Origin of the sequence: Paenibacillus sp. CAA11 (genome assembly GCF_003060825.1) — a bacterium.
In the GTDB taxonomy this organism is placed as follows: Bacteria; Bacillota; Bacilli; order Paenibacillales; family Paenibacillaceae; genus Fontibacillus.
On record NZ_CP028922.1, the window covers coordinates 1,963,186 to 2,020,856 of the forward strand.

General features: G+C 48.9%; 52 protein-coding genes and 1 CRISPR repeat array (2 of these 53 only partly in view). Of the genes, 43 read left to right on the forward strand and 9 right to left on the reverse strand.

Annotated features, from left to right (window positions below; all coding sequences use genetic code 11):
- Positions 1 to 1,010: the 5' portion of an ABC transporter ATP-binding protein gene (locus DCC85_RS09285; protein ID WP_108465336.1), read on the reverse strand. The gene continues 748 nt to the left of window position 1, outside the view; only the first 1,010 of its 1,758 coding nucleotides appear in the window; the start codon lies at positions 1,008 to 1,010; its stop codon lies off the left edge, out of view.
- A gap of 520 nt (positions 1,011 to 1,530) precedes the next feature.
- On the opposite strand from DCC85_RS09285, the gene DCC85_RS09290 reads away from it, so the two are divergent.
- Positions 1,531 to 1,842, forward strand: a complete 312-nt coding sequence (locus DCC85_RS09290) for a HesB/YadR/YfhF family protein (protein WP_108467785.1) — start codon at positions 1,531 to 1,533, stop codon at positions 1,840 to 1,842.
- 92 nt (positions 1,843 to 1,934) lie between these two features.
- On the opposite strand, the gene DCC85_RS09295 is transcribed toward DCC85_RS09290, so the two are convergent.
- Positions 1,935 to 2,444, reverse strand: coding sequence for an ADP-heptose synthase (locus DCC85_RS09295; RefSeq protein ID WP_108465337.1), 510 nt, complete (start codon positions 2,442 to 2,444; stop codon positions 1,935 to 1,937).
- 214 nt (positions 2,445 to 2,658) lie between these two features.
- Between DCC85_RS09295 and DCC85_RS09300 the strand changes: the two genes are divergently transcribed.
- Positions 2,659 to 4,422 carry an ABC transporter ATP-binding protein gene (locus DCC85_RS09300; RefSeq protein WP_108465338.1) on the forward strand — a complete coding sequence of 588 codons (1,764 nt, stop codon included), beginning with the start codon at positions 2,659 to 2,661 and terminating at the stop codon, positions 4,420 to 4,422.
- A 118-nt stretch (positions 4,423 to 4,540) separates the two neighbouring features.
- Here the strand turns inward: DCC85_RS09300 and DCC85_RS09305 are convergent, their stop codons facing one another.
- Together DCC85_RS09305 and DCC85_RS09310 are read right to left on the reverse strand one after the other, a co-directional pair.
- On the reverse strand, positions 4,541 to 4,993 hold the full coding sequence (locus DCC85_RS09305) for a DUF441 domain-containing protein (protein ID WP_108465339.1): 453 nt from the start codon (positions 4,991 to 4,993) through the stop codon (positions 4,541 to 4,543).
- Positions 4,990 to 6,000, reverse strand: coding sequence for a YpdA family putative bacillithiol disulfide reductase (locus DCC85_RS09310; RefSeq protein ID WP_108465340.1), 1,011 nt, complete (start codon positions 5,998 to 6,000; stop codon positions 4,990 to 4,992). Before DCC85_RS09310 ends, DCC85_RS09305 begins: the two co-directional genes overlap by 4 nt.
- Before the next feature lie 149 nt (positions 6,001 to 6,149).
- Here DCC85_RS09310 and DCC85_RS09315 point away from each other — a divergent pair, with 149 nt between their 5' ends.
- The 5 genes from DCC85_RS09315 (at position 6,150) to DCC85_RS23155 (ending at position 10,006) form a co-directional block, all read left to right on the forward strand.
- Positions 6,150 to 6,746 carry a DUF2087 domain-containing protein gene (locus tag DCC85_RS09315; protein ID WP_108465341.1) on the forward strand — a complete coding sequence of 199 codons (597 nt, stop codon included), beginning with the start codon at positions 6,150 to 6,152 and terminating at the stop codon, positions 6,744 to 6,746.
- A 120-nt stretch (positions 6,747 to 6,866) separates the two neighbouring features.
- Positions 6,867 to 7,370: a DUF3939 domain-containing protein gene (locus DCC85_RS09320; protein ID WP_108465342.1), complete on the forward strand. Its 504-nt coding sequence runs from the start codon at positions 6,867 to 6,869 to the stop codon at positions 7,368 to 7,370.
- A 139-nt stretch (positions 7,371 to 7,509) separates the two neighbouring features.
- Positions 7,510 to 8,193, forward strand: a complete 684-nt coding sequence (locus DCC85_RS09325) for an HAD family hydrolase (protein WP_108467786.1) — start codon at positions 7,510 to 7,512, stop codon at positions 8,191 to 8,193.
- 132 nt (positions 8,194 to 8,325) lie between these two features.
- Entirely contained in the window at positions 8,326 to 9,567 is a 1,242-nt protein-coding gene (locus DCC85_RS09330; protein ID WP_108465343.1) for an MFS transporter, read from the forward strand.
- Positions 9,568 to 9,868: 301 nt separating this feature from the next.
- Entirely contained in the window at positions 9,869 to 10,006 is a 138-nt protein-coding gene (locus DCC85_RS23155) for a hypothetical protein (protein WP_199909991.1), read from the forward strand.
- 50 nt (positions 10,007 to 10,056) lie between these two features.
- Here DCC85_RS23155 and DCC85_RS09335 read toward each other — a convergent pair whose 3' ends face one another.
- Positions 10,057 to 10,296 carry a hypothetical protein gene (locus DCC85_RS09335; protein ID WP_108465344.1) on the reverse strand — a complete coding sequence of 80 codons (240 nt, stop codon included), beginning with the start codon at positions 10,294 to 10,296 and terminating at the stop codon, positions 10,057 to 10,059.
- 339 nt (positions 10,297 to 10,635) lie between these two features.
- Between DCC85_RS09335 and DCC85_RS09340 the strand changes: the two genes are divergently transcribed.
- From DCC85_RS09340 to DCC85_RS09400, 13 genes are all read left to right on the forward strand, one after another.
- Positions 10,636 to 10,947, forward strand: coding sequence for a hypothetical protein (locus tag DCC85_RS09340; protein WP_108465345.1), 312 nt, complete (start codon positions 10,636 to 10,638; stop codon positions 10,945 to 10,947).
- A gap of 58 nt (positions 10,948 to 11,005) precedes the next feature.
- On the forward strand, positions 11,006 to 14,968 hold the full coding sequence (essC, locus tag DCC85_RS09345; protein WP_108465346.1) for a type VII secretion protein EssC: 3,963 nt from the start codon (positions 11,006 to 11,008) through the stop codon (positions 14,966 to 14,968).
- Positions 14,962 to 15,789 (forward strand): hypothetical protein, encoded by an 828-nt coding sequence (locus DCC85_RS09350; RefSeq protein ID WP_108465347.1) that lies wholly within the window; start codon positions 14,962 to 14,964, stop codon positions 15,787 to 15,789. The genes essC and DCC85_RS09350 overlap by 7 nt, the downstream gene beginning before the upstream one ends.
- 4 nt (positions 15,790 to 15,793) lie before the next feature.
- Positions 15,794 to 16,408 carry a WXG100 family type VII secretion target gene (locus DCC85_RS09355; RefSeq protein ID WP_108465348.1) on the forward strand — a complete coding sequence of 205 codons (615 nt, stop codon included), beginning with the start codon at positions 15,794 to 15,796 and terminating at the stop codon, positions 16,406 to 16,408.
- 101 nt (positions 16,409 to 16,509) lie between these two features.
- Complete coding sequence (locus tag DCC85_RS09360) at positions 16,510 to 16,785, forward strand: WXG100 family type VII secretion target (protein ID WP_108465349.1); 276 nt, start codon at positions 16,510 to 16,512, stop codon at positions 16,783 to 16,785.
- Positions 16,786 to 16,944: 159 nt separating this feature from the next.
- Positions 16,945 to 19,038 carry a serine/threonine-protein kinase gene (locus tag DCC85_RS09365; protein WP_108465350.1) on the forward strand — a complete coding sequence of 698 codons (2,094 nt, stop codon included), beginning with the start codon at positions 16,945 to 16,947 and terminating at the stop codon, positions 19,036 to 19,038.
- A gap of 50 nt (positions 19,039 to 19,088) precedes the next feature.
- Positions 19,089 to 19,841, forward strand: coding sequence for a vWA domain-containing protein (locus tag DCC85_RS09370; protein ID WP_108465351.1), 753 nt, complete (start codon positions 19,089 to 19,091; stop codon positions 19,839 to 19,841).
- Positions 19,842 to 19,851: 10 nt separating this feature from the next.
- Entirely contained in the window at positions 19,852 to 20,721 is an 870-nt protein-coding gene (locus DCC85_RS09375; protein ID WP_108465352.1) for a protein phosphatase 2C domain-containing protein, read from the forward strand.
- 149 nt (positions 20,722 to 20,870) lie between these two features.
- On the forward strand, positions 20,871 to 21,254 hold the full coding sequence (locus DCC85_RS09380; RefSeq protein WP_108467787.1) for a GntR family transcriptional regulator: 384 nt from the start codon (positions 20,871 to 20,873) through the stop codon (positions 21,252 to 21,254).
- Positions 21,251 to 22,120, forward strand: coding sequence for an ABC transporter ATP-binding protein (locus tag DCC85_RS09385; protein ID WP_108465353.1), 870 nt, complete (start codon positions 21,251 to 21,253; stop codon positions 22,118 to 22,120). The genes DCC85_RS09380 and DCC85_RS09385 overlap by 4 nt, the downstream gene beginning before the upstream one ends.
- Positions 22,113 to 22,733, forward strand: a complete 621-nt coding sequence (locus DCC85_RS09390; RefSeq protein ID WP_108465354.1) for an ABC-2 transporter permease — start codon at positions 22,113 to 22,115, stop codon at positions 22,731 to 22,733. Before DCC85_RS09385 ends, DCC85_RS09390 begins: the two co-directional genes overlap by 8 nt.
- A 121-nt stretch (positions 22,734 to 22,854) precedes the next feature.
- Complete coding sequence (locus DCC85_RS09395) at positions 22,855 to 23,661, forward strand: SDR family oxidoreductase (protein ID WP_108465355.1); 807 nt, start codon at positions 22,855 to 22,857, stop codon at positions 23,659 to 23,661.
- Positions 23,662 to 23,739: 78 nt separating this feature from the next.
- The gene (locus DCC85_RS09400) at positions 23,740 to 24,120 is read left to right on the forward strand and encodes a DnaJ family domain-containing protein (RefSeq protein WP_108465356.1); all 381 of its coding nucleotides are present in this window, start codon (positions 23,740 to 23,742) and stop codon (positions 24,118 to 24,120) included.
- Between the two features lie 54 nt (positions 24,121 to 24,174).
- Here the strand turns inward: DCC85_RS09400 and gluQRS are convergent, their stop codons facing one another.
- Positions 24,175 to 25,137 carry a tRNA glutamyl-Q(34) synthetase GluQRS gene (gluQRS, locus tag DCC85_RS09405; RefSeq protein ID WP_108465357.1) on the reverse strand — a complete coding sequence of 321 codons (963 nt, stop codon included), beginning with the start codon at positions 25,135 to 25,137 and terminating at the stop codon, positions 24,175 to 24,177.
- A gap of 182 nt (positions 25,138 to 25,319) precedes the next feature.
- On the opposite strand from gluQRS, the gene hrpB reads away from it, so the two are divergent.
- The 16 genes from hrpB to DCC85_RS09485 all read left to right on the forward strand — a co-directional run bounded on the left by hrpB (position 25,320) and on the right by DCC85_RS09485 (position 43,570).
- Positions 25,320 to 27,797, forward strand: a complete 2,478-nt coding sequence (gene hrpB / locus DCC85_RS09410) for an ATP-dependent helicase HrpB (protein ID WP_234414397.1) — start codon at positions 25,320 to 25,322, stop codon at positions 27,795 to 27,797.
- A gap of 81 nt (positions 27,798 to 27,878) precedes the next feature.
- Complete coding sequence (locus tag DCC85_RS09415) at positions 27,879 to 28,442, forward strand: general stress protein (RefSeq protein WP_108465359.1); 564 nt, start codon at positions 27,879 to 27,881, stop codon at positions 28,440 to 28,442.
- 142 nt (positions 28,443 to 28,584) lie between these two features.
- Entirely contained in the window at positions 28,585 to 29,919 is a 1,335-nt protein-coding gene (locus tag DCC85_RS09420; RefSeq protein WP_108465360.1) for an outer membrane protein assembly factor BamB family protein, read from the forward strand.
- A 169-nt stretch (positions 29,920 to 30,088) separates the two neighbouring features.
- On the forward strand, positions 30,089 to 30,949 hold the full coding sequence (locus DCC85_RS09425) for a sensor histidine kinase (RefSeq protein ID WP_108465361.1): 861 nt from the start codon (positions 30,089 to 30,091) through the stop codon (positions 30,947 to 30,949).
- A complete protein-coding gene (locus tag DCC85_RS09430; RefSeq protein WP_108465362.1) occupies positions 30,924 to 31,565 on the forward strand; it encodes a response regulator in 642 nt (213 codons plus the stop codon). Before DCC85_RS09425 ends, DCC85_RS09430 begins: the two co-directional genes overlap by 26 nt.
- Positions 31,566 to 31,803: 238 nt before the next feature.
- A complete protein-coding gene (thyX, locus tag DCC85_RS09435; protein WP_108465363.1) occupies positions 31,804 to 32,523 on the forward strand; it encodes an FAD-dependent thymidylate synthase in 720 nt (239 codons plus the stop codon).
- Positions 32,524 to 32,873: 350 nt separating this feature from the next.
- Positions 32,874 to 33,236, forward strand: coding sequence for a replication termination protein (locus tag DCC85_RS09440; protein WP_108465364.1), 363 nt, complete (start codon positions 32,874 to 32,876; stop codon positions 33,234 to 33,236).
- A gap of 23 nt (positions 33,237 to 33,259) precedes the next feature.
- Positions 33,260 to 34,582, forward strand: a complete 1,323-nt coding sequence (locus tag DCC85_RS09445; protein WP_234414398.1) for a voltage-gated chloride channel family protein — start codon at positions 33,260 to 33,262, stop codon at positions 34,580 to 34,582.
- Positions 34,583 to 34,682: 100 nt separating this feature from the next.
- Positions 34,683 to 35,309 (forward strand): FMN-dependent NADH-azoreductase, encoded by a 627-nt coding sequence (locus DCC85_RS09450; RefSeq protein WP_108465366.1) that lies wholly within the window; start codon positions 34,683 to 34,685, stop codon positions 35,307 to 35,309.
- 118 nt (positions 35,310 to 35,427) lie between these two features.
- Positions 35,428 to 36,141, forward strand: coding sequence for an MgtC/SapB family protein (locus DCC85_RS09455; protein ID WP_108465367.1), 714 nt, complete (start codon positions 35,428 to 35,430; stop codon positions 36,139 to 36,141).
- Positions 36,142 to 36,444: 303 nt separating this feature from the next.
- On the forward strand, positions 36,445 to 37,077 hold the full coding sequence (locus tag DCC85_RS09460) for a hypothetical protein (RefSeq protein ID WP_108465368.1): 633 nt from the start codon (positions 36,445 to 36,447) through the stop codon (positions 37,075 to 37,077).
- Between the two features lie 237 nt (positions 37,078 to 37,314).
- Positions 37,315 to 39,283: direct repeats of the CRISPR family, unit length 32 nt; unit sequence ATTTCAATCCACGCACTCATGTAGAGTGCGAC.
- Positions 39,284 to 39,817: 534 nt separating this feature from the next.
- A complete protein-coding gene (locus DCC85_RS09465) occupies positions 39,818 to 40,012 on the forward strand; it encodes a type III-B CRISPR module-associated protein Cmr5 (RefSeq protein WP_108465369.1) in 195 nt (64 codons plus the stop codon).
- Positions 40,009 to 40,812 carry a type III-B CRISPR module RAMP protein Cmr6 gene (gene cmr6, locus DCC85_RS09470; protein ID WP_108465370.1) on the forward strand — a complete coding sequence of 268 codons (804 nt, stop codon included), beginning with the start codon at positions 40,009 to 40,011 and terminating at the stop codon, positions 40,810 to 40,812. Before DCC85_RS09465 ends, cmr6 begins: the two co-directional genes overlap by 4 nt.
- A 72-nt stretch (positions 40,813 to 40,884) precedes the next feature.
- Positions 40,885 to 41,088, forward strand: a complete 204-nt coding sequence (locus tag DCC85_RS09475; protein ID WP_108465371.1) for a zinc ribbon domain-containing protein — start codon at positions 40,885 to 40,887, stop codon at positions 41,086 to 41,088.
- A 191-nt stretch (positions 41,089 to 41,279) separates the two neighbouring features.
- The gene (locus DCC85_RS09480) at positions 41,280 to 42,497 is read left to right on the forward strand and encodes a multidrug effflux MFS transporter (RefSeq protein ID WP_108465372.1); all 1,218 of its coding nucleotides are present in this window, start codon (positions 41,280 to 41,282) and stop codon (positions 42,495 to 42,497) included.
- Between the two features lie 308 nt (positions 42,498 to 42,805).
- The gene (locus tag DCC85_RS09485; RefSeq protein ID WP_108465373.1) at positions 42,806 to 43,570 is read left to right on the forward strand and encodes a DODA-type extradiol aromatic ring-opening family dioxygenase; all 765 of its coding nucleotides are present in this window, start codon (positions 42,806 to 42,808) and stop codon (positions 43,568 to 43,570) included.
- Between the two features lie 155 nt (positions 43,571 to 43,725).
- On the opposite strand, the gene DCC85_RS09490 is transcribed toward DCC85_RS09485, so the two are convergent.
- Complete coding sequence (locus DCC85_RS09490; protein WP_199909992.1) at positions 43,726 to 45,129, reverse strand: glycoside hydrolase family 26 protein; 1,404 nt, start codon at positions 45,127 to 45,129, stop codon at positions 43,726 to 43,728.
- A 24-nt stretch (positions 45,130 to 45,153) separates the two neighbouring features.
- On the reverse strand, positions 45,154 to 47,070 hold the full coding sequence (locus tag DCC85_RS09495) for a DUF5693 family protein (protein WP_108465374.1): 1,917 nt from the start codon (positions 47,068 to 47,070) through the stop codon (positions 45,154 to 45,156).
- Between the two features lie 204 nt (positions 47,071 to 47,274).
- Between DCC85_RS09495 and DCC85_RS09500 the strand changes: the two genes are divergently transcribed.
- The 4 genes from DCC85_RS09500 to DCC85_RS09515 all read left to right on the forward strand — a co-directional run bounded on the left by DCC85_RS09500 (position 47,275) and on the right by DCC85_RS09515 (position 50,565).
- Positions 47,275 to 47,970, forward strand: a complete 696-nt coding sequence (locus DCC85_RS09500) for a response regulator transcription factor (RefSeq protein ID WP_108467789.1) — start codon at positions 47,275 to 47,277, stop codon at positions 47,968 to 47,970.
- Positions 47,960 to 49,057 (forward strand): sensor histidine kinase, encoded by a 1,098-nt coding sequence (locus DCC85_RS09505; RefSeq protein WP_108465375.1) that lies wholly within the window; start codon positions 47,960 to 47,962, stop codon positions 49,055 to 49,057. Before DCC85_RS09500 ends, DCC85_RS09505 begins: the two co-directional genes overlap by 11 nt.
- Before the next feature lie 258 nt (positions 49,058 to 49,315).
- Positions 49,316 to 49,837 (forward strand): sigma-70 family RNA polymerase sigma factor, encoded by a 522-nt coding sequence (locus DCC85_RS09510; RefSeq protein ID WP_108465376.1) that lies wholly within the window; start codon positions 49,316 to 49,318, stop codon positions 49,835 to 49,837.
- A gap of 80 nt (positions 49,838 to 49,917) precedes the next feature.
- A complete protein-coding gene (locus DCC85_RS09515; protein ID WP_234414399.1) occupies positions 49,918 to 50,565 on the forward strand; it encodes an MOSC domain-containing protein in 648 nt (215 codons plus the stop codon).
- Between the two features lie 88 nt (positions 50,566 to 50,653).
- On the opposite strand, the gene DCC85_RS09520 is transcribed toward DCC85_RS09515, so the two are convergent.
- Positions 50,654 to 54,112, reverse strand: a complete 3,459-nt coding sequence (locus DCC85_RS09520) for a S8 family serine peptidase (protein ID WP_159081830.1) — start codon at positions 54,110 to 54,112, stop codon at positions 50,654 to 50,656.
- 537 nt (positions 54,113 to 54,649) lie between these two features.
- On the opposite strand from DCC85_RS09520, the gene DCC85_RS09525 reads away from it, so the two are divergent.
- The 3 genes in view from DCC85_RS09525 to DCC85_RS09535 are tightly spaced (each overlapping or abutting the next) and all read left to right on the forward strand, a layout consistent with a single transcriptional unit that may run on beyond the window.
- Positions 54,650 to 55,657 (forward strand): substrate-binding domain-containing protein, encoded by a 1,008-nt coding sequence (locus DCC85_RS09525; protein ID WP_108465379.1) that lies wholly within the window; start codon positions 54,650 to 54,652, stop codon positions 55,655 to 55,657.
- The gene (locus DCC85_RS09530; RefSeq protein WP_108467790.1) at positions 55,647 to 57,581 is read left to right on the forward strand and encodes a cache domain-containing sensor histidine kinase; all 1,935 of its coding nucleotides are present in this window, start codon (positions 55,647 to 55,649) and stop codon (positions 57,579 to 57,581) included. The genes DCC85_RS09525 and DCC85_RS09530 overlap by 11 nt, the downstream gene beginning before the upstream one ends.
- Positions 57,578 to 57,671, forward strand: partial view of a response regulator transcription factor gene (locus DCC85_RS09535; protein WP_108465380.1) — the start only. Its footprint extends 1,130 nt past the window's final position; only the first 94 of its 1,224 coding nucleotides appear in the window; it begins with the start codon at positions 57,578 to 57,580; the stop codon falls past the right edge of the window. The genes DCC85_RS09530 and DCC85_RS09535 overlap by 4 nt, the downstream gene beginning before the upstream one ends.

Genomic DNA, 57,671 nt, shown 5'->3' on the forward strand with positions numbered 1-57,671 from the left:
ATAACGTCCGGCTTCTTAACCTCTGCAGGATCCGGCACATCCTGAACATCGGGGACTACGTTCAGCGTCTCGTTCACACGATCCAGCGAGGCGCCGCCGCGCTGCATGACATTGATCAGCTCACCGATGGCGAACATAGGCCAGATCATCATGCCTAGATACATGTTGAAGGACACAAGGTCGCCCAAGGTCAGCTCGTTATGAAACACGAGGTAGATTCCGTAGGTTAATCCAATGGCATAGCTTAAGCCAACAAACAGGCGAATGGTAGGCTCAAAATAAGCATCTACCCGTGCTACAGCCATATTTTTCTGGTAAACATCTTCTGTAATTTGTTCAAAGTGCTTCTCATCATTACGCTCTTGTACATAAGCGCGAATAACGCGAAGGCCGGCTATGGACTCCAGCACTTGATCGTTCATATCTCCGAAGGCATCCTGGGCTAAGGTATAGCGTTCATGAATGACCTTGCCGTAAATCTTCATAGCTAGGGCAATGAACGGTAGGGGAATAATGGCTGCCAAGGTCAGCTTCCAGCTGATCAGGGTTCCCATAGCCACGAATACAACTGTTAAATAAGCTGTTGAGTCGGTCAGGGTCAACATCCCAAACCCCGCCGTTTGAGCTACTGAGCGAAGATCGTTTGTTGCGCGGGCCATAAGGTCGCCTGTCCGGCTGCGTTCAAAGAAGGGAGGCGTCATGCGCAGCAAATGGCTCATGAACCTTGAACGGAGCAAACGCTCTACAAGGTTGGAGCCGCCGAACAGCTGGCGCATCCATATGTACGTAATCAAGTAAATCAGGATCAGCATCCCAATAATTGCAAGAATGTAGCCGGTAAGGGATTGCCAGCTGACAGAGCCGTTAGCAATCGTATCAATGGCGTCGCCAAGCAGCTTGGGTGGAGCCAGTTCCAAGATGCCTACGAGAATGAGGAAAACAAGGCCAATGGTGTATCGCCTCTTCTCTCTCTTAAAGAACCAGCCTAAATTTTTGAGAACCGAAAACATGGTGGGGGTTCCCCTCCTTTTTTATATGATATTAAGTGTGAAGCTACCGTTTGCAGCGCCTGCAGAGTTCTGAAACCGCAAAAAAGGGCATACCGTCCGTAAACGATATGCCCTTATAGGATATATACATATAGCGCGTACGATGGTTGTAGCTAGTAGAGAAACCATGCCGCGGATATCACTCGATTTCAGCAGGGAAGGACGGTCATTTAATCCGTCTTACACTGTTCCACAGGGGCTACTCCGGTATTCAGTTGTACGAATGAACCCATTGCTGTGTTCTTATGGTATACGTAAAACACCGTGATCACCCTTTCCTTGGAAATTTATTGAAAATACATCTTGTATGTTGACGATTTTATCATCGCCTTTTCAGGATTGTCAATTTATATTTTACTTGTTCGCAAAAAAAGGCGGTTTGGCAATCTGCAGCTGTTCGGATAGAATAGGAGGAGAGAATGGATTGCTGCTAAGATGGCAAAGGTTCATGCAGTGCGATAGAGAGAAGGAGATGAAGTCCATGATACAAGTTACAGAACAAGCAGCGAATTGGTACAAGCAGGAGCTGGATTTGCAATCCGGCCAAGCTATACGCTTTTTTGCAAGATATAGCGCAGGGGGGCATATTCATCCTGGATTCTCTTTGGGTATTCAAGTAGAGGAGCCTCAGCATCCCGGATATTCTACCGTTGTTTCAGGGATTACCTTTTATATGGAGCAGCAGGATTTATGGTACCTGGACGGATACTGCCTTGATGTATCTTATGATCCTGATGCAGATGATATACTTTATACCTATGAGCCTATGGAGAGCCAAGCGAATCCAAGCTGATGCTGGGGCACGCGGGGATTTACATTGAATTAGGGCCCGCCGTGCGGCGGGCCCTATAGCTTGTGTTATTGAATGAATATCCGGTTGGCTAATCAAGTGCGAAAGATGCTGTCTTCCATAGCAAATTCAAAGTCTTGAATATCAAAGACCTGGACAGGCACCTCGGCTTCAATAATTCGCCCGATGAACTCTAGCTGGTCGGTAAGCACGGGTGCGCTCTCCCGCTGGGCGGTTAAGACGATCTCGGTCTCAATGGGATCCAAATATTCGCCGTACAGCTCGTTGTCAACCGCGTTGACAATCGTGAGCTTTACCTTCTCCCCAAGCAGAACGGAGGTGCTGCGACCCCAAGGAACAACAAGGGACTTCTCAAGTCTTTTTCGGTTGAGCGGCTCCTCCAAATATAAGATCAGCTCGTTGATCTTATTCTTAACATGTTCGTCATCGGACGGGTCATGCATTAGAGGCTCCGGACTATTCCGAAATTCGTAAAGCTCCATGATGGTATTATAGGGGACTATATATTCTACAGTACCGTTAGGTACAAGCAATTCTCCATATATTGCCAGCATAACGGCTTCTATGACAAATTGACGCGGCATGTTCCTTCCTCCTAATGCTGCTCCTAAAGACCTGTGAATCGTGAGTGACCGTAATCTGGAAGCGGGGCATTAATAAGGAGTATACCATACCGAAAGAGGCAAAAACAGCTTTTGCAGGAAGATTGGGCCAAGTCAAATGGGGCTACGGGACAGGAGCCAAACTTAGGATATCGATAGTATAACCAGAACATACAGCAAGGGATGTGCTCGCCTTTTGAAGCAAATGAAAGCCTATTTTACATTCGTTAAGCCTTATAAGAAATGGATTATTCTAACTTTATTAATCGGGATGTTGAAGTTCGGGATTCCATCACTGCTGCCGCTGGTCCTCAAGTATGTTGTGGATGACCTGCTGATGAATGGCGCGTTGACGGCAGCTCGGAAGATCAATCACCTTCTGCTCGTGCTGGGGGGATCCCTGTTCTTATTTATCGTTATTAGAGGGCCTGTAGAATACTACCGGCAGTATTTCGCCCAGTATATAACGGCAAAGATTCTGTTCGATCTTAGAAATAAGCTGTACGAGCATCTTCAACGTTTATCTCTCCGGTATTATCAAAATACTAAAATAGGCGAGATTATCTCAAGGTTCATTAATGATGCCGAGCAGACGAAGAATATTGTGGAAGTCGGTTTAATGAACGTCTGGCTTGACCTGTTTACACTCGTATTTGTTCTCGGGTTCATGCTCTATTTGAATCCCGTTCTCACCTTGGTAGCGATCGCGGTTCTACCGCTATATGCGCTGTCGGTAAATTTGCTGTATAAGCGGCTGAAGAAGCTGACCAAAGACCGCTCTGCTGCACTTGCAGGGATTCAGGCCTACCTTCATGAACGAATGCAGGGAATTTCGGTCATCCGCAGTTTTGCATTGGAACGGCATGAGCAGAAGCAGTTTGCGGGGATTAACGGAAACTTCTTAAAACGGGCGATGGCGCATAGCCGGTGGAACGCATGGACTTTTGCCATCATCAATACTTTAACGGATATAGCTCCGCTCCTGGTCATTGGTTATGGCGGCTATGAAGTCATACAAGGGAATTTGACTCTGGGGACATTTGTGGCCTTCTTCGGGTATTTGGACCGTCTGTATGCGCCATTAAGGCGTCTAATTAACTCCTCCACCGTGTTAACACAGGCCTCAGCTTCGTGGGAGCGTGTTATTGAGCTCCTCCGTGAGCCTTACGATATGACAGATCTCCCTGAAGCGAAATTGCTGAAGCCCGGACCTGCGGGTGTGGTGTTTGATAAGGTCTGGTTCAAGTATAACGACTCTGGAGATTGGGTGCTGAAAAATATTTCCCTAGACGTTACACCTGGACAAACTGTGGCCTTTGTAGGAATGAGCGGTGGGGGCAAGTCCTCGCTCGTTGGATTGATCCCGAGATTTTATGACATTCAGAAGGGGACAGTGAGCGTGGGAGGGGAAGATGTTCGTAAGCTGACCATGCACAGCCTTCGCAGCGGAATTGGCATGGTGCTGCAGGAGAACTTCCTGTTCAGCGGCAGTGTGAGGGATAATATTCTACTCGGGCGGCCAGATGCTTCTGAAGAGGAGATTATTGCTGCGGCACAGGCGGCCAATGCACATGATTTCATCATGCAGCTGCCTGATGGTTACAGAACAGAAGTGGGAGAACGCGGGGTTAAGCTGTCAGGGGGGCAGAAGCAGCGGATTGCGATTGCCCGCGTGTTCCTGAAGAATCCGCCCATTCTTGTGCTGGATGAGGCAACCTCTGCACTGGATCTGGAGTCCGAGCATCTGATTCAGCAGTCTCTGCAGAGGCTGTCCCACAGCAGAACAACGTTAATTGTTGCTCACCGCCTGTCTACCATCACCCATGCCGATAAGATTTATGTGATGAAGAATGGGGAGGTAGCAGAGTCGGGAACCCATGAGGAATTAATGCTGCAAGCTGGTGTGTATGCCCGTCTTTATAACATTCAAAATTTGAGCCCTGAGGATGCACTGCTCTAAATAGTGAAGGTGCTATAGGGATAAGGTCCAGCGATAAAAAAGCCAGCCTTCTATGTTCGTAAATCACGAGCAAAGAAGGCTGGCTTTGTATTTAATCTAAGGGTCTTTGTCCGTTGACTTAAGCTTTCCCGATGAGTAGGGATAGCAGGCCTGCAGCAATGAGGGGACCTACCGGAACCCCTTTGAAGAAGGCGACCCCGATCACGGTCCCGATCAGCAATCCGGCGACAACAGTCGGCTGGCTGCCCATTAAGGTCGCTCCTCGTCCGCCTAAATAAGCAACGAAGATGCCAATGCCGATAGCAAGCAGAGATTTCCAATGCAAGAAAGAGCCCATCAGCTCAGACGGGGATATTTTGCCGCTCGCTACCGGAGTAAGGACTCCGATGGTAAGGATTAGAATACCGAGCGTCAGCCCGTACTTCTCCAACCAGGGAAAAGCTGCTGACAGGTGGGTTACCCGAAGCAGGAGCAGGACAAGCACGGCTACGGTTACCGGCATATTGCTGCTGAACAATCCTAGTGCTGCCAGCAGCAGGAGCAGTAGGGAGGTGATATCGACTTGGGTCATAAACGGGAAGCCGGACTTTTCTGTTCGGCCAGCTTGCCGGCAATATGATTGGCGATAAGGCTGCCGTGACCCCGCCCGGTCTCGATAAACACTTCATTGGCGTTGCGTCCGGAAGCTACGACCCCTGCAACATACAGTCCCTCTACATTACTCTCCATTGTCGCAGGGTCAAAGACGGGCTTATCAAGATCTGCTGACATTTGAATCCCAGACGCGCCAAGGAGTCCGCGATCCGGCCGGAAGCCGGTCATGGCGAGGACGAAGTCATTGGCAAGCTGTTCTTGGCTGCCATCCTCCATAGATTGAACCACGACAAAATCATCTTCAATCCGTATCACAGCAGACCGGGTACGTACCTGAATGTCTCCTTTGGATACTGCACTATCAAAGATAGGTCTAACCCATGGCTTGATGTTGCCGGACAAGTCTTCTCCGCGGTAGATGACCGTGACTTCAGCACCAACACGGCGCAGCTCCAAAGCTGCATCGACAGCGGAATTACTTCCTCCGATGACCGCCACCTTCATCCCCGCATAAGGATGCGCTTCGCGGAAATAATGAGTAACCTTGTCGGAATCCTCGCCAGGAATACCGATCATATTGGGATGGTCAAAGTATCCTGATGAGATGACGACATGACGAGCATGGTGTTCACGCGGTCCGCCAGACCGGCGATTCGTACGAATGATAAAGGTGCCGTCCGGCTGCTTCGTAATCTGTTCTGCTTCTTCGTACGCAGCGATCCGCAGCTTATAATGTTCCGCGACCTTCCGGTAATAGACCATGGCTTCATGGCGAAAAGGCTTGTCGTTCGGTGTAGCAAAGGGAATACCACCGATCTCAAGCAGCTCTGCGGTGCTGAAAAACTGCATATTTACTGGATACAAATAAATGGAGTGAACAATATTGTGTTTCTCCAGGATGAGCGTCGATAGTCCGCGCTGCTTACATTCAATAGCGGCAGACAGCCCGCAAGGGCCTGCGCCGATAATAATTACGTCTTCCAAGATGACTCCTCCTCAAACGAGCGTTTTTCCAATTCACATAACTATTTTATCGTATCGTATCTGCTGGGGAAAAACCAGAAGTTGACGAAATAATGAGGATTAGATTATTATCTAATTAGATAATGAATAAAATTAAGGGAGTGATATGCATGCAGCTGGATAAGCTGGTAGCTTATCATAAGATTTTAGGAGATCCTACCCGTCTACGGATGCTTTATATACTTGCAGAAGGGGAGTGCAGCGGCCAGCAGCTGGCCGAGCGCCTGAATTTATCCCAGCCTACGATCACTCACCATGCTTCAAAGCTCCGGGAAGGCTCTTTGATCAAGGAGAGAAGGGATAAGAATACGGTGTATTTCTCGTTAAATCCGTATTTTATTGAAGCGGGAGCTGCTGATACTTTGAAGTTTATACTTCATGACAAAGGAGGAAGTGCTGAGATGGAGACATCTGCTGAGACGATTAAACAGTCTGTATTGCGCAATTTTTTTGCCAAAGATGGGCGTCTTAAACAGATTCCGGCACAGCTCAAGAAGAAGCTGATTGTGCTTGAGCATCTGGCTGGGCAGCTTGAGCAGGGTCGGAAATATAAGGAACGAGAAATTAATGAATTTATTAAGAGGTATCATGACGACTTCGCCACACTCAGGAGAGAGCTGATTATGCAGCGGTTTATGTACAGAGAAGATGGAATCTATGAGCTCAACCCTGTGGAGATGTGGGCTTCCTGGCAGACTTTGAAATAAGCCCTGAGAGTATGTGAATTTTCTAAGGCAGTTCATAGAGCTGTGGATCAACCTTGGTAAAAAAGGATATAATAGTATTGAAAACGCTTCCTATCATGCAGGGCAAAGGAGGTAACGATCATGCTATTCTGGAGAAAAAGGGTAAAGAATGCTGCTCCTATTGAAGCTACTTTGGACGATATTCGCAAAGCTGTACTTCGCTATGAGGACGAAATGCCAGACTCGGTAAACCGGTTAACGTTAGTGCAGACAGACGGAAGCTTGGACTTAAGCCGGCTCACCAGGTACTTAGGCGGTGTAAGTGAACGTAAATTTTATGTATCTAGAGAAACATTTGAAATATTCACGGAAGAAGACCGGCATATACCATACTATCTTGATTTGGTGCAGCTTGCCGTTGATGACTATGTGAATGAGACAGGCAAGCTTCCACTGAAGCCGAATTCTAATGATCAAGAGGTAGACTACAGAGTATTGGTTCAAGGACGTTATTTAACCGAGATCCCACCGATCAAGCTGTACATTACCGGTCAGGAAATGATGCTCAGTCATCGGGCTCCTCTAGCCGGAAATTTAACTGCTGCCCGTTCGATTGAACCGATAGTTCCTGAAGCAAGAGCTTAGTTTAGGAGAACAGACTTAAAGCATAACCGGGCCGGGCAGGTGAGCTGCTCCCCCGGCTTTTTTTTGCATGTTCTTCTCATCCGTTCTACAATGGAACCTGGTTTATAAGTTCTTTAAGCAGGAAGGATGCGAGGAAGCAATGAATGCAACAGCCATCATATTTGACCTGGACAATACGCTGATGGATCGGGACGCGACCTTTCGGCAATTCACTGAACAGCTTGTAGAGGAGCTGCTCATGGAGCTGAATCCGCAGCAGCGGAAAGATTGGATCGATTATATTATTGAATCGGATGCAGATGGCTATCGGGATAAGGATGGCTTCTTTCAGGAGCTTGTTGACAAGCTGCCATGGGCTCAAGCGATGGATCTAGGGAAGCTGCGTTCTTTTTATGACGCTAATTATATGAATCATGCCAGAACGATGAAGCATGCAGTAGAGCTGCTTGAACATTTAAAGGAACAAGGCTATAAGCTGGGATTGCTTACGAACGGATATACCTTGCTTCAGAATGGTAAAATTGATACCCTTCAACTTCGACGTTTTTTTGATCAAATTGTCATTTCCGAGGAGACAGGTTACCGTAAACCGGATGAGCGTATTTATCGAATCGCTTTGGAGCGGCTGGGAACGTCTGCGGATGAGACACTAATCATAGGAGATCATCCGGAGAATGATATATGGGGGGCTGCGCAGGCTGGAATTCGCGGAATTTGGCTTCGACGCAATCACACATGGAGCGACCGGCTGCAGGGACGTCCGTGGCAGGAAATAAGTGAGCTGGATGAAATTGTGACCATACTGGGCCAAGAGATATCTTAAGGAATTGTAATTTATACATACAATATTCAACCCTGGTGCGGGATAACCATGTAAAAAGTGATATAATGTTGAGACTATTGTTTTTTTGTTGATATATATAGTAAGTAGTATGCGACAAAAGGGGGGAACCCCATGGGAGAACGTACGGAGCTATCATGGAGGAAAAATCTTTATGTATTGTGGGCAGGAGTATTCTTCTGCAGCAGCGCCTACTCGATGGTAATTCCGTTCCTGTCTTTGTTTTTGAACAAGGATTTGGGCGTTGAGAAGAACCTGTCATTTTGGTCAGGGATCATGTTTGGAATTACCTTTCTTGCGGGAGCGCTGATCGCTCCGTTCTGGGGCTCGCTATCTGACAAATACGGGCGGAAGCCAATGCTGCTTCGCTCGGGGTTTAGTCTGGTTGCAGTGTACGTACTGATGTACTTTGTACAGGATCCGTTTCAGCTGCTATTGGTTCGAATTTTATCAGGCCTTCTGTCGGGGTACGTACCTTCGGCAATCGCACTGATTGGGACGAATACGCCAGATAAGCATGTGGGCTACGCTTTGGGCATTATGTCCACCGCAGGGGCTTCAGGAGGAATTGTGGGTCCGATGATTGGCGGAGTACTGAGCAAATATGTGGGCTATAGGGAATGCTTCCTGATTGCAGGCGCGTTCGTACTGGTCTCATCGCTCATCGCCTGGATTGGAGCACATGAGCAGAATTTCAATCGCAACCGGGTGCGGTCGCATGTGCTTGATGATTTGAAGGAGGCTTCGGCTAATCGTCCTTTAATGCGTCATCTTGGCGTTGTATTGATCATTACTTCGTCTGTGATGGTTCTTGAGCCGCTGCTAACCATTTATGTGCTGAATCTCGGCTCATCCCATGATGATGCTTCACTCAGCTCAGGGATTATATTCTCTGCCGTAGGCATTGCTACGGTGATCGCTGCGCCGATCTGGGGAAGAATCGGTCAGCGCATCGGGTATCGCAAAACGCTGATGATCGGCCTTCTAGGCGGCGGAATAGGCAATGTACTGCAGATCATATTTCATAACCTATATGGATTCGGGATTCTCAGGTTCGTCTACGGGCTGTTCTTTGCGGCTGTATATCCTGCGCTCAATGCGCTGATCGTGCAGGCTACTTCGTCCGACTTCCGAGGGCGTGCGTTCAGCTTGAATCAGTCTGCCAATCAGCTCGGAAATATGATGGGACCGATTGCCGGGGGAGCTCTTGGCGGGATCATTCCGATTCCGGTCGTTTTTGTGCTTAATGGACTGCTTTTGGCTTTTACAGCCGTTATCTTGAAGCTGAAGGAAGCAGGAGGCAAGCTCCGGCTCCGGAGACCAGACAGCAGTCAGGACAATCATTATGATGCATAGTTCATGACTTATCACTAAGCAGGATCAGTTTCAACCGGACAAAGTTTTTTCAAACTTTGTCCGGTTTTTTTTGCGTTAAATTACCGGGATATGCCTGTTTTCTTCAAGTGAAAAAAAGAGAGTCCATGTGAATGGCGATGAAGAGTGTCATAGAAATGATATAGGTGTCGTTTTATCAAGGATTTCTACTGCTCTGCAACCAGTTTAAAACAGTATAGAACGGTTAAATAAGAAATACCATAGTGGAAAAGAGTTCCTGTATCAATATGAAATATAACTACTAAGGATAAGAGGTGCGATCATGGCAATAGACCGTTTTATTCTCAGAAAGTTGGAGAACTGCCCCCATGAGGCGATGCGCCGCAACTTACTATATCTGTTCATGATCCGTATAGAAAAGGCTTGGAATAAAGAAGAGGCTCACCAAACCGCGGGATAATGCGATCAGTGAACCTCTTCAATTCTAGCATTCATCATGGGATGTCCAGATTAATAGAGAGACAACGCAAGGCTGTCAAATTCGCTTTTGCTGTGTAAAATGGCTTCAGAGCCTTCGATTTCAATACTAATTAACGTATTTAAGCATTTCTTCAAAGCGTTTTTGCCATTGCGGAACTTGTTCTCCAGTGCGGTGGTTAGGAGCTTAAGTGTACGCTGCACCGGCTGCTTGTTCTCGCTGCTGAAATAGACGGGAACGAGATTGTTTTGAAAATTAATTACGATTCTCACTCTAATCACCTCTATACAGTTGGTTCATATTAATCATTCTAACCTTCAATTCTTAAAAATAGCTTAAAATAACATTATAAATTACTAAATCCTGAAGAACATGGAGAGAGACGGCAGGCTGTCTCTCTTTTGCTGTTTACCCGCAATCTTAAGAATTGACACACGGCTAGGATGTTAATTGTTTAACGGATGAGGGAGTTTGTAGGTTTCATTTTCTTGATAAACTGAGTACTTATTCCTATTTTTATGGGTAGGATGTATTGAATTTACAGTTATCACCAACCGAAATGGGGGGTACTGGTGGTATGATAAGAGAAAAGAAACAAAGGAAGGGTTGCTTTGATCATTACTTTGCTCATGGAGCATTCGGACCAGGGGCCGATAGATATAGAATTTCCAGAGAAAATCACAGCGGGGGAGCTCCGAGGGCAATGTACCGAGCGACTTGCCCGAAGCGAGGCTGCTTCTTCACGTCATTATATATTAGAAGGAAAGACTGCGGAGGGAGCGTGGTTTCCCATTCCTGATGATCTTCAAATGTCCACGACCGGGCTTACGGACGGCTGCTATCTACGGCTGAAGGCCACCTATAGCACGGCACCGGAGGAATTAGCTGAAGATTCAAGACGCAGTCTGTTTCAAACGAGATAATTATGGTTATCTATCATGATTCGATGATTACTGCAAGAAGAAACAGAGGTGGCACTAGATGAGCCATATATTTCAGAGATCTCCCAGAATAAGAGGCCAGATCAAAGAGAAGGCACTGCTGGTACCCGAGCCGCCGCAAATGATGCCGCGTCCAAGGATAAGCGCGGCTTCCTACGCGGCCCCTTCGGTTCTGGTTCTTATCGGAGCCGGATTGTGGGGAGTAGGCCAGATCGGCAAACCTTTATTTTGGAATCAACAAGGATTGGGGGTTACTCTGTTTTGTCTGGGGCTGATCTTTGTAATTGGCCTGCCGTTCGTTAAATTGCGCCGGCAAAATAGGCTCTACTTGGAGGATGCTGAGCATCGGGAGCGGACATACCTGGACAACCTGAAGCAGCTGGAGGATGAGCTTCAGCGCTATCAGGAAGAGCAGCTTGCTTCTCTTCTGGAGGTCCATGCCGATCCAGAACGTTGTATGGCGGTTGTAAGACGCCGTTCTCCATCGTTGTGGGAGCGGTCAACCCAGGACGATGATTATTTGCATATTCGGCTAGGCACGGGAAGTATAACATCTGCTAGTAAGCTGATTCTTCCTAAGGGGCCATGGAGTAATGAGACCCTTCGCAAGCAAGTTGAAGACATGGCTGCTAGCTATGAGACGATTTCTCCGGCGCCAATTGCGGTTCCTATAAAGCAGGCAGGCGTAATAGGAATCGTAGGAAGCCGTGCGGATGTGCTGCAGATGGTTAGATCCATGTTGATTCAGCTGACAACCAGGCATGCGCCTGATGAAGTTGAGCTGAGTGTCTTCTTCACAAAATCCGAACGGGAAGAGTGGAGCTGGATGCGTTGGCTTCCCCATATATGGGACGCGAAGCAAGACCATAGACGCATAGCTGATGAAGATCAGCTGGATGCACTCGCAGAGGACCTCTGTCGGCAACTGGCTTCTTCGGAACCGAATCGGAAAGCGGTGGACCGAGTTGTCGTTATTTCAGAAGCCAAGGCGCTTCAGAGCGATCTATTGTATCGTCTGCTCATAGATAACGCAGAGCATGGACGAGTCATTCCAGTTGTTCTGGCAGACGCCGTAGACAAGCTGCCCCGTGAATGCGGCTTAATTTTGGAATGCGCCGAAGGTATGGAAACCTATACTTTTAAGCGTTCTGGAGCGGGCATCGAAGTGGGATCTTTCCGGATGGATGAGGTAACAAGCGAGCAAGCGGATCGTTTTGCACGGGTGATGGCCCCTATTCGGCTTAAGCGCAGTGATGAGGCGGAGCTGCCGGGATTTCTTACGCTGTTCGACCTTCTTAAGGCCGGCAGAGTGGAGGAACTGAAGTCTGTAGAGCGATGGCAGCATAATCGCTATCCTACCCGCCTGCCCGTGACATTGGGTTATCGTAAAGGCGGTAAGCCTTTTGTGCTGAATCTGCATGATCGGCTGGATGCCGAGGGACATGGTCCACATGGTCTGATTGCTGGCACTACAGGCTCAGGTAAGAGCGGGTTGCTGCAAAGTCTGGTTGCCGTAATCGCTGCGAATTATCACCCGCATGATGCAGCCTTTCTAATGATCGATTATAAGGGAGGGGGCATGTCGGGGCCGCTGCGTCATTTGCCGCATGTTATCGGCTCGCTGACAAATCTTGATGGTAGGATGGTGGCTAGAGCTAAGACAGCGCTTAGAGCAGAGCTGATCAGACGGCAGAAGCTTCTTCAGGAAGCAGGCTATTTTGAACATATTGATGATTACTACCAGTCTGGTGCTGCACTTGGACCACTGCCGCATCTATTTGTCATCGTGGATGAATTCGCTGAGCTAAAGCGCGATTACCCTGATTTCATTGATGAACTGGTCAGTGTGGCCTCGATTGGCAGAACACTGGGGCTTCATTTAATTCTCTCCACTCAAAAGCCCGCGGGTGTTGTGGATGATAAAATATGGAGCAATGCCAGATTTCGGATCTGTCTTCGGGTTGAAGAGGAAGCGGACAGCCGTGATATGTTAAAAGCTCCTCATGCCGCTCATATTACCATCCCCGGAAGGGGTTATGTCCAGATTGGCTCCGGTGCTCTAGAAGAAGTACAATTCGCATGGAGCGGAGCTAAATGTCCTGAAATTTCATTACAAGGGCAAGCAGAATGGACGCTTTACCGCGTGCTTCTCTCCGGGGAGAGAGAGCCTTGGACCTTGCCTAACAAGGAGACAGCTTCAGCTGAAGCAGGATCGCAGCAGATGATCCGGCAGGTGGAGGCTGTGGCCTTATATGTCTCAAACCTTGCGGAACAGGAGGAGGTTCACCGACTTGAGGGCCTCTGGCTTCCTCCGCTTCCGGAGCGTATTAGTCCATCACAAATGGAGTCTGTTCCTCCTGCCTCGGGACTTAGCGCATGTGTCGGATTGGTTGATAATCCTGCCGGACAGCGGCGGTTTCCGCTGGAGGTTGCTCTTGACCAAGGAAATTTTGCGCTATATGGTATTCCGGGCTCAGGCAAGACGACTTTTGTACAATCCATGCTGATGTCGCTGTCATCCAGGTACAGCCGAGGCGAATGGTGCGGATATGTGATTGACATGGGCAGAAATCTGGACAATTACGCTGATCTGCCGCAAATTGCAGACCTCTTGACTCCAGACGATGAGGAGAGACTCAGCAGGTTGTTCAAGTTTCTGAAGAGAACGGTTGAGCAGCGTAAGCAGCAGTGGACTTCCGCTGGCGTTAAGACGCTTGAAGCCTATCGGGAGAGCACGGGGAAGCTGCTGCCTTATTTGCTTGTGATCATTGATGACTACTACGCCTTCCGAAGCAGGCACCCTCAATTGCAAGAGCCATTGGATGAGTTGCTCCGGGAAGGGATGGGCTCAGGCATTCGCTTTGTACTGACGGCTTCCAGATTGGCTGATATTTCCGAGAAGACCCGTACCGGTATTTCAGACGCCTGCGCGCTTGCACTTGCCGATCCGGGAGACTACTACCATATTGTAGGAACCGTGGTTAAGCCAGGTGAGACTGTAAGAGGGCGCGGACTGATTAAAGGCCTTCCTCCCCTTGAGTTCCAAACTGTGCTCCCAGTGGATGAAGACGGCACAAGCGACACACTTGCTTCACTACAAGCAGCCATTGCAAAGCTTCAAGAACAATGGGAGGGGCCGAAATATAACCGGATCCCTACGCTGCCGGATAAGATTGCTTTAAGAAGCCTTATGCCGATCGGCGAAATGCCAGATGTGAGGCCGCAAGAGGTTCCGGTTCCGTTGGGACTGTATACGGAGGATTTGTCTCCTTTTTATTTCCAGCTGGATAACGGTCCTCACTTTGTCGTTGGGGCTCCTATGGCGGGAGGGAAAACCTCCTTTTTGCAGAGTGTGATTCTATCTTTAGCTTGGCGTATTTCTCCTGATCGTCTGCGCATCTTCACCTTGGATTCACGCGAGCGGGGTGCAGGGAGTGAAGGCTTGGGCCTGTTGACAGGACTGCCCCATGTGACAGCTTCTGCATCGGGACCCGGCGGGGCTGCAGAATTAATCACTCGTCTTGAAGAGGAGCTGAGAACCGCAGCAGATCAGGAGCCAAGCCGGATACATTTGCTCGTTATAGATGATGCGGACCTGCTGGCCAAAAGACTGCAGGACTTTGCAGTAAAGGACCGGCTGGCTGCTCTTCTTAGAGAGTCTAGAGAGCGAGGACTGTATAGTGTTCTCTCCGGAATTCCTCGGGACTTTCCGACCTTCGGCGTAGATTGGTTTACGGAAGCTATGGCCTGCCAAGCCGGATTTTTATTGGGAACCCGTGATCCTGCAGATCTGTCGGTTTTCAGGATTCCAATTACGGAGTCATCGGCAGGAAGCGGCGAGCTTCCAGTGCTTGAACCTGGTCAGGGATATTATGTGGACCGGAGACTAGAGCGTATCAAAACGGCATGCCCCTTTGATCGGATTTGGACGCCGGATATGTGGATGACGAAGATTCGCGATCATTGGACAGTTACCGTACAAAAGGAGGTGACGGAATGCTGACGGCCAACGCACTTCAGAAGGATGTTATTACACTAGATAGCAAAGAGCTGTTTTTCTTGGCAGGTATTTTGGGGTCGGATCGACTGCTGGGAGTGGAGGATCCATTCCAGGGCAGTCTTGCCGATGAAATTGCAGCGGAATGGGAGGCGGTCAAATCCTCCCTGCTGCAGAAGGAATATTTGTCTCAAGGAGAGACAGATGCGGATTTGTCTATGCCGGCTCATGTGTTCTCCCGGGTGGCGATTGCCGGACTTGCCGAGCGGGCTTGCTGGGTCCGGTATAAGAATGAAGCTGAAGAATTTAAAGGCTATGTGCACATTACGGACGAGAGGGTTGTAGAATCCTCTAAGGAAAGCGAGACAAGCACCACCTACCGATTAAGGGAGCTTGGCAATGTACAAGAGGCTTGTGCTTCGCTGGTAGAGCGAATGAAGTGGCGGGATGAATCCCCTGCAGATCTTCCTGCACTGCTCTTGTCCAAGAAGCAGCTGCGAGAGCTTTACCAGCTTCCAGAGCTGCAGTTGGAGCAGGTCAGCTCTGAGCTGGCGAAATCTACAGGCGACGTTGAAGGCTCATGGGCTTTGGCGAAGTGCCTGTGTCAGAGAAAAGCGGAGGGTGAGCTCCAGCTCTCCGTCTGGGATGGAGAGCAGTGGGAGACTCAAGGGGCTGCATTTATTGTAGGTGAGACGATGAATTGGTTGCTGCGCATGAGTATGAAGGATGAGGAGGATTGGCTGATTGCCACCCCTGCTACTCGTCAACAGCTTCATGACATGCTGCTTGTATGGTTTGAACATCAGTCGGAAACGGAAGAGGGATGATGACATGCGTATAAGTTTAGAAACCGAACTGCTGGGAAAAGCAGGAGAGAAATTACGCCTTGGGGCTGAGGAGTTAACAGGTCTTATGGAGCAGCTAAACCGGCTTATGCCTATGCTGGAGCAGGAAGCCCAGAGAGGTGGCGAAGCGGCTTTAAGCAGATGGGAGCAGGCCAAACGGCTGGCAGCTAAGGTAAGCGAAGCATACCTTCAGTTTAGTGAGGCACTTCGCGCGCGAACCGAGGCTTTTGTGGAGGCCGATCAGGCTTATGGCGCGGCTGTTGAGCAGCCCGTGCTGCCTGCGGTTATTCTGTTTAGAGCGCTAGGCCTTGGAGCTGAAACCCTAATCCTGCCGGTCCATGGCCTGTCACCCGGCGTAATTTCAGATCCTCTGTCAGCAGTCCACGCAGTTTGGTTAAAGTCTAAGAACGAGGATTCGCCTTCCTCCTCCGGCGCTTCACGCTCTTCAGCTTCGCATGAGCATAGTGCTCCAGTTCTTATGCCTACAGATGGCGGCAGATCTGAGAAAGTTGTCCCCCTTCGAAATCGGAAACAGCTGCTTAGGGAAGCGGCCTTAAATCCGCAGGTATGGAGCTTTGCAAATCCGGCAGCGGGATTATAATTTGGCGATTGTGATGTAGTTCTTTGTTTGATTAAGTAAACACGAGGGTAAACCGTCAATGTCTATGGTCAGCGCGGTTACCCTCTTTTGGAGGTATCTGTATGTCTGATAGAGTTCATCTTAATCCTGAGCAGATTGAGAGTATAGCCCGGCAATTTATGCAGGGTAAAGAGAGAACCCGGCAAATTAGCTCGGATCTCGCGCTTACAGTGCAGAATTTAGAGCAGGAATGGGAAGGCGTATCCAAGCAGCGTTTTATGCAGGATTTTCAGGAAGCTGACAGACAGATGCGGGCATTGGTTCATACGCTTGAGGCCATTGGCCTTGAGCTTAGCGCACTGGCTCATAAGTTCCGGACGATTGACCAAACGCGATGATTGCTGCACTATAGACAAAATGGTGGGACACGTAAACATAAACATAGCTATAAGTTTTGATGATGCGTGTTCTATTTTACATAGGTTTTTGAATAAACCGCGTGTTGAATTCCTGTTACTTATCTAGTTACTTATTGTGAAAGAAAGAGGGAAGCTTATATGGCATTTCAGCCAAATCCGGGCGACGAGATTATCATCAATGGAATAACTTATTGCATCGGAACGCATCCTGCGGCTCCCGGAATGGCCTACGCCCAAGTAGGACGACAGGGCGCTGTATACCAACTTGTGCCCAAATCAGGGGACCTGTCCTCTGCAATGGCTTTAAAAATTTTTCTTCCGAAGTTTCGGATTCCTTCGCTGGTCCATCAATCTGAGATGATGGAGCGTTATGCCTCGGTTCCGGGACTTCGCGTGTGTAAACGAGAGGTGCTCACGCCTGAGAGGAACGCAGAGCTGATTGCGCAGTATCCGGATTTGCTTTATGCGGTTGTGATGCCCTGGATTCATGGTTATACCTGGATGGATGTGATTACTACCCAGCAGGAGCTGAAGGCAGAGGAAAGCCTCAAGCTGGCAACTGCGCTTGCCGGTGTGGGTTCGGCGATGGAACAGCGGGGCGCTGCGCATACCGACTTATCGGCGCCTAATATTATATTTAACGGCGCAGAATCATTGGTTTTGGAGCTGGTGGATGTTGAGCAGCTTTACAGCCCTCGTCTGGACCCGCCGGAGTTCTCATTGTCTGGTTCGCCAGGGTACGCTTCTTATGAACATCTGCGCTCTGCAGGAAATGCATGGAATCCGTATGCTGACCGCTTTGCGGGGGCCGTTATACTTGCGGAGATGCTGTGCTGGTGTGATAGAGAAATCCGCGAAGCCGCCTGGGGAGAAAGCTATTTCGATTCTAATGAGCTGCAGGAGCAAGGATCGCGCTACAAGCTTATGCTGGAGAAGCTGGAGAAGCTGTGGGGAGCTCAGGTTGCCGAGCTGTTCAGAAGAGCTTGGAACAGCCTGGATGCCAGAAATTGCCCTACGTTCGGCGAGTGGCTGGTAGTCCTTAAGGGACTGAGCGCAGAAGGCGATAAGGACCAGGCTGAACAGCTGACGGACGAGCCTTCAAGCAAGATTTCTTCGAGGCTGGTGGCTCTTCCAAGTACGATAGAGAGCTTTGAACAACCTGAGCTGCCTTCCAATACTGCCGCTTATGGCAAGGAGGCCAAGGCAGCACTGCTGATGGAGCGGGCTAGGCAGCTGGAGCATGCTGGCCGCTTGGATGAGGCGCTTCAAATCTATCGCGAAGCTCATGGGCAAGCGGTGGCTGGAGGATCGCTTGCCCATGAGCTTGCGGCAGCCATTGCTGAGCTCGAGGAACCAACACCCGAAGCTGATCCAGAAGAGGGCGGAAATCCGGCCGCTTCGGTGGTAGTGCCGGAGATAGCGGCTTCTTCGGAAGGAAAGACCCGCTCGGCACGAGCAGAGAAGCGCTGGTTCGTTCGCTGGCCGATCCTCGCTGCCGCTGCAGTTCTTCTGCTTGGGGCGGCAGCTCTGCTTGCAGTTTTGAATGGAGAGGGCATCTTCGGCTCGAAGAATTCCTCCTCCTCCAAGACAGCAGCAACACAGAAGATCGAGGAAGAACAACAGATTGAAGCAAACCAGAAAGCTGCTCAGGCTGCTGCTGAAGCCCAAGCTCAAGCAAAAGCTAACGCTAACGCTGAAGCGAAAGCCCGTGCTGAAGCGGAGGCCAAGACCAAGACTGAGGCTGAGGAGACTAAAGCCAAAGCAGATGAGCAGCAGCGCGCGTTGGCTGCACAGAAGCTGAAGGAAGAACAGCAGGCGAAGCAAAAGGCCGAATTGGAAGAGAAATATAAGCGTCAGGTAGCATATAACAACTATTTGGCATGGAAGAAGGAACGGGATGAACGTCTGGCTAAGGAGAAGCTGGCCAAGGAGGAAGCCGCCCGCAAGCAAGCTTTAGAGCGGGAGCTGAAGGAAGTGGAACGAAAGCGCAAGGAGAAGGCTCTTCAAAAGCAGCGGCAAGAGGATGTTGTGCTCATGATCGCTTACTATAACTCAGCTTATAATGCTCAGAAGACGGGCAGTGCGGATACAGCCAGATCTTACGCTATGCAGTTCCTTGAGGTTTATGACAAAGATCCGAAATACTATGTGAAAAATGCGAAGGTGGCCAAAAGAGTGGGCCACATCTATAAATTAATTCAGAAGTCGACCTACGAGCTGCCTAATGTATAGTCAGCCTAAAGAAAGATGTGTAAAGAACGGCTAGAGAGAAGGAGAGGGACATGAGTTATACGGTTCAGGCGTCACAGCGTACACCCGCACTGATCATTTACTTAATTGATGTCAGCGCCTCGATGAATCTGCTGATGGATGGGCGGCGGAGAATAGACATTGTGTACGAGGGCTTGACACAGGCCATAAGGCAGATGGTCTTTCGCTCCACTAAAGGCACACGGCTTACTCCAAGGTATCGTGTGGCTATTCTAGCTTATAGTGACGAGGTATACGATCTGCTTGGGGGAGTCAAAGGCATTGATGAAATTGCAGCATTTGGAACTTTGCCTGAGCTTTCGCCGCGCAGATTTTCCGATATGGCGAAAGCCTTCAAGCAGGCAGAGAAGATTCTGCTTGACGAGCTGCCTGCGATGCAGCACTGCCCAGCTCCACTGATCTGTCATATGACAGATGGTGTAGCGACAGGGGAAGATCCGGAGCCTATTGTACAGCGTATTATGGGGATGGGGAGTCCTGATGGCAGAGTACTTGTGGAGAACATCTTTATTTCCGACCATCTTCTGGAGTCGCCGTTAGGCGATCCAAGGAGATGGCAAGGAATTCAAAGCGATACAGGGCTTAAAGACGAGCATGCGGAAAAGCTGAGAAGGATGTCTTCGGCTCTCCCTGAAAGTTATCGCGAAATGTTGGAGGAAGCGGGTTACTCTCTAACACAGGGAGCCCTGATGATGCTGCCTGGAAGCTGTGCGGAGCTGGTCTCCATTGGTTTCCAGATGTCCGCCGCAACACCGGTACGATAGGAGGGAATTGATGGCGCCAGCATTCAGAAGAAATCGACAGATGCAGCAGGGGAAGTTTATGTGGACATGCGAGCAGCTGCAGGTTCAGCCCTTGACCATTTACAGAAGAAATGAAATTACTTGTAAGTATGCCTACAGCCCTTCTGCAGATTCTTTGTTTGTCGGAGATGCCGGTCAGGATTATGCGGCTATTTGTGTGGATAAGGAGGACATCGTATTTGTGCTTTGTGATGGAGTGTCCTTAAGTTACCGCGGTGATTTCGGTGCTCGTTTTCTGGGAGAACGTCTTCTTTCCTGGTTATGTGAAGAACCAGCTCCTTCGGCAGAAGGGCTCAGATGCCAGCTCGCTGAGATTGCGGATGCCGCTTCCCAGGCGATTAAAGAACTTCACATTCCAACCCATCTGCCTCAATTGCTTCGGGAAGTGCTCGAAGAGAAGCGTTCCATGGGCACTGAGGCCATGTACATATGTGGGCGTGTCCGGCTTCCCCGGCCAAGCGCTCCAGGAAAGCTATGGCTTGGCTGGCAGGGAGATGCCCGGGTACGGATGTGGGAGCATGAGGGGGAGATCCGTTTAGCCGAGCTTACTTCATTTTGTACGGCAGACCGCTGGTCAAGCCGGGAGAAGAGCCCACAGGATGATCCATACATCGCCGAGTTGCCTTTGAGTGCAAATGATCCAAAGTCCCTGCTCATCTATAGCGATGGATTCAAGGCACTTGATTCCTTGAACCTTCCTCCAATGGATCAGGAGGTCTATGCAGTGCTTGATGCTGAGATGGATAGGGGACTTGAGGATGATGCTTCCCTGCTGCTCCTATCTTGGGGCAGAGGAATGCGGCCAATAGTCCAAGAAGGAGCGGCGAATACAGTAAAATAAATGATGCTATGAAGCTTCCGGCTGCACTTGTGCAGCCGGCTTTTTTGCGCTTAGGAAAACAATCTGTCCAATTGAGGTTGATTTTCCCAGATGAAATGTATATAGTGTATATATACACTTCAGACGAGGCTAGGATGGGACGGTGAATGATGAACCTATTAATTTCTCAGTCTTCCGGTGAAGCGATCTACTCGCAAATCGTGAGACAGATCCGGCAGGCTATATTGTCCGGACAGCTGGAACCGGGAACGTCACTACCCTCTATTCGCCAGCTGGCTAAGGAACTGCAAATTAGTGTTATTACCACGAAGCGGGCTTATAACGAGCTGGAACAGGAAGGTTTGATCGATTCCATTGTGGGCAAAGGGTCCTTTGTCTCCGGAGGAAGTCAGGAGTTCATGCGCGAACAGCAGCTGCGAATTCTTGAGGAGAAGCTGAAGGACATATTGAGGGAGTGCAGAAGCCTTTCTGTCGGAACGGAAGAGCTGATTGAGATGATTACATTACTGGAGAAAGAGGGAGAGCAAGTATGAAGAATGCCATCGAAGTACGTGGCCTAGGAAAAAAATACGGAGCATATGCCTTGTCGAACGTATCCTTTGATGTGCCAAAGGGTTACATTACAGGGTTGATTGGTCCCAACGGAGCAGGAAAGAGCACAACGATCAAAATGATTATGGGAACTGTTCTCCCGGATCAAGGGAGTGTCACAGTATTTGGACAGCGTGTGGTACCAGAAGACGGTACGGTTCGCGATAAAGTCGGCTTCGTATCCGACGAAAATATCTTCTACGACTATTTAAGTATGGATCAAATGAAGCGAATCGTCGCCCCATTCTATTCCCGCTGGAACGATGATATTTATGATAAATATATGACACTGTTTGAGCTGCCAGGGAAGAAGAAGATCAAAGATTGCTCCAAGGGAATGAAGATGAAGTATGCCATCGCGATCGCATTGTCACACCAGCCTGAGCTGCTTATTATGGATGAGCCGACCGCAGGTCTTGACCCGGTCTTTCGGCGGGAGCTGCTGGACTTGCTTGGCGAATATATTATTGATGAGCATAAGAGCATTTTGTTCTCTACGCATCTGACGGCAGACTTGGACCGTGTAGCTGACTATATCACTTTCCTTAACAAAGGCACGCTTGTATTCAGTGATAGCAAGGAGGAAGTGACTGAGCGTTATGTGATTGCTAAAGGCCCTAAGGAGCTGCTGGACAGGGATGTACAGAAGCAGTTCGTTGGCTTAAGAGTAACGGATTTCGGCTTCGAAGCATTGGCAAATAACCGCGAACAGGCAGAAAGCATATTCGGAGACCGCGTAATGTATCAGCAGCCTACGCTTGAAGATATCATGTATTTTACAGCGAGAGGAGATAAAACTCATGTCTAACGTCATAAACTTAATCCGTAAGGACTTTGTGCTATTTCAAAAATATATATGGATTGTGCTAATCTATTTATTTATTTTCTCCAATAACGGATTAACCTCTGGAATGATTCCAGGTATTGTCGTGGTCTTAGTTGTAGGGATGGAGCTGAAGACAAGCAACCAGCAGTTCTTGCTTACCCTGCCGTTAAACCGCCGCCTGCTCATTATCGCCAAGTATATTTCGTCCATATTCTACGCCCTATGCGGCTTGATTCTCTCTGTGCTGGTGAGTATAGGGTTTGATTATTTTCGGAATGGCAGTTATAGCTTTAGTATAACTGAGACGAGTATCATGCTGTTTATTGTCATTTTCCTCACCTCTGTCTATTTGCCATTATCTTACTGGCTTGGGTTTAAAGGAGCGCAATATCTGAATATTGTTGTCATTATCGTGATTCTATCCATGAGTAGTATTGTTTCAAATATTATTGCGGATCCGGATTCCTCTTCTGTGATCCATTGGATTGCTGACCATCAGGCAGGATCAGTTATGTTTGCGGGCGCGGCATCCTTGCTGCTCTTGGTGATATCCTATTTCATTTCATTTACTATTTTTACTAAAAAGGATTTTTAACTGGCGGTTCATGAATTTGAATGGATGTTGATTAATGAGCACCTCTTTTTGGGTAATCTTGAAACAGACAGCTAAACTGCTAAGTCGAGCTATCAGTTTACAATAAAAGGAGCGTGTATGCATGTCGGAAATTCAAAATCAACGTCTTCGTTTCCAAGGGAAAACAGCCATCGTCACGGGAGCAGGTTCCGGCATCGGAAAGGCGACAGCCATCAGGCTTGCCAAAGAAGGAGCTAAAGTAGCGCTCTTTGATAAGGATAATGAACGAACCCGGTCCACCGAGCATGAAATCAACCAAATTTTCCGGGGGGTCTCCCGTTCCTTCGATGTGGATGTCTCCGACCCTGTACGGATGGAGGCGGCTGTGAATGAGGCGGCGGAATTTTTCGGGGGCATTGATATTTTGTTCGCGAATGCCGGGATTAATGGAGCATGGGCCCCGATTGAGGAAATGAGCTTTGAAGATTGGGAGCGGATTATTCGAATCAATCTGAACGGAACTTTCTTGTCGGTAAAATACGTGATTCCGCATATGAAGAAACAGGGGGCAGGCAGCATCATCATCACAAGTTCTATCAACGGTCTGGACAGATTCGCCGGCTGGGGCTCCTCCGCATACAGCACCACCAAGGGCGGGCAGGTCGCGTTTGGCAAAATGGCGGCGCTCGAGCTGGCTAAGTTCAAGATTCGTGTCAATGTGATTAGTCCAGGAGCCATCGCTACGAATATTGACGAAACGACAAGAAAGAGCGATGATTTAGAAGAGATCGTCATCCCTGTGGAATACCCGGAAGGCAGCCAGCCGCTGGCGAACGGACCGGGCCAGCCCGAGGATGTCGCCGACTTGGTCGCTTTTCTAGCCTCGTCGGAATCCAAGCATATTACGGGAGCCCGAATTCGCATTGATGGTGCAGAAGCTTTGCTGTAAGCATTTATGGCATCATGACATTTGCTGCCTGGCCATGAGACTGCTGTCTTTGGGGACCTGCATAAGGAGAGATGACCCATGCTGTCTTGGCTGGCTGAACAGAGGATTGAAGAAGCGATGCGGCGCGGAGAATTCGAAGGGCTGCCTGGTAAGGGCAAGCCGGTAGAGATTGAGGATCTCTCACATGTACCTGAAGAGCTCCGCGTAGCTTATAAGATTCTTAAGAATGCTGGAACGCTGCCCGAGGAGCTGCAGCTCCAAGGAGAGTGTATAAGGTTAGAAGATTTGATTGCGGCCTGTGAGGACAAGAGCGAGAGACAAAAGCTTCACAGACAGCTTAATGAGAGGGCCCTGCGTCTGCGGATGCTGCTTGAACAGCGGGGACTGCAGGGGACGGAAGTATACGCACAGTATGGCACTGCTATCCGCAGCAGGCTTAACCAGAAGACAAATGAATGAGAACCCAGCCCGGATATACCCGGGCTGGGTTCTTGATCGTTTGTAGAAGGGCGCTCAATGTGGCAGAAGCTGACGAATCATGGATTCACTGAGCACAAAGGGGGTCTTCGATATGTGATCCAGCTGGAAGCCTTGAACCAGATCAACGGCTGCTGTCTTCTCGGGACGGTCGATGAGACCAGAAATGTAAGCCAGCCAGCCAATTACCGTCTCGGGGCGGGTTCCGGCCTTTCGAAGTGCAGCCAGGCCCAAATCTCCATGCCGCTTGGCCAAACGGTGTCCATCTTCGCCTAGAATCAGCGGAGCATGGGCAAATTGCGGGGGCTGGAGCCCAAGAGCCTTGTAAAGAGCAAGCTGCCTAGGCGTGGAGTCCAGCAGATCGTCGCCCCGCAGCACATGCGTGATGCCCATGGCTGCATCGTCCACCGTCACTGCGAGCTGGTAAGAATACATACCGTCTGCACGCTTTACGACGAAGTCGCCCCCGCTTCCCGGCTGGAAAACTTGAACACCTGCAATTCCGTCTACAAACGTGAACGCTTCAGCTTGCAAACCAAACCGTGTAGAGGGGTTCTTCAATTGAGATTTTGCCTGCTGTTCTTCTCTAGTCAGATTTCGGCAGGTACCGTTGTAAACAGCGCCTTCGGAGGAGAGGCCATGCGGCGCTCCTGCGACACCGAGGAGATCGGCCCGGCTGCAGAAGCAAGGGTAAAGGCGGCCCGCTCTCTGTAAAGTTTGAAGCGCTTCTTCGTATTTCTCCAGCCTCTGACTCTGAAGATAAGGACCGTAAGCTCCGATGGTTTCCGGCCCCTCATCCCAGCCCAGGCCCAGCCATTGCAAATCTTGCAAGATGCCTTCTGTAATGCTGGGCTTGGATCGCTGCAGATCAATGTCCTCAATCCGGAGAATGAATTCACCATCGGCCGCGCGAACCTGCAGCCAGGAAAGAAGCGCAATTTTGGCATTGCCCAGATGCATGTGGCCTGAAGGGGTCGGGGCAAAACGTCCGCGAATCATAGCAGTTCACTTCCTCGTATCTATAAACAATATGTTCATTTATTATACTAGGCTGGGCTATTAAAACAAAGCCGTAGGCCAAGGAGGCTAAGCCTTTGACAGGCCGCCGGAGCTGCTTATATGATTAGAGCACACAGATGCCTGAGCAAGGCATAGAGGAAATATCCAGAGGAGATTTAGTAATGAACTTACCCATAGAAGCATGTCTGCCAGAGCTGAAGACCGTGCTCGGGCAGGGAAGAAATGCCGTGCTGCTGGCTGAGCCCGGAGCAGGGAAAACAACGAGGACCCCGCTAGCGCTTTTGCAGGAGCCTTGGATGGAGGGAAAGAACATCCTATTGCTGGAGCCGAGAAGACTTGCAGCCCGCTCGGCAGCCGCCTTTATGGCTAGACAGCTTGGAGAAGCTCTCGGTGAAACCGTCGGCTACCGGATTCGGCAGGAGAGTGTGACAAGCAAGAAGACCCGAATCACGGTGGTCACCGAAGGCATATTGACCCGTATGCTGCAGAGTGATCCGGCTCTCTTGGATACAGGGCTCATTATCTTTGATGAATTCCATGAGCGGAGCCTGCACGCTGATTTGGGACTTGCCTTAAGCCGGCAGAGCCAGGAGCTGCTGCGGGAAGATTTAAGGCTGCTAGTCATGTCAGCCACACTGCACGCCGATCCTGTGTCAGAGCTGCTGGGAGGAGCGGCGGTGATTCGAAGCGAGGGGCGGGCTTTCCCGGTGGAGACCCGATATTTGCAAGCTCACAGTACGCTGCCGATGGACGAGCTGATGGGCCGAACGATTCAAGCAGCTCTTCAGGAACATGAAGGAAATATTCTTGCTTTTCTACCGGGAGTCAAAGAAATTCATCGTACGGAGCAGTTCCTTAGAGGAGCGATTTCTGCGGAAGTTCTGATTGCCCCATTATACGGCAGTCTCTCTCAGGAGGAGCAGCGCAAGGCTATTGCAGCTCCTGGAGCTGGCAAGCGCAAAGTGGTTTTGGCGACCTCCATCGCCGAATCCAGCCTGACCGTGGAGGGGGTCACAGTGGTGATTGATGCCGGCCTCCGCCGGACCCAGCTGTTCTCGCCGCGAACCGGCATGGGCCGCCTGGTTACCGTCCGGGCGGCGAAGGATTCTGCAGACCAGCGGCGAGGCCGGGCTGGACGAACGGCGCCCGGCATCTGCTACCGTCTCTGGACCGAGGCGGAGCACCGGGCTTTGCCGGAAGCAACGCCTCCTGAGATCATGGAGGCGGACCTGGCGCTGCTTGCGCTGGAGCTCGCCGCCTGGGGAGTGAAATCCCCGGCCGAGCTGGCGTGGATTGACGCGCCGCCGGAAGCAGCGTACAGGCAGGCGGCAGACCTGCTGCAGCGCCTGGAGGCGGTCGATGCCAGTGGGACGCTCACGCCGGAGGGCCAAGAAATCGCGCGTCTTGGCATACATCCGCGGCTTGGCCGGATGCTGCTTGCGGCAAGGCCCCATGGCTGCATCCGGCTGGCGTCGCTGCTCGCGGCGCTGTTGGAGGATCCGCGCGTGCTTCGCGCCGCAGACCCGGACGCGCGAAGCCGGCTGGAACAGCTGCGCCAAGCCGAAGCAGCGCAGCTGCCAAGACAATCAGAGCTTGGCGCGATGCTTGTCCAGGCCAGAGAATGGGCTGGCAGGCTGAGCGCCGCTGGCGAGTCTTTGCCCAGCGCCGCCAGGGCGGAAGAGCTGTGCGGACTGCTGCTTTCCTACGCTTATCCGGACCGGATCGGCCAGAGGCGTCCGGACGGCCGGTATTTACTGTCAAACGGAAGAGGGGCGGCCTTCCCAAGGACGGGCACTTCGGCCGCCGGGCCCTATATTGTAGCTGCCGAGTTGGATGATGAAGGCGCCGAGGCGAGGATCACTTTGGCCGCACCGCTTGAGGAGGCGCTGCTGGAACAGGAATGGCACAGCCGAATGACAGAGGAGGAACGGGTACAGTGGAACCCGGACACAGAATCCGTGCAGGCTTGGCAAGCCCAGCGTCTCGGAGCGATTGTGTGGAAGGAGCGGCCCATCGCCCAGCCCTCGCCTGAGGCTGTTCAGCGTGCACTTCTGCAGGCTGCGGCGGAATCAGGCCTTAGTCTGCTGCCATGGACACCCAAAGCAAGGCAGCTCCAGCAGCGCATCCAGTTCTTATCCCATTACTCGGATGGGTGGCCAAGTGTATCAGATGAGGCACTGGGGATACAAATCCATGAATGGCTGGGTCCTTATACGACCGGCTTTAAACGGAAGTCCGATTTGCAGAAGCTGAATTTGTTCACCCTGCTGCAGAACCTGCTTAGCTGGGAACAGCAGCGGGAACTGGAGACAGAGGCCCCTTCCAGCTTTGTTGTACCCAGCGGTTCAAGGATTACGATACATTATGGGGAGGGATATGAGCCCCATGCCGCAGTACGGCTTCAAGAGGTGTTTGGGCTGCTCAGCACTCCGCGCCTCGCCTTCGGACATGTACCGCTGCTTCTGCACTTGCTGTCGCCAGCAGGGCGGCCGGTGCAGGTTACGGCGGATTTAGGAAACTTCTGGAAGAGCACTTATTTTGATGTGAAAAAGGACCTTAAAGGCCGATATCCTAAGCACTACTGGCCGGATGACCCGATGGAGGCAACGGCAACTCGCCGGGTGCGTCCGGAGAAATAATTCCAGGGCTGCCAGGTTAGTTCTGCGGATGTGTGGGTAATGAAGTTTGTATACTCTCATATCCGAGGAGGCGAGTGTCGTATGGCTAAGAAGATAGTCGGCGTGTTTGAGACCGAGAAGGAAGCATCTGCGGCAATTGGCGCGCTTGAGCAGCAAGGCTTTCTCGCAGAAGAAATCTCAATTGTAGCAAGAGACCGCAGAGATCGGGAGGCCATTGAGAATGAGACCGGTACCAAGGCGCCGGAAGGCATAGCTGCAGGAGCGGCAACCGGCGGAGTGCTCGGCGGAGTGGCCGGGCTGCTTGCAGGTCTAGGCTTGCTAGCCATTCCAGGCATCGGTCCCATTCTTGCGGCAGGCCCTATTGCTGCCACATTGACTGGTGCGGCTGTTGGAGCTGGTGCGGGAGGCCTTGTCGGCGGTCTCATTGGACTGGGTATTCCTGAGGAAGAGGCCAAGGAATACGAATCCTATGTTAATGAGGGGAAAATTCTCGTTCTGGTCGATGAGGACCAGCGGAATCACCAGGTTTATGATGCTTTTCGCGACAATGCCTCCCTTAATTCCCGCAGATACGATGATCTGGATGCCAGGGACGTAAGGGCCAATGCGGAGCTTGGAACAAATGACTTTGATGGCAGGCCTTAACCCTTAGAAGATTTATATAGTCATGCTGCAGACCGGATCTTATGAGAAGACGATAGGATCCGGCCTGTTTGTGCTTTTTTCTATTATAATTATCAATTTATAGCGCAGCGATGAATAGGCTTTAACGAATAGGAGGAGAAGCATGGTGAACAGGCTGATGAAGAGAACATGTAAGACAGTGGTATGTCTAGCTCTGGCGAGTAGCATGACGGGGGTTGCCGGGCAGGGGCAGGCGCAGGCAGCGCCAGCATTGGCATCGATTTCTAATCCTATATTAGAAATTAAGATACCTGATCAAGCGCCAAAATGGAGTGTGGACATAGACCGGAAGGATATAACCCGTCTGGGTGAAGGGGGAGCCGTATCGGGACAAGGGATGGTGTTTGCCGTCAAGAAGGGGCGGCTTATTGCGCTGGATGCTGTCTCAGGAACAATAAAGTGGCGTTCTGGCAGCAGCTTGACTCCGAATATCGTATTTCAAAATGGCCGGTTATACGGGATTGATCAGGACGGCAGAGTTTCTGCATTTAACGTAAATGGGAAGAAATTGTGGACATCCACCAAAAAAGTAGTTGCCGCAGACAAAATAATCGCTGTCAAGGGGAAAGTATACATACTGCGCGGCATTGATCTTTATGCCCTGAATGGTTCTAACGGAAAGCTGGAATGGGAACATCATGATACTGAGGCCGAAGTAGGTCTCGGTGACCTGATGGTAAGCGATGGGGTTGTTCTTCGTACCTATGTTGTTCAAGGCGCACTTAGCGCGGTGCAGCTTAATGCCTTCGATGCAGCTACCGGGAAGAAGCTCTGGGGGAAATTCCGTTATAATTATCCTTTAGCAGTTAAAGATGGGGCTGTCTATTCTGTGTACGAGCAGGACCCTATTGCAGCTTTCGCAGAGAAGACTCCACAGCTCGCGATCAAGGTGTTCAACCTTCGTACCGGGATGGATATAGGTGAGCGATCCTATTCGTGGCTTACAGGTTCTGTGAAGGATTTGAGGGCTAATTCGAAGGCCATACTTCAGGGGAATGATCTATTTACGTTCGGCGGCGGAGTTATCGCGAAGTACGATTTCAGTCACTATGAGGGCCCGGACGGTAAGCCGGTGCAAAAATGGCTGGGAGCCGGTGAGAACGGCGATATGCCGGTATCTCAGGTGATTGCAAACCGGGTGTTTATCTGGAATTCCGGAAATCCCTTTGCTCTGAAAGCAGTTAAGCTGGCCAATGGACAGGGTATCGGCTACCGCTTTGACAATCCGGTATCTCAAGTAGATATCACCGAGAAGGCGGTATTTGCCGGCCAGACGGACGGAGTCTGGGTGGCTGCGAATCTTCAGACTACTTTGCCTGTGATGAAGGTTCGTACCGGTTCAAGAAACTATGGTCCCACCCTTACAGAGAAGGGGATGGCGATTATTCAGACGGAAGACAAACTTTTCGGCGTGAGTCTGCCAAGTGCCATCAAATAATACACTTGCTTGATACAGTTACCCGCGAGAGGCAAATCCAAGAGATTTGCCTTTTTCTATTTTTATTAGAATAAAGAAGTTCTGCATGATGTGATGGCTTGATTAACTATGGACTTATAGCTTATATTCTGGAGATATGGCTCTTTAGAAATGAGGAGGAACATGCAGCATGACCTATAAGCAGATCAAATGGCTGATTCTGATTGTCCCGACCTTGATCGTCGGTTTGTGGGAAGTACTCCGCCATCAATTGTTAATGCCGTATATCTCAATGGACTTAGGCAATTATATAACTCCATGTATTCTGTTTGTGGTGAGCATTACTCTGCTGAATGGGTGGTTTAAGCAGCTGGAGAGAATGCAGAGAGAACTGCAAGAGGCACGCCTGGCTAAGATTCAATTGGAAGCCCGGGACCAGCTTGCTAGAGAACTTCATGATGGAATTGCCCAATCTTTGTTCCTGCTTGCGGTGAAGATTGATAAAGCGGAGCGGCAAAGCGCTTCCGAGAGCGGTACCGACTGGAATGAGCTGCGTAAGACTGTGCATGAGGTGAATCGGTATGTGAGACAGGCGATTTCGGATCTGCGGGTCCAGCCCGAATCAATTCTAGAGGCTTCTACATCTATGCAAAGCCGGATTCAGAAGCTTGAACAGGAAATATCAGCCCCTCTTCAGGTGAATTGGAAGCTGCCGGACGCTATGCTGACAGCCAAGGAGCAGGTAGAGCTGCTGGCGATGATTAGAGAGGCTGTGATGAATGTTAGGAAGCATGCTGAAGCCACGAAGCTTGTTGTTAGCGGAGATTTTGGAGCGGCAGATCAGTGGATGGTCAAGATTGAAGATAACGGGAAAGGGATGCTGAAGCATGAGAATGAGGTGGAGGCGGGCAAATTCGGGCTGACCATCATGCGGGAGCGGGCAAGGGTTATGGGCTGGGAAGTCACGATTCAATCTGAGCCTGGTGATACGGTTGTTTGTATACTAGGAAAGGGGGGAAGACAACATGAGAACGCGCGTACTTGTCGTTGATGATCATGCGCATGCTAGAGAAGGAATTTGCGATATCCTGTCTGCGGATGAATCTTTTGAGGTGATTGGGACGGCTGCAGGAGGGAGAGAAGCGGTAGAGTTAACGGATAAACTGATGCCCGACCTGCTGCTCATGGATATCGGGATGCCCGATATGGATGGACTCGAGGCTACACGCATTATCAAGCTAAGATTTCCATATGTTAAAATCGTTCTTATTACCGTCTCCGATGACGTTGCCTATTTATTTGAAGCTCTGAAGGCAGGTGCGCAAGGGTTCCTGCTCAAAAATCTGTCTCCGTCCACCTGGGTTGAATATTTGCGCGCCATTATCAATGACGAGGCGCCATTACCGCGTGAACTGGCTCTGCAAATTCTGCAGGAATTTCCGGGGGCTCCAAAGGCTGAATATGAGGAAGAACATCCCCTCACCGTGAGAGAACGGGAAATTTTGCAGTGGGTCGCTTCAGGCTTAACGAATCGCGAGATCGCTATGCAGCTGGAAATCTCGGATCAGACGGTGAAGAATCATTTGAAAAATATTTTGCAAAAGCTGCAGCTGGAGAACCGGGTACAGTTGACTAGGTATGCGTTAAAAAGAGGCTGGGTGGAATAGAAGCAGTTGAAGCAGTTGTGTACTTAGAAGTTAGAACCTGAGCCTTGCAGGCTTGTTATGAAACTGGCGCTTTGGAAGGAGTTCGGCTTCTTGAACTCGAAGTTATAATCATTATATAGATTGAACTAAAGTTTTACATTGAATTTTCTGTTATATGGCCTAATACTGCCCTGTCCTATAACGTTCATATCTTTAGTTCATTCTATATAGGTCATTATAAAGGGGGAGTTTAGATACAATGTCAGTCATTCCTGTACTTAATGAGGGGTATGTGCGGCTCGTAGACCATATGGGTTCCGATCTAACTGTTGTAAATGCCGCTCGCGTATCTTATGCTAAGCAGTCCATGGAGCTGAGCGAAAGGGATGTGAAGCTGATTCGGTTTCTGGCGCGTGAGGGACATACCTCTCCGTTTCGCCATGCGATCGTACAGTTCGAGATCTATGCACCGTTAATGGTAGCCCGGCAGTGGTGGAAGTATGTAGTTGGTTCCGCTCACTATGAAGGAACAGGGGACAGTCTTGACGCTTGGAATGAGTCCAGCCGCAGATACATAACTGAAGAGCCTGTATTCTACGTGCCTCAAGCAGATCAGTGGCGGTCGAAGCCGGAAAATTCCAAACAGGGCAGCGGGGATGTGATTTCCTGGGAGCTTGGAGATAAGCACACCGAGGAACTGATGGAATACATAGAGCTGGGCTTGAGCAAATATGAAGCGGCACTGGCCGACGGTATCTGTGCTGAGCAAGCTCGTCTATTCCTGCCGGCATACGGAATGTATGTACGTTGGTATTGGACAGCTTCAGTTCAATCCGCAGCACATTTTTTGTCGCAAAGGCTGGAGCATGATGCCCAGAAGGAAATTCAGGAATATGCAAAGGCGATCCTTGAGCATATCAAACCGCTTTATCCGGTATCGCTGGAACAATTGGTTCAAACGGAAGCGATAGTGAAATAACATGGAACAACCCGAGCTCGCTGAGACCAGCGGCTCTTTTTTTTGGCATGAAATCAACCAAACCTGGGAACAGACCGAGGAACACAATAAACACGCACTTTATTTAATGCTTTAAACTAGTACATTAACAAATATATCGACTACCAAAATCATGGTCATTAATTCTATTAATTCAACATATGAAAAATTCATAATAAGAAACCAAATTTGTATCTAGCTCCTTCTATTCGACTAGTAACCATCTACGCACTTATATACATATCAACCTAGAAAAAGGGCGAATTGACCCTGTTTCGAAATTTTCATATAATTTGGTAGTGGTAATTATTTCATGAAAGGGAGGATGCATCTTGGCATTTATGATCGCACAACGCGCTTTTCTGAAATTATATTTAATTAAAATGGTTGAAGAGCGGGGAGGATACGGCTACCAAATGCTTGAAGAGCTAAAAGCAGAGTTTAGACCTCATGGATATGTGCCTCCGCAAAGTGAAATATACCGAGCCCTGCATGAGCTGGTTCAAGAAGGCGTACTGTATCGCACCAAGAAGCTTAAGGGCGGTGATCCGAGTGTTGATTTTCAAGAAATTGTACTCTACCATTTTACAGATGAAGGACGGGATAAGGCAGAACTTTACCGCAAACAAGTGAAGACCGACTTGGACCGCTGCTTGGGCATTCTCCATAAAGCTGAGCAGGATAATTATGCGTGAACTATAGGTGTTAGGAGAGACCAATGATGAATGAACCGGACAAAGCGTCCAGTAGAGGGCGAGGTTTGTGGAATATCGCCAGCAAGAATATACAGATTGCGCTGTTCATTTTTATTCTGAAATGGATCGTGCTGGGGGGAATTGTAGGTATACTGGCCGGGAGTGCTTCTGCATTATTTCTGACCGGTCTGGAATGGGCGACAGGCAGCAGGCAAAGCCATGCTTGGCTGTTATATCTTCTTCCGCTAGGCGGCGCGCTGACGAGTTATATTTATACTCGCTATGGGAAAAATTCTGGTAAGGGAAATAATCTGCTGCTTGAGACGATACAAGGCGGCCAGGAGAGAATTCCGCTGAGAATGGGGCCATTGGTGCTGGGAGGAACCATTCTTACCCACTGGTTCGGCGGTTCCGCCGGACGCGAGGGAACGGCTGTACAGATGGGAGGCAGCCTGGCTGCCGGGGTTGGAAGGCTGCTCAAGCTGGATCAAGTGGATACACGTATTATTCTGATGTGCGGCATCAGCAGCGGCTTCGGCTCTGTGTTTGGGACACCGCTGGCCGGAACGGTGTTCGCACTCGAGGTGCTTGTGATCGGCATGCTTCGCTATGAAGCGCTGTTGCCGTGCTTTATCGCCAGCTTCGTTGGAGATCGTGTGACAGCGGCCTGGGGAGTCCACCATGTTCATTTTGAGATGGGCGCTGTGCCTGAGCTTAATGTCTGGATCCTGCTAAAAGTCGCTGCTGCCTCCATAGCATTTGGGCTGGCTGCGCTCTTATTCAGCGAAGGAACACGGCTCGCTAAGAAAATGTATACGTCATGGTTCAAGTACCCTGCGACTCGCAGCTTTGCCGGAGGGTTTATCATCATTTTGCTGGTGTTTCTTTTTCAAACGAGAGACTACCTCGGACTTGGTATTCCACTGATTCAGGAGGCTTTTGCCGGAGATGCAGCCCCGTTAGACTTCCTTTGGAAGCTGTTGTTTACAGTGCTTACCCTGGGAGCCGGGTTCTTGGGAGGAGAAGTTACACCTTTGTTTGTCATCGGCTCGACACTTGGAGCTAGCTTAGCAGGCATTATGCATGAGCCGGCAGCCTTTGTAGCTGCCCTTGGTTTTGTTGCTGTATTTGCCGGTGCCGCCAATACGCCGCTAGCTTGCTTTATTATGGGCCTTGAACTGTTCGGATTTGATGGCGCAGTCTATCTGTTCATCGCTTGTATCATCGGGTATTTGTTCTCAGGGCATACAGGAATCTATACCTCCCAGCGAATTGGAGCTTCCAAATCCAAACTTTGGCTGCTGAGAGAAGGCGAGACCTTGGCCGCACAAAGGCAATTTAAATGAATAAAATTAAAAATTGCGCTTGACAAGTTTCTAACTTAAATTTACTATATTAAATATAGTGATAGTGATTTATTAAGCTTATATACTTAGGAGGTACACTATGTCTCACGTTTTATTTGTTAAAGGTAATAACCGTCCTGCGGATCAATCCGTTACTGTTAAGCTGTATGAAAGCTTCTTGAAAGCCTACAAAGAAAATCATCCGGAAGATCTCGTAACTGAGCTGAACCTGTTCGAAGCAGACCTTCCTTACTACGATAACGACATGTTGAACGGCTTGTTCAAGCTTGGTAAAGGCATCGAGACCACTCCAGCTGAGCAGAAGGCAGCGGATCTGGCTAATACTTATCTTGATCAATTCCTTGGCGCAGACAAAGTGGTATTTGCTTTCCCACTGTGGAACTTCACCATTCCAGCTCAATTGCTGACTTACCTGTTCTACTTGAACCAAGCCGGCAAGACTTTCAAATACACTGAGAACGGTCCTGTTGGTCTTGTAGGCGACAAGAAAGTTGCGCTGCTGCAAGCTCGTGGCGGTGTATACTCTGAAGGCCCAATGGCTGCTGCAGAAATGTCCTTGAACTATGTGAAGAACACCTTGGCATTCTGGGGCATTAACAACCCAGAGGTTGTAGTGGTTGAAGGCCATAACCAATTCCCGGATCGCGCTGAAGCCATCGTTCAAGAAGGATTGACTAAGGCAGCGGAATTGGCTGCGAAATTCTAATTTCAATAAATCCCGAAGAGCTCTCCACTCTGAGAGCTCTTTTTTGGGTTTTAAATCAAGTTGCGTTAAAGTGGTGAATACATTTATACTCACTCTTATGATAGAAGGAGAGGCTGCCATGAACTTAGACTGGGAAATGATTATCAAAATGTGCGGCGCATTATTATGCGGGTTGCTGATCGGAATTGACCGCCAGCTGAAGCAGAAGCCTCTCGGCGTTAAGACGAGTATGGTGATTTGTATTGCCAGCTGTTTGGTGACAATTGTATCCATCGAGGCCTTCAACAAATTTGCCGGGCCGGAGCATCCGAATATGGACCCTATGCGCCTTGCGGCTCAAATCGTCAGCGGGATCGGTTTTCTGGGGGCGGGCGTCATTCTTAGAAGAAACAATGATGCCATCTCGGGGCTGACCTCGGCCGCAATGATCTGGGCGGCGTCGGGGCTTGGGATTGCCATCGGTGCAGGCTTCTATATTGAAGCTGCTGTCGCTGTAGTCCTGCTGATCCTGGCTGTTAACTTTGTGCCTTTCATTATTAAGCTGCTCGGACCGGTTAGGCTGAATAAGCGGGATATTCTGATTAAGATTGTGCTGGATCACGATGGAGACATGACTGAGGTCATCCGCAAGATTGAGCACACCCATTTTATCAGTGAACAAGATGTGCAGCGGGAGCACCGAATCCGCCGTCTGCGGATTAAGGATCTGGAGAATGGCCGCCAGCAGGTGAGCATGGTGCTCACGATTCCGGAGAGAGAGTATACGACCAAGGTGTACTATTTCATCCGCAAGCTGGAGCATGTGCATAGCGTGGAGGTTGAGCAGCTGTAGCATGGAGCTGCACTGCTTGAGCGAGAGCTGGTGTAGTTAGTAAGGCATGACTTGGTAGCAACAAATTTGCAGTATGCGGAGGATTTGAGATGATCTCAAATCCTCCGTTTTTTTTGACTTGTGTATAGGACTTCGAGCGGGTTCGTCTGCTTAATAAGCCCTGGTTCTAATTTTCTAACTTCGTGTATTCCATGGTTTGGGCTATGATGGACAAGGTACATATATTTCCTTAGGAAGAGTGTATACGTAAGTACATAGAAACTATCGTTATGAAAAACCAGAAAACAAGGGAGATGACATTATATGAAAGACCAGAAGAATTATCATATCAAGAGACTTCCCGGGATAGAAAAGTGCAGAAATATTTTTAAAGCAGCTGCGATGCTAGACGCAATTCTGATGCCGGACTGGGAGTATAGATACTATTCCTTCAATTCCAAATGGGATACTAACGAACAGATGGGATCAATGAGAGATGGGGAAGGTGATCACTACTTTGCATTATTCAGTCACAACGGTTTGATGATTAAAGGATGTGATAAAGAATTTGAGGTCAATCATGAAAATAACATAGAAGAAATAATTAGCGGGGTTCCTGACACGTTTCGTGGTTTCTTAAGTGAACCGGCATTTGTGCTTGATGAGGCAACATTCTTGATATGGAATCAATATGAGAATGAACATTGGCTTGGGAGTAAGGATTACAAAGAGGAGCACTTAGAATTATTGCAAATTTTAATAGGCGGGGCTGAATATTATCATTCTTGGGCCTCAGAGTATTATGAAGTGGATATAGATTTAGCTCTGGTTAAAAGGGTGTTTGCATTGGAACCAATAGACAATAGTTTGCTAAAGCTGCTTAACAACGAACTGGAGATAGCAGATATTGAAGATGATCTGGAAGAGATCGGCTACCCATATATAAAACGTGCTTGAAGATCGAGTGCTCGGGATTAATGAAGTATTTACGACTTGGTCTTTAACAAGTATCCATGGAACTACAGTGAGCTCATAATGGTATTTGGTTATGTCTTGCTTATACGGAACATTGTCAGATAGACTTTCAATTGCTCTTTTATACTCTAGGAGTGGTTCTTCAAGATGTGGCTTAAAGCTGAGAATGTTGTATAAAGCGACAGTTTGCTGTTTAAACTCCCATTGCAATCTCTTGGAATTACAATCCACGCACTCACGTAGAGTGCGACTGATCGCGGACACATCTCCGGTGTCAATTATTTTAATTTCAATCCACGCACTCATGTAGAGTGCGACGGAAAGCTGACTGGATGGCGAGTTTTAAATGTGATATTTCAATCCACGCACTCATGTAGAGTGCGACGCCACCAACAAATCCGAACGTGTAGTTCTTACCGATTTCAATCCACGCACTCATGTAGAGTGCGACCCATGGACTTCAAGCTCCGTGCTTACCATTATCAAATTTCAATCCACGCACTCATGTAGAGTGCGACTTACTCGAGGCCCTGTCTATGTTACGGGAATCATATTTCAATCCACGCACTCATGTAGAGTGCGACCGTACATGCGCTTATCTTCCAACTGTCCAAGATCCTATTTCAATCCACGCACTCATGTAGAGTGCGACAAGTACTGGAATTCCTCACATCCGTTATGCGTGGTATTTCAATCCACGCACTCATGTAGAGTGCGACTTTTTGGAGTATGCCTGGATCAAGTCCTCATTTGATTTCAATCCATGCACTCATGTAGAGTGCGACGTTCATGAGAAGCAGCTTCACCTAGGATGTTGACGATTTCAATCCACGCACTCATGTAGAGTGCGACCCAGGGCTTTAAGCGCAGTGTAATCCTCGGATAATTTCAATCCACGCACTCATGTAGAGTGCGACAGGATCTTCTGCCGTACATTGTGATATTCATCGATATTTCAATCCACGCACTCACGTAGAGTGCGACTTGCCACGGTCTCAGCCAGCTGGCGCCAGGAAAATTTCAATCCACGCACTCACGTAGAGTGCGACTGGGGCTCTGCTCAGTAATGGGCAGATGAACACTTGGTATTTCAATCCACGCACTCACGTAGAGTGCGACGTCAAACGCGCCCAACTCGAAGCACTTACCGCAATTTCAATCCACGCACTCATGTAGAGTGCGACGAAAAGCGTCCAACGTGTTCCTGTGGCGTGAAAATATTTCAATCCACGCACTCATGTAGAGTGCGACGTGAACTGGTTGGACAATATGAAAGTCGATGGTATATTTCAATCCACGCACTCATGTAGAGTGCGACAGTACAAAAACGATGTTATTAACATCGCAGCAGAATTTCAATCCACGCACTCATGTAGAGTGCGACAACAAGGTTGTTCCGATCCGCCCCGATCAGGAAGATTTCAATCCACGCACTCATGTAGAGTGCGACCAGATCAGTGCGACATCTTCATATGTGACAGAGATTATTTCAATCCACGCACTCATGTAGAGTGCGACATGAGAGTAAGGGTAGAAGCTGGGAGCAACTAGAGATTTCAATCCACGCACTCATGTAGAGTGCGACAATGGTTAATGTCGTGCTGTCCTAATCATGCTATTTCAATCCACGCACTCATGTAGAGTGCGACGCAAAAGTCTCCGCCTTCTTGACGCTCGGTAGCCGATTTCAATCCACGCACTCATGTAGAGTGCGACAAAAGTTAGGGGTAGCTGAGTTGATCTTGAAGGAGGATTTCAATCCACGCACTCATGTAGAGTGCGACAATGGCAATACGTATAAATTTTATGTAATTGCGGTATTTCAATCCACGCACTCATGTAGAGTGCGACTATAATTAATCACAATACCAAACCACCTTCAAATATTTCAATCCACGCACTCATGTAGAGTGCGACTTTATGGGAGTAAATCTCCGTACTCAAAAAATGCAATTTCAATCCACGCACTCATGTAGAGTGCGACAAACAACACTTTACGAATCATAAAATCATGTTGTAATTTCAATCCACGCACTCATGTAGAGTGCGACGGAGTCCTGGTTTAAAAAGTAGATTTGGAATCGATCAATTTCAATCCACGCACTCATGTAGAGTGCGACTAAAGCATCAGGCGTAGCAGCATCACCCTGATCAGAATTTCAATCCACGCACTCATGTAGAGTGCGACAGCGAAAATCACTCTTTTTCGTCCCATATTTACAGGAATTAAAGTTATTTTCTTCATTTATCATAAATGATTAGCTTCCAAGAAGCTATAATTTGCATTAAACTCCTCATTCTTCATTTATTTCGACAAAATTTGAGGTGCGAATCCCCTAGGGATTTTATGTTAGCTTCCCATTCGCACCAGCGGGCAAAGGATAGGCTTTCTACGTTGCTAAGACATGATGTACATAAGCGGAATATAAGCAATCGAGTCCAGGATGGGCTCTCTTTTAGTATCTTCTATTGTCTCATCCGGCGTTACAAGGGCTGCTAGGCTAAAATGCACCTCGTTCATCTGTTGTATTAGAAAGAGAACTTTTTTATATGTTTGTTAAGTAACTTGAAGGATAGTTTTGGAAAATGTCGAATGTGTAAATAATTGACGGTTTTTGTTACTCCTAAAGTCTTAATGTGAATGAAAACATGATGATTGGAGGAAAGAAAAAGATGAGGCAAGTTGACGACAGAGCGCAGCCGAATGTAATGAAACAAATTTTTGAAGGCCGTTGAGTGGGATATCACTAAACCATTGATCAGCGATCAAAATAACGATTATTTATTTCTCTCTCAAAAAGTGCTCAGAGCTTCAGTCTGGTTTAAGCGATACGCGGAGGCGATCCTGCAGGTTCAGCAGGGAATCGAAATCGAAGAGACCTCCATGGATAGCGAGATTGTGGAGGACAAGCGATGAACGTTTATCTTGAGCTTAGTAAAGGATACTGGGGAATCGGAGAATCGGGCCTGAGCCTTGAAGCGGTCGTGAAGGAAAGCGATAAGAAAAGTAAGTTCTACAGGGATCTCGTTAAAGGGTACTGGGAAACATGGGAAAGTGAGGAACAGTGCAGCTTTTATAGCAAATGCTATGAGCGTTACTATGATATCGAGAACCAACCTATCCTTTCCATAGAAGTTCAAGCGGATTCACCGCTAGCTATTGGACATGGCGGAGTTAGTGTACTCGAAACAGGCTTGTTGCTTCACCCCATCTACGGGGTTCCCTTTTTGCCAGCATCGGCGCTTAAAGGAGTCGCGTCCCGATATGCGCATAAAAGTTTGGGTCAGACTTATCCATCGCTATTGCGGACGGGTCATGATTACCAGGTGATTTTTGGGACTCAAGCGTCTGCGGGTTACGTACATTTTCATGATGCTTTAATTACCCCGGAATCCGTGAAGTCTGCATTAAAACAAGATGTCCTGACTCCTCACCATAAGGATTATAACGGAATTATACTAACTGAGGAAGCAGATAGCGGGAGATCGAAAGCCTATCCAGCTCCACGTGATGATGATTCACCTGAACCTTTCCCTTTCTTGACGGTATCCGGGCGCTTTATGATCATACTTTCCTTTGATGGAGAACAACAAGAAGGAGCTAAATGGTTACAGCTTACTCAAAATATTCTTCTAAAGGCGTTGGAGCAGGAGGGGCTGGGCGCTAAGACGAATGCTGGATATGGCAGGTTGACTGCAGTGAGAAAAGGTCAATGAATTAAGAAGAGATTGAGAGGAACATATCGAAAATAAATAGGGTGTGTACACCTGATGTATGGAGGGAAACATATGGGAGAAAAGGGATGTATTAAATGCGGCAGTCATGACGCAAAGACGAAGGAAGTAGCTATGACCGGAACAGGACTTTCCAAAATGTTTGATATCCAGCATAATCAATTTATTGTCGTCTACTGCACGAATTGCGGCTATTCCGAGTTTTATAATAAGAAGTCGTCAGCGGGCTCAAATATTCTTGATTTGTTCTTCGGTTGAGGAAGTTCCACGGACAGAAGTTTAGTTTAATTATGATACGAAGGTAGCCAAGGTCTTGAAGTGCCCGGCTGCCTTTGTTGCGTTTAACCGCTAAAAATTTTAATAATAATCCTTGACTTAAAGTTAACTCTATGCCCTAATATCAGTGGATGGGACAGAAAAAAATCATACTGGGAACTGGAGATAAAAAAATGAGAGAAAACCATAAAAGGAATGTTGTTGGCTTGGCTTTGCTGCTGGGTTTATTTTCAACGTTAGGCCCGTTCACCATTGATATGTATTTGCCGGCATTTCCTGAAATTGCGCAGCATTTCAATACGAACGCCTCACTGGTGCAGTTTAGCTTGACTGCTTGCCTGCTTGGATTAGGCATAGGTCAGCTTGTCATGGGCTCCCTGAGTGATGTTTACGGCCGAAGAAATCCATTGCTTATTTCGATGGCGATTTATATTGTATCCTCGTTAGCGTGCTCGTTTGCACCTAATATTGGCTTGTTGATCCTGTTCCGGTTCGCGCAGGGCTTTGCTGCTTCTGCCGGGATCGTCATCTCGCGCGCGATAGCCCGCGACCTTTACAGCGGTCATGAGCTGACTAAATTTTTCTCTTTGCTGCTGCTTGTAGGGAACCTGGGTCCGCTTGCTGCGCCGATTGCCGGCAGCGGTGTTCTTTCCTTCACGACATGGGTTGGCGTATTTATCGTACTTGCCGTGCTGGGAACTTATTTATTAGCGATGACCAAATGGCGTTTGCAGGAGACGCTCCCGGTTGAACGGCGGGAGCCGGCCAACTTCGGGCATCAGTTACGCAGCTATGGCTTTCTACTGCGTGACCGCAAGTTTGTCGGCTATATGCTGGCGCAGGGAATAATGATCGCCGGGGTTTTTGCTTATGTTTCGGGCACGCCTTTTATCTATCAGGATATTTACGGCGTCACGCCAGCCGTTTTTGCCTTGCTGTTTGGATCGAACGGCGTGAGTTTGATTATAGGCTCGCAGCTGGTGGGACGAATGGCGAATCGCATATCGGAACAGACTTTCCTATTGTTTGGCTTATGGGTTGCTTTAATTGCAAGTGTGGCCGTTTTAGTGGTAGCTTTAGTCCATGGGCCGCTGTTTGCTTTGGTTATCCCGCTCTTTTTCTTTGTGTGTTCGATTGGCATTACCTCTACTGCCGCATTTCCGCTTGCGATGGAGAGCCAGGCCAATATGGCGGGAAGCGCAGCTGCGCTGCTCGGCGTTATTCCATTCCTGCTGGGTGCGGTGGTCGCTCCTTTGGTGGGGATTGCGGGTGAAGACACCGCCGTTCCGCTGGGCCTGATTATTTTGGCAACGAGCACGGCTGCGATGCTCGCTTATTTCGGACTGGTTAGAAAAGCTCCAAGTGGAGTATCGGCACCAAGCCTGGACTGATCCAGATGTTAGCTCAGAATCTGTCCCTCATCGATAAGATCAGCCTTATTCAATCCGTTACGGAGATCCCTGTTCAGCAAAAAAAGGTACCTATCAAGCCATTAACTCAAGCCCCCGAATTCGGGGGCTTTGTTGTACATGAAATTAGCTCAATTTCCCTATATATAGCTTCCGGATGGATCCGATCATGGGTGACAAGGTTTTCCACGAGCTTTGGAAACGACCTCTTCGATTCTCATTGATGTATTGACAATGAATCATTTTAATTTTATACTTACTAACAAAAAGTAACTTTAGGAGTGTTTTATATGATCTCACCTTTATTTCTTGCTCATGGTTCACCCATGCTGGCTATTGAAAATACAATGTATACCCGCTTCCTTAGAAGCACTGGGGCCAGAATGGCTCCCCAAGCTATCGTCATTTTCACGGCTCACTGGGAAGCGGAGACGCTTACGGTCTCTTCCCATGACCATGTCTATGAGACAATCTATGATTTCTATGGCTTTCCGGACGAATTGTATGAGGTAAAATACCCTGCAAAGGGCAGTTCGAAGCTGGCTGAGGAAATTCGGGAAATGTTCCATAAAGCCGACATTCCAACTATAGCAGATTCCGAACGGGGGCTGGATCACGGTTCATGGACATTGCTGCATCATATGTTTCCTGAAGCCAATGTCCCCGTCGTTCAAATCTCGGTTCATCCCTACCTGGCTCCTGAACAGCAGTTCCAGATCGGACGTGCAGTACAAGAGCTTGCAGAGCGGGACATTCTGGTGATCGGCAGCGGTGTGACTGTACACAATCTGCGCGCCGTGAAGTGGGATGAGACGAAGCGGGATGCTTGGGCCGTAGAGTTTGATGATTGGTTGTTGGATCAGCTTAATAGACAAGATTTGAATGCGCTCTTGAACTATCGAACAGAAGCTCCTCATGCTGAACTCGCGGTACCGCGTCCGGAGCATTTCGTGCCCTTCTATATTGCACTTGGCAGCGGAAGCCTTGAGGGTGCGAAGCCGATCTATCGCAGCTATGAGCTGGGCAATTTGAGCTATTTATGCTTGGAATTTTAACTTTTACAGGTATTAAAATACAGAGAAAAAGCAGCCGGGTGAACTGCACCTCCAATTAATAGATCATGTCTAACAATTGGGGTTCGGTTCAAAGTCCGGCTGCTTTTTTACTTGCAGGAATGAATCTATTTCATAATATCGTTCGAATCATGAGATTATTCAATCGTTATTGTTTTGTTGGCTGTATCGACGGTTACTTTTTTACCCAGTGCCTTCAGCGCTTCTTGGACAGGTATACCATCGATGCTGCGGTATCTATTCAGGAAGATCTTCGTCTTAAAGCCGGCAGATACTCTCTTACTCACAGCTTTGACTTTGACCGACTTACCGTCCAGCTTAATTTCGGTGTTGCTGCCGCTTCCAGTCACTTCTGCATGCAGATAATCTGTGAAGAAGGATTTATCCGCATATACCTCGCTGCCTTTTTCGAACAGTTCCCCACGGTAAGTGAAGGTTTGACTTACAGTCTTACCAGGAGTATCGGCTTCACGCTTGCTGAGGAAGAAGGGATTTGAAATAGCTTCTCCATAAGCTTTCACGATCTCTGGCTCTGTTGTTACAGAATAATCATTAATACGTCTAGCTTCGTTGTATTCTGCGATATTGTTCACATCGAAGTAGTAAACAGCCTTCACGCGAGGATATTTCGTTGGCAGCTCCGCGTAGAAGCGGTTAATGTTCTTGATGGCAAAGGCATTATCCTGCTTGTTGTCTGTCGTCGTAAAGTGAGTGGCTCCGAACTCCGAGATTTGGATCGGCTTCGTTGCACTGTAGCGGGAATATACATAGTTCAGCAGATCCAGCGGATCTTCGAAATCGGCTTTTTCATACTTATGGTTGTTATGATATTTGACACTGTAAATGTTCACGCCCACCCAGTCTACATATTCGTCTCCTGGATAGAAATTGTCGATATGCTCTTCAGGCATTGCAAGTACGGTCCAGACCATAGCCACATTCGGGGCCTCTTCCTTCATGATTTTGTCAACGAGCTTCCATTTTTCTTTGTATTTCACAGGGTCCTGAGAGTAGTTCGTCCAGGTGCCATTCATCTCCGATGCAAAACGGAGGAAGACCGGTACGCCGCTCTCCTTAGCTGCTTTGGCGAAGGAACGAAGATACTCGTCGTCCTTCACTTCATCCAGACCGCCGTTCGGCTCGAAAGCGATATGAGGGAAGCCGCCGATGGAGGCAACATCCTTCACCCATTGTGTAGGGAAGGGCTTGCCATAGCCTACATATTTGAAAAAGGTGACATGATCTCTTCCAGCCAGTTCGTTGAACTTCTTCATGCTGAAATTGATGGAGCTGTTCTGAAGCACATATCCGCCCAGGTAAGCACCTTGTTCCGGCTCATTCTTAGCCAGCTTGTAATCGGAACGTGTAGTAATGAGAGTGTAATCAGATTTGGATGCCACATTGTACTTGTCGTAGGTCATATAGGCAATGAAACCTAGCAATAGGATCGCAACTACAACAATAATAAAGATTCGAAGCAACCTGAACCATAATGGCTTCTTAGGCTTACGGAGCTTAATAGGCTGATTAATAGATTCCATAATTCCTCCTAGTTCGTTTGTGATCTAACGTCTGCGCAGACAGAGTGCTACGATGGACGTGAGCAGCAGTCCGATGATTAGACCGAAGAGTAGTCCCCATGCAGAGCGCTGTATGGAGATGGTCAGCGGTGTGTGCAAGTGGGTAAAGGTGTTCATCAAGGACAGCTGGCCGATGACGGCTGCGATGAGCAGCAATCCGCCCTTGCGGTATTTTGCCAGCAAATAGAGAGCAAGGACAAAGAGAGGGTATCCCAGGAAAATTTCCTTCGTTCGAGGCCTTACCCCTAACAGATGATCCAGCAGGCTGCGGAATTCTCCTTCGAACGGAAGCAAGGTTCCCTCATTGCCTGAGCGAAGGACGAAATAGATTCCTCCGAGCCCTACGATAAGAAGTCCTACCAGAAGCAATACCCATCTTAGGATGCTGCCCGATTGCAGCACGCTTTTCTGAAGGAACCTTAGCCCCTGTCCCAGATCCCCGGTGATCCAGGTATAGATAAAGGTCAGCAGAATAGGAGCGACAAAGAGCAGCTTAATTCCCCGGAATTGATTCACATAAGAGAGATAAGACATATCGTTAAACAGGGCTACTACAAAAATTACTCCCGCGAGGGTAATGCAAGCTCCGCTAATAAAAGCGAGCAGTGCAGAGGCCCACGGCCCTCTCTGGGAGCGAAGCGCGATTTCCCGGCCCACCATAATGGCCAAGACAGGCGCCGCTATACCGCCTATAAGGCCGTATACGCTTTGTGCAAGGCCGAATAAAGAGGGCTTCACCATGGCTGCAGCAATTCCGGCCAGTCCGAGCACCATGGCTGCAGCAGCCAGCGGACGCCAAGACGTAAACCGACGAAGCAGCAGCAGGGCGGTTAGGGTGATCCCTAGCATAGGAATTGCTTTAAAAGGTTTGCCAGCAAGCAGTCCGTGATTAGCATAATCAGTGAGAGGAAGCGGCTGGCTAAAGCTGTATTCCGGCTCCAGCCGCTTCACCAGTTCTGAGGATACAGCCTCTACTTTCTTCAGGTAACTCGGCCAATCTTGCTGAGCGTTCTTAAAGGCCGGGAAATAAACCATTGAAATTGCTCGTTCCCGTACACTTAGTTCGAACATATCAGCCGCTTCTTTTGTAGACATGGCGTTTAGCTTGGCCGGATCGATGAAGATGACACGAATATGCCGATAATCGGCTTGTTTGGCCAGCTCCAGCGCTCCCAGCTGACTTCGGATCAGGGTGAAGTAGATGTGATGCTTCTTCATCAAATCCGCTAGCTGCGGGGCATCTCCTGGATAGGAAAGCGCTTCGTTGCCGCTGAAATAAATTTGTTTGATGTCAAGGTCATGCAGCGCCTCAAATTGGGCATCCATAAATTCAGCGTCATGATAAAGAGGTGCATTTGCATATGACGGAATGACCGTCATATGCAGCTGCCCGATCAGCTCCCGAGCCTCTGGAATGTCGATTCCAAGCACCTGGGCCTGTGCTTTTTCCACGCTCAGCTTCAGAACGGCTGAAAACCCTCCGTCAGGACGGTGATTCATGAGCAGCTTATTCTTGAAGGCTTTCTGGAGCAGAGTAGCATAGAAGGCTGTATCTTTAGCATTCTGATTGCTTGATACGATAACCGTATCTTCTGGGCTTACCGTCACTGAGCTGTCATTTAGAACGTCGGCAGGCATTTTCTGCGCGGAGTAAAGCTTAAGAACGCCTTTGTCCGCTAACTCCTGCAAGTTCGTTTCTTTTAATACAATGGCGGTAGCGCCGGCCTGTTTCAAAGATTGAATTACAGTTTCGGGATCTGCTGAAGACTGGACGATTTCCGTATAGGGTACCGCCAGTTCGATCTCTCTGGCTTGTCCTTCATCTGCTGCACGCGTCAATACGCTTGCGAGCGAGATAACCAGGAAGAGAGCGCATAAAGTCCATATCCAAGTTTGTTTCATGTTTGTAAAGGTCCTCCACATTCGGTATAAATCCTGTTTCAGGTAGTCCTTGTGACCTTCTTAATTATATACATGAATTGCCTAGGGTAAAGGAAAAACCTGAATAATTAAGAAGATCGTAATCGTTTCTTAACCTTTTATTTGTTTTCCAAACGAGGTAGCATGTTATGATAGTACAAACCTATGTTTAAAGGAATGATCGGATTGGACAAGCATGTATTAATTGTAGACGATGATGCGAAAATATCGAAGCTGATTGAAATATATTTGCAAAATGAAGGCTTTACCGTGACCAAAGCATCCGACGGACTGGAGGCGCTTGAACGTCTGGAGCAGGAATCCGTCGACCTGATCATTCTGGACGTCATGATGCCAGGTCTTGACGGAATCGGTGTATGCATTAAGATTCGCGAGACACAGACCACGCCCATTCTAATGCTCAGTGCCAAGGATGGGGATATGGATAAGATCAATGGCCTAATGACCGGTGCGGATGACTATATGGTGAAGCCCTTCAATCCGCTTGAGCTGATTGCCCGGGTCAAATCGCTGCTGCGCCGCTCTTCTTATCAATCGCAGCCTGTAAACACGGGTTCAGAGTTTGAGATCAAGGTGGGGCCGCTTCAGCTGGATAAGGAGACACATACGGCAACTGTAGACGGCAGGCCGCTTAAACTGACACCGATCGAATTTGGCATACTATACTTGCTGGCAAGTTACCCCGGCAGGGTGTTTAGTTCTGAAGAGATATTTGAGCTGATTTGGAAAGACAAGTATTTTGAGAGCAATAACTCCGTTACCGTGCATATCAGCCGACTAAGAGACAAGCTGGAGAAAGAAATGGATGGCGAGAAGCTGATCCGTACGGTGTGGGGGGTAGGATACAAACTTGAGAACTAGTCTTCGAGTAATTGCGTGGCTGTTTTGGACGGCGCTGACTTCACTGATCGCTTTTCTGCTGTTTGTATTGCTGGCTAAATCGGTTCTGCTGACTTATCCATCCATCTCGGCAAATATGATTTTGAAATGGATATACTACCATGTCGGTTATCCAGCAGCCTACTATTATGTCGCTGTACCGATTGTTCTCTTGTTCTCCATTTACTTCTTTCGCCGGGAAATGCGAAGACGCGAGAGGAAGTACCTGGATCAGCTGATCGAGGAAGTGCATTTGGTTGAACATCTTGGCTTTGACCATAAAATTCCGGTTCGTCCCGTTGGGCAGCTTGGACAGCTTGCTTCGGATATCAATCGGATGCTGGAACGGCTTAAGATCTCGATCGAGGAAGAGCGGCGGGCCGAACAGACCAAGAATGAGCTGATCACGAATGTGTCGCACGACCTGAGAACCCCCCTAACGACGATCACAGGATATCTCGGCCTTGTCGAACAAGACCGTTATCGTGATGAAGTCGAGCTCAGATACTACATGAATATGGCCTATGAGGAATCGATTCGTCTCAAGAAGCTCCTTGAGGATTTATTCGAGTATACCCGGCTGCGCAACAGAGGAATCCGGCTGGTCTATAACAAAATCAATCTGGTCGAAATGCTGCACCAGATCGTATCACAATTCGGCTGGCAGCTTCATGAGAGCGGTATGGAGGCCCGTCTTGCTTTTGACGGCCAGCTCACGCTGTCTGCGGATGGGGATAAGCTGAGAAGAGTATTCGAGAATTTGATTACGAATGCTATCCGGTATGGTCAAGACGGAAGGTATCTGGATATTCGCGCAAGATGGGAAGAGGAGACGGTCATCACCGAGATAATCAATTATGGGGAGCCCATTCCGCAGCAGGATCTTCCTCATCTGTTTGAACGCTTTTATCGGGTAGAGAAGTCCAGGGCTAAGCATACAGGCGGTTCAGGAATCGGCCTAGCCATTGCGAAGAATATCGTGGAGCTTCACCACGGAGAGATTCGGGCAGAGAGCGATGAGGAACGGACGGTGTTCATTGTTCGCTTGCCGCAAAATAATATCAGCTAGGGCCGTATTAGGCCGTTAAATATAGAAAGATCAATGTAAAACTTTAGTTCAATCTATATAAACACATCAATGCGCTTTCATTCTGGGTGAATGAGCGCATTTTTTATAAAACCAGTTTGTTAAGCTAGAAGTATACAATTCTTAAGGAAATCTTTATATTTTCTTATTCGCCAAGAAAGCAATCGACTTCATAATAGAAAATGTCGAGAGATATGTACATCGATTACCCCGATGGTTAGGGGATGGGAGGAAATCATTATGAAATACAGCTTTCTTGAGGCTGTATATCGGGAATACCAAAAAGACGTATATCGTTACTTATTATTTCTAAGTAAAGACCCATATACGGCTGAGGATCTGGCACAGGAGACCTTCTGCCGAGCACTGGTTCATATGGATAAAATGCAGGATGGCAAGGTAAAGCCCTGGCTGTTCCGAGTCGCTTATCACGCATTTATTGATAAGACTCGCAAGGAAAGCCGGATGCAGATTTATGATACGGACTACTTCCAAGTGATGCCTGACAGCAATACGCCAGAAACACATCTCATGGGAGCCGAAAGCCGGAAAGAGCTCGATCATATGCTGGCCGAACTATCGCCTGAACAGAGAGAAGCCGTAACCCTGTATGATATTCAAGGTTACTCCTATAAAGAGGCTGCAGATCTCATGGGCGTAAAGCTCTCAAGATACAAAATTGTGCTTTACCGGGCAAGGCAGCGCCTGAAGCAGGACAAAGTCTCGAAAAAGGCGGGAAGACGCTACTCTGAAGTGATTTAATCCGGACTTATTCCTCTCTTAATGAAGCAATATGTTATGATTCTTAATATGCAATCAAGAGAATGAAGGGGGGATTAGGATTGGAAAACGGCTATACGATTCGCTCGCTTAATGTTGGACTGCCGAAGCTGCTTGAAGGTCATACGAAGCCCGTTCAATCAGGCATTGGCAAACAACCGGTGCGAGGTCCGATATTTTTATCAGAGCTTAACCTTGACGGAGACGGCCAAGGGGATCTGGTTCACCACGGGGGTCCTGACAAGGCGGTTTGTGTCTATGCATACGATCATATGGATTATTGGAGCAAGACCTTTAATTATCCGTTCGAACCTGGAGCTTTTGGGGAAAATATTACGCTTGTGGGTTTGGTGGAGACAGAGGTTTGCATCGGTGATATTTTCCATTGGGGCGAAGCTATCTTGCAGGTTACCCAGCCAAGACAGCCCTGCTATAAATTAGCTGTGCGTCATGGGCTGCCGGATTTGCCTAAGCAGGTGGAGAAAACCGGCTATACCGGCTTTTATTTCAGAGTGCTCAAGACAGGTCTTGTGTCCAGTAAAGATTCGCTGATCTTGCAAGAACGCCATCGCAAAGGGATTACGGTTGCTTTTGCCCACCGTGTGATGTTTGGTGAGAAGAAGGATACCCCAGAGCTGAGGCAGCTTCTTGAGGTGGACGCCCTGTCCGAGAATTGGCGGAAAACGTTATCCAAGCGCACTCGCATCTGAACTGTAGCATTACATAATTCATAGAGAAGAGGAGAGCCCCGGAAGGAGCTCTCCTCTTTTATCTGCGTACGCTCTAGGGGCTAAGTCATTAATTTTGTTTATCCTGCTTCTGATCTTTGGAAGGGGCGGCTTGACCAGCATTGCTATTGCCATCTGTCTCAGCAGGGGCCTTCTCTTCTGAATTTGGAGCAGGATCTGCTTCCGTCTGATCCGCAGGAACCTTAGCTTTAACCTCATCCTTCACTTTCGGGGCTGTGGATGGTTCCTCCTGTGCTGGTGTCTTCGGCGCATAAGGTCGCACCACCCACACGGTAGCCGATGTGCTGATTCCTTGATAAGTGACCTTAATGCTGGTTGTGCCAGGCTTGAGTCCTGTCAGATTGCCTTCCGAATCGACGGACACAATGGAAGGATCGGCCGATTCGAAAGAGGCCTCTTTAGTTACGTTTCTGACTTTCCCTTCCTTATCTGTAAAGAACACTGCAACATCGAAGGTGTCATTCAAGGTAATGGAATAATCCTCTGAATCCAAGGATAGAGTACCTTCTACTGGCTGTTCAGGCGTTTCCCCGTTATAAGTGATCGTTTTAAAAGGTTCAAGAAGTCCGTTGTAAGCAGCGTCATATACATAAATTTCAAAGTTATTCTCGCCATCAGTCAGCGGCACTTCCACCGTAAAGCGGCCGTTCTCATCAATAACTCCATCATATTGAGCGGACTGCCCATCACCGCCTGTTGAGAGCACGGCAACACCAATGGCATCGGAGTAAGAGACGGGAAGGACCTCAAGTAGGGTATCGCGAACGATTTGGCCGGAAATGATGCCCTTGCCGGGGTTCTTCTCGTCGACCTTCACGTTAGGCTCGTCCAGTGCAGCCTCAGGAGCTTCACGGTCCAGGACAAAAGGAACGCTTTCGTCAGACAGCAATTCTTCACTATCATGAATGGAAGGGGTCAGCCAGTAAAGCCCATCGTTAAGCGGTTTAACATCTTTATCTGTTTGGACCTTACCATCCCAAGCAGACAGCTGATAAATATCAGGCCGATGTTCCGGCTGGTGAGCCAGACCGTCATAGATTGTTCCGGCGATTTTACCGGATGCATCTTCTGCAACAAGCGAGAAGTCCTTCAGCGGTCTATTTACGGTGAATGAAAGATCAGCGGTATCGTACAGCCCATCTTGATTCGGAGAGAAAATGTCCGGTGTCACGGATAAATCCGTTACGGCTCCGATGGTATAGGATTCACCAACGTACACTCCTGCTGGAAGTGTCAGCTGATGGCCGGTTTGCCGATCTGTCAGTGTAATGCGCCCTTCATAGTAGCCATCTGACGCAGTTTTCGGCACTTCAAGCGTAACACCTAGCGAAGCAGCCCGCTGACCGGCTGTGAGTGAAAGGGAAGAAGATTCGGCTGTAAGCGAAGGTGCAGCTTCGCCGGCTGCTTGCCAATCCACATGAACATCATAAGCCTGAGCATCCCCGGTAAGGTTATCCAGGTCCAGCGTCTTGGTCACGCTGGTTCCAGGAGCAACTTGACCGAAGGAGAAGCTGCCTGTCTTGTAATCACTGCTTGCTCCGTGATCCAGCTCGATCGGCAAAGTCTCTTCTACAGAAGCGATGGCTGTCGCTTCAAGCACGTTCCCAAGGTCAATCCGTCCGGCGCCTTGTACTTGTGCGGAATAAGGCTGACCATTGCGGTCATTCAAGACTACAGAGTTATTGGTCAGCAGCGCCTTGATTTGGTTAGGGGTGAGATGATTCTCCTTGCGTTCGCTCTTGGAGCGCTCAAGAACCAGAGCAACGGCTCCAGCTACATGAGGAGAAGCCATACTGGTTCCCTGCATCGATGCGTAAGCCTCTTCATAATTGCCGTCCCAAGCAGGTACAGTAGAAGTAATATTAACGCCAGGCGCTGAGAGATCCGGTTTGATGGTATAGTCAGGAAGCGCAGGACCGCGAGAGCTGAAATCAGCCATATAGTCCTCTTCGTGCAAGGAGCCGATAGTCACATGCCCTTGGCCGCTTGCGATATCCCGCTTCAGGGCTTGGCCGTCGGTCTGGGTAATAGTGTAGGTCGGGGCATAGTCTCCAGGCTCATTCAGCGTGGCAGCAATTTCCCCAGCTTCATTGTTATAGATAATTAATCCTGTAGCACCTGCTGCAGTAGCATTGATGGCTTTCTCCTGGAATGAAATTTCTCCGCGGGATACCAAAGCAAGCTTACCTTTTACGTCTACTCCGTTATAGTCAGCGGCTTTGCCCAGACCTGCATCAACGATGTCCCATCCCTGTTCCGAAGGTGTAAGATCCGGTGAGAAGGTGGCCAGTTGTGCACGCAGGCCGGAATGTTCTGCTGAGTTAAAAATAGGAATATCCATAGGCGGAGTTGATGCTCCTACGGAAATGGCCAGCTGGGACCCGCCGGGACTGCCTACCGTGGCATCTCCAGGACCGTCGTTCCCGTTAGCAACAACCACCTCAACACCGGCCTTAACGGCATTATCCAAGGCAACCGTATCAGCTGTATACTGGTTGTTGTAATCCGCGCCCAGCGACAGGTTGATGACATCGAGACCGTCTGCTACAGACTCCTCAATAGCAGCAATAACGTTCTCGCTTGACCCGCTTCCGTAGGGGCCCAGCACCCGATAGACATACAGATCGGCTTCGGGAGCTACGCCGCGGGCCCATCCAGTGCTGCCTGGCTGATCCGGGTTGCCGCGTCCCACAATCGTGCCTGAGACGTGTGTACCATGACTGGTCTCATACGGTTTACCGTTCTTAGGCGGGAAGTTTGGATTGGGTCTTGTTTCAAACGGGTCTTTATCATTATCTACGAAATCGTAGCCGCCCTTAAAGGCATCTTTGATACTTGGATGGTTATAGTCGACACCAGTGTCAATAACGCCTACCTTAATGCCCTTACCTTTGTATCCGGCTTCCCAGAACTCCGGTGAACCCATATGAGGCACGCTCTTATCCAGCTGGGCGGTTACTTCACCAGAGGTTTCAATGGGTAAGGCATGGTACTCCAGATTGGGATATACAGCCTTGACGCCTGGCAGCTTTAATAGACGGTTGACTTGGTTCGCGGGGATTTCTAGGGAATAACCGTTGAATGCACGTGTATATTCGCGCTTGAATTGCACGGAAAGTGCCGCTTCTGCAGCAGACTTAAATTTGGAATGCTCAGTACGAACCTTGCTGGCCTGAACACTTTTTCCGATCGAAGAGACCTGATTCTCGAAGACATCTACCGGAGTGTTCTTCAGCTCTACAATAACTGTAGTTATTGCATCGCTATCGCTTTCCGGTACAAAGTTATGAGGCTCGCTGTTGACAGGACCGGTTGCGGTCTTAGCCTGGATTCCCGGCACCTTACCGGCAGGAAGAGGAAGATCGTGAGAGAGTCTGGAATCAACTTTCAATTTTGCTTGCTGGGCCTGTTCTCCGCTCGCTGCAGCGGGATTTCCAGGTACCAGGCTTAGGGCTACCGTAAGACCCAGGAGCAGAGAGAACCATGGACGGGGTGATTTAATGTTCAAATGACTTCCTCCTTTTTTGAAACGGTTATTGGGTTGACTTCCATACTTCCTACTAAACCGGCCTCCTCTCAAAATACAGAAAATAGAAATAAATATAATATTATTTTACATATAATTGGTATTCAGGGAATGCAACCCAATACCTAGTTGGCAGGTTTGCTAACATTGACGAGAGATGACGGATTGAAGCGCATATTGTGCGAATTAATGGCCTTATACCTAAGGTTCCGGATGCGAATCGGACTTCTGTCCCTTTTTCGTTCAACCTTTGCAGAGATCAATCAGAACTAGCAACACGTCGAATCAGCTAAATTGCTAGATAGCTTCATAGATTTAAAACAAACTATTTACCTAGGTTTAAAAGGGTTAATTGGCAATGAACGTGATCTTGGCCTAAGAGAAGATATTAAATGCTGTCAATAATTCACAAGCGTTTCACTCAGAATCATTTTTGTATAAAATATAATCATCCTAGCTTATGTATGCGGTTACAGGCGACCGCTCGATTTTATTCAAGCAGAAGGGAACTCGAAATCTATGAAAAAGATGCTTCTCATTTATATTGTTATTATCAGCGCCTTTATGATTTATGTCTTCCGCTACTATTCACAGCAATCAGAGGTCAATGCCTGGGACAGCCGAGGACTGCAGGGTGATATTGCGGAGAACTATGTAATGGTCACCTTCCAGTCGGGGCTCGAGTACTGGAGAAACTGCCTGAAAGGCTTCGAGGACGGGGCCGAGAAGCTGGGAGTCTCGGTGGAATACCGGGGAGCCACACAGTATGATGTGCAGGAGCAGATGACGGTGCTTGAGCAAATTATTGCGAAGAAGCCGGCTGGTATTGCACTCTCCGCGATTGATCCCGGCGCTCTGACGCCGATGATCGACAAGGCGGTTGCTGCAGGCATTCCGGTTGTGCTCTTTGATGCCGATGCGCCAGGCAGCCGGGCTTATTCGTTCCTTGGCACAAATAATTATAATGCTGGATTAACGGCTGCTGAGAAGATGGCGCAGCTCACTGATCGGGAGGGGCAGATCGCGATTATTACGCTGCCCGGACTGCAGAACCATGAGGAGCGAAGAAAGGGATTTGAAGAGACTATCGCTAAGCGTTACCCGTCCATGAAGGTGGTCAAAGTCGTCGATGGGAAGGGAGACGCCATGGTTTCACGCCGCGAGGCGGAGAAGCTGCTCAAGGCCTATCCGGATCTGGCCGGAATATTTGTTACAGAGGCCACGGGCGGAACGGGTGTAGGTGAGGCGGTGAAGAACAATCCGCGCAGTAAGCCGCTGAAGATTATCAGCTTTGATACGAACAAGGGGACACTAGATATGATAGAGAATGGAACCATCTCGGCGACAATGGCTCAGGGTACATGGAATATGGGTTACTGGTCGCTGCAGTATTTGTTCCATCTGCATCATGGCTTGACTGTTCCGTCGCCAACCAGTGCTGGAGATGTATCGCCGATTCCGGTGCGGGTAGATACAGGGATTTCGGTGGTGACAAAGGATAATGTGGCGGATTACTATGCTAAATAACCATCATAAACAGAGCAGGCCGGGTCTTCAGCGGTATCTTCAATGGCTCCGTCCAGGAAGCCTGGAACTTAGGTATCAGCTGGTCATTCTGTTCCTGCTGATTGGTATTCTGCCTTCCATCATCCTGGGATTTCTGGTGAATTGGACGGTGGAGCGTGTTGTTGATCAGCAGGTGATCTCCAACACGCTGCAGCTTATCGGCAAGGTAAATCAGAGCCTGGATAACGATATGGAGAACCTGCAGAATACGACTTACTTGATCGGGTTTAATCAGCATGTTCGCCATTTCCTAGCTGGCGGGACGGAAGCAGATGGCGGTCCCTCCAGACAAATCGGAGATGACGGAGAAGTTTCTCCAGCCTACTCCAATCCTGCTGCTGATGATCAGTTGTACGAGATCAAGCAATTTCTCCAGGAATTTACGACCTTGTACCCCGAAATCGCGGGAATCATGGTGGTTAATCCCCAAGGGGATTATATCAGCAATGAAATGTACGCCCGGACGAACGAAAATTTGACAAAAGAGAGCTGGTATCAGCAGGCAGCCGCCCGTGAGGGGGTCTTCACCATTCTGGGACATCCGTACGGCCGTAATATTACGACCCATGTTAATTATGCGGATGAAGAAGTGGTCTCCGTAGTACGTTCCATTACAGATCCGGAAAGCCGGAAGGTGCTGGGTGTCGTACTCATCGATCTGAAGCTGCGGACCGTTGCTCAGGCCGTCCGGGATGTGAAGCTGGGGAAAACCGGTTATCTTATGGTCGCTGATGCAGATGGAAAAGCGATCTACAAGCCGGAGCATTCTTATCTATCGAGCTTGCCTTCAGATTGGACCGACCAGGCGGATTCCGGCACGGCGGTCCGCAATGTAGAAGGCAAGGAATTGCAGCTGGTATACCGCAAGTCAAGCTTCACCGGCTGGCAGACTGTCGGTGTCTTTCTGACTCGAGAATCGGCGTCTGAGGTTAGGCAGATTCATTTCTATGTTATTTGTTTCTTATTTCTAGTAGGACTGATCGGCGTCACGGCGTCTGTGCTGCTGTCGCAATCGATCACCGGACCCATCCGCCAGTTGATGTCCTTCATGCGTACAGCAGAATCGGGGGACTTGACTGTACGCTATAGCGGCAGAAGGCATGATGAGGTGGGGATGCTCGGACGCAGCTTCAACCGGATGCTGATCCAGATCCGGCGGTTGATCCGGCTGAATGAGCTGCGGGAGAAGCAGAAGCGTGAAGCTGAGCTGCGCAGCCTGCAGGCTAATATCAAGCCTCATTTTCTATATAACACACTGGATACGATTCACTGGATGGCTCGCAAGAAGGGGGCAGACGATGTGTCCGAGATGGTGGAAGCGCTATCTCAGCTGTTCCGGATCGGCCTCAGCAAAGGCAAGGATATTATCCAGCTTGACGAAGAGATACAGCATATCAAAAGCTACATTCAAATCCAGAAGACCAGGTATCGGGACAGGCTGACTTTCACAGTAGAGCAGGATCCAGAGACCGGAGAGTTCCCTGTGCTGAAGCTGCTGCTTCAGCCGGTGGTGGAGAACGCGATCTATCATGGCATTAAGGCACGACGTGGTGCAGGGCATATTCATATCTCGGTTAGGCAGAGGGAAGAGTGCCTAATTCTGACTGTCCAAGATAACGGTGTCGGAATGAGCCAGGAGAAGCTGCAGGAACTGCGGGAGAAGCTGCGGGAACCGCTTCGAGCTATGGAGCTTCAGTCGAACCGGATGGAGAAGACTGGGCGGAGCTACGGTATGCTGAATGTACAGGCCCGTATCCACCTCGCCTTTGGGGATGCTTATGGGATTGAGCTGGACAGCCGGGAAGGAGAAGGAACGAAGGTAACGATTAGACACCCGCTGCTTGGTGAGCAGGGATGGAATCAGGGGGAGGAGACAGACAGATGACAAGCAAGGTACCTTATCGTGTATTGATTGCAGATGATGAGCCGATTATTCGTGAAGGCATTCGTGATGCGATGGACTGGTCCCGTCTAG

Excerpts from the sequence above, each read along its gene's own strand:
- DCC85_RS09290 (WP_108467785.1), top strand. The coding sequence starts at position 1,531 with ATGATACAAGTTACAGAACAAGCAGCGAATTGGTACAAGCAGGAGCTG.
- DCC85_RS09295 (WP_108465337.1), bottom strand. The coding sequence starts at position 2,444 with ATGCCGCGTCAATTTGTCATAGAAGCCGTTATGCTGGCAATATATGGA.
- DCC85_RS09305 (WP_108465339.1), bottom strand. The coding sequence starts at position 4,993 with ATGACCCAAGTCGATATCACCTCCCTACTGCTCCTGCTGCTGGCAGCA.
- DCC85_RS09315 (WP_108465341.1), top strand. The coding sequence starts at position 6,150 with ATGCAGCTGGATAAGCTGGTAGCTTATCATAAGATTTTAGGAGATCCT.
- DCC85_RS09320 (WP_108465342.1), top strand. The coding sequence starts at position 6,867 with ATGCTATTCTGGAGAAAAAGGGTAAAGAATGCTGCTCCTATTGAAGCT.
- DCC85_RS09325 (WP_108467786.1), top strand. The coding sequence starts at position 7,510 with ATGAATGCAACAGCCATCATATTTGACCTGGACAATACGCTGATGGAT.
- DCC85_RS09330 (WP_108465343.1), top strand. The coding sequence starts at position 8,326 with ATGGGAGAACGTACGGAGCTATCATGGAGGAAAAATCTTTATGTATTG.
- DCC85_RS23155 (WP_199909991.1), top strand. The coding sequence starts at position 9,869 with ATGGCAATAGACCGTTTTATTCTCAGAAAGTTGGAGAACTGCCCCCAT.
- essC (WP_108465346.1), top strand. The coding sequence starts at position 11,006 with ATGAGCCATATATTTCAGAGATCTCCCAGAATAAGAGGCCAGATCAAA.
- DCC85_RS09350 (WP_108465347.1), top strand. The coding sequence starts at position 14,962 with ATGCTGACGGCCAACGCACTTCAGAAGGATGTTATTACACTAGATAGC.
- DCC85_RS09355 (WP_108465348.1), top strand. The coding sequence starts at position 15,794 with ATGCGTATAAGTTTAGAAACCGAACTGCTGGGAAAAGCAGGAGAGAAA.
- DCC85_RS09360 (WP_108465349.1), top strand. The coding sequence starts at position 16,510 with ATGTCTGATAGAGTTCATCTTAATCCTGAGCAGATTGAGAGTATAGCC.
- DCC85_RS09365 (WP_108465350.1), top strand. The coding sequence starts at position 16,945 with ATGGCATTTCAGCCAAATCCGGGCGACGAGATTATCATCAATGGAATA.
- DCC85_RS09370 (WP_108465351.1), top strand. The coding sequence starts at position 19,089 with ATGAGTTATACGGTTCAGGCGTCACAGCGTACACCCGCACTGATCATT.
- DCC85_RS09375 (WP_108465352.1), top strand. The coding sequence starts at position 19,852 with ATGGCGCCAGCATTCAGAAGAAATCGACAGATGCAGCAGGGGAAGTTT.
- DCC85_RS09380 (WP_108467787.1), top strand. The coding sequence starts at position 20,871 with ATGAACCTATTAATTTCTCAGTCTTCCGGTGAAGCGATCTACTCGCAA.
- DCC85_RS09385 (WP_108465353.1), top strand. The coding sequence starts at position 21,251 with ATGAAGAATGCCATCGAAGTACGTGGCCTAGGAAAAAAATACGGAGCA.
- DCC85_RS09390 (WP_108465354.1), top strand. The coding sequence starts at position 22,113 with ATGTCTAACGTCATAAACTTAATCCGTAAGGACTTTGTGCTATTTCAA.
- DCC85_RS09395 (WP_108465355.1), top strand. The coding sequence starts at position 22,855 with ATGTCGGAAATTCAAAATCAACGTCTTCGTTTCCAAGGGAAAACAGCC.
- DCC85_RS09400 (WP_108465356.1), top strand. The coding sequence starts at position 23,740 with ATGCTGTCTTGGCTGGCTGAACAGAGGATTGAAGAAGCGATGCGGCGC.
- gluQRS (WP_108465357.1), bottom strand. The coding sequence starts at position 25,137 with ATGATTCGCGGACGTTTTGCCCCGACCCCTTCAGGCCACATGCATCTG.
- hrpB (WP_234414397.1), top strand. The coding sequence starts at position 25,320 with ATGAACTTACCCATAGAAGCATGTCTGCCAGAGCTGAAGACCGTGCTC.
- DCC85_RS09415 (WP_108465359.1), top strand. The coding sequence starts at position 27,879 with ATGGCTAAGAAGATAGTCGGCGTGTTTGAGACCGAGAAGGAAGCATCT.
- DCC85_RS09420 (WP_108465360.1), top strand. The coding sequence starts at position 28,585 with ATGGTGAACAGGCTGATGAAGAGAACATGTAAGACAGTGGTATGTCTA.
- DCC85_RS09425 (WP_108465361.1), top strand. The coding sequence starts at position 30,089 with ATGACCTATAAGCAGATCAAATGGCTGATTCTGATTGTCCCGACCTTG.
- DCC85_RS09430 (WP_108465362.1), top strand. The coding sequence starts at position 30,924 with ATGAGAACGCGCGTACTTGTCGTTGATGATCATGCGCATGCTAGAGAA.
- thyX (WP_108465363.1), top strand. The coding sequence starts at position 31,804 with ATGTCAGTCATTCCTGTACTTAATGAGGGGTATGTGCGGCTCGTAGAC.
- DCC85_RS09445 (WP_234414398.1), top strand. The coding sequence starts at position 33,260 with ATGATGAATGAACCGGACAAAGCGTCCAGTAGAGGGCGAGGTTTGTGG.
- DCC85_RS09450 (WP_108465366.1), top strand. The coding sequence starts at position 34,683 with ATGTCTCACGTTTTATTTGTTAAAGGTAATAACCGTCCTGCGGATCAA.
- DCC85_RS09455 (WP_108465367.1), top strand. The coding sequence starts at position 35,428 with ATGAACTTAGACTGGGAAATGATTATCAAAATGTGCGGCGCATTATTA.
- DCC85_RS09460 (WP_108465368.1), top strand. The coding sequence starts at position 36,445 with ATGAAAGACCAGAAGAATTATCATATCAAGAGACTTCCCGGGATAGAA.
- cmr6 (WP_108465370.1), top strand. The coding sequence starts at position 40,009 with ATGAACGTTTATCTTGAGCTTAGTAAAGGATACTGGGGAATCGGAGAA.
- DCC85_RS09475 (WP_108465371.1), top strand. The coding sequence starts at position 40,885 with ATGGGAGAAAAGGGATGTATTAAATGCGGCAGTCATGACGCAAAGACG.
- DCC85_RS09480 (WP_108465372.1), top strand. The coding sequence starts at position 41,280 with ATGAGAGAAAACCATAAAAGGAATGTTGTTGGCTTGGCTTTGCTGCTG.
- DCC85_RS09485 (WP_108465373.1), top strand. The coding sequence starts at position 42,806 with ATGATCTCACCTTTATTTCTTGCTCATGGTTCACCCATGCTGGCTATT.
- DCC85_RS09490 (WP_199909992.1), bottom strand. The coding sequence starts at position 45,129 with ATGGAATCTATTAATCAGCCTATTAAGCTCCGTAAGCCTAAGAAGCCA.
- DCC85_RS09495 (WP_108465374.1), bottom strand. The coding sequence starts at position 47,070 with ATGAAACAAACTTGGATATGGACTTTATGCGCTCTCTTCCTGGTTATC.
- DCC85_RS09510 (WP_108465376.1), top strand. The coding sequence starts at position 49,316 with ATGAAATACAGCTTTCTTGAGGCTGTATATCGGGAATACCAAAAAGAC.
- DCC85_RS09525 (WP_108465379.1), top strand. The coding sequence starts at position 54,650 with ATGAAAAAGATGCTTCTCATTTATATTGTTATTATCAGCGCCTTTATG.
- DCC85_RS09530 (WP_108467790.1), top strand. The coding sequence starts at position 55,647 with ATGCTAAATAACCATCATAAACAGAGCAGGCCGGGTCTTCAGCGGTAT.